At 71.3% G+C, this 57671-nt stretch carries 43 protein-coding genes and 3 pseudogenes (1 of these 46 running past the window's edge); 26 read left to right on the top strand and 20 right to left on the bottom strand.

Features of this window, described 5'->3' with window-relative positions:
• The 3 genes from ACR807_RS15720 to ACR807_RS15710 form a co-directional block, all read left to right on the top strand.
• A protein-coding gene (locus ACR807_RS15720; RefSeq protein ID WP_438922052.1) for an MEDS domain-containing protein crosses the window boundary here: on the top strand, window positions 1-962 show its 3' portion. It extends 106 nt beyond the left edge of the window; the window shows 962 of its 1068 coding nt (coding positions 107-1068); its start codon lies off the left edge, out of view; it ends in the stop codon at window positions 960-962.
• A complete protein-coding gene (locus ACR807_RS15715) occupies window positions 959-1903 on the top strand; it encodes an anti-sigma factor RsbA family regulatory protein (RefSeq protein WP_438922051.1) in 945 nt (314 codons plus the stop codon). The genes ACR807_RS15720 and ACR807_RS15715 overlap by 4 nt, the downstream gene beginning before the upstream one ends.
• A 203-nt stretch (window positions 1904-2106) precedes the next feature.
• The gene (locus tag ACR807_RS15710; protein WP_438922050.1) at window positions 2107-3399 is read left to right on the top strand and encodes a GAF domain-containing protein; all 1293 of its coding nucleotides are present in this window, start codon (window positions 2107-2109) and stop codon (window positions 3397-3399) included.
• Window positions 3400-4359: 960 nt separating this feature from the next.
• Here ACR807_RS15710 and ACR807_RS15705 read toward each other — a convergent pair.
• A complete protein-coding gene (locus tag ACR807_RS15705; protein ID WP_438922049.1) occupies window positions 4360-5439 on the bottom strand; it encodes a YVTN family beta-propeller repeat protein in 1080 nt (359 codons plus the stop codon).
• 147 nt (window positions 5440-5586) lie between these two features.
• Window positions 5587-6190 (bottom strand): annotated as a pseudogene (locus ACR807_RS15700) (IS5/IS1182 family transposase); the annotation flags it as partial.
• A 420-nt stretch (window positions 6191-6610) separates the two neighbouring features.
• On the opposite strand from ACR807_RS15700, the gene ACR807_RS15695 reads away from it, so the two are divergent.
• From ACR807_RS15695 to ACR807_RS15680, 4 genes are all read left to right on the top strand, one after another.
• Window positions 6611-7930: a serine/threonine-protein kinase gene (locus ACR807_RS15695; RefSeq protein ID WP_438922048.1), complete on the top strand. Its 1320-nt coding sequence runs from the start codon at window positions 6611-6613 to the stop codon at window positions 7928-7930.
• Between the two features lie 618 nt (window positions 7931-8548).
• Window positions 8549-9766, top strand: coding sequence for a PP2C family protein-serine/threonine phosphatase (locus ACR807_RS15690; RefSeq protein WP_438922047.1), 1218 nt, complete (start codon window positions 8549-8551; stop codon window positions 9764-9766).
• A gap of 531 nt (window positions 9767-10297) precedes the next feature.
• Window positions 10298-13018 carry a SpoIIE family protein phosphatase gene (locus tag ACR807_RS15685; protein WP_438922046.1) on the top strand — a complete coding sequence of 907 codons (2721 nt, stop codon included), beginning with the start codon at window positions 10298-10300 and terminating at the stop codon, window positions 13016-13018.
• A gap of 180 nt (window positions 13019-13198) precedes the next feature.
• Window positions 13199-13414, top strand: coding sequence for a DUF7489 domain-containing protein (locus ACR807_RS15680; RefSeq protein WP_438922045.1), 216 nt, complete (start codon window positions 13199-13201; stop codon window positions 13412-13414).
• Window positions 13415-13493: 79 nt separating this feature from the next.
• Here ACR807_RS15680 and ACR807_RS15675 read toward each other — a convergent pair.
• Window positions 13494-14030: pseudogene (locus ACR807_RS15675) on the bottom strand (transposase family protein); the annotation flags it as partial.
• A gap of 654 nt (window positions 14031-14684) precedes the next feature.
• On the opposite strand from ACR807_RS15675, the gene ACR807_RS15670 reads away from it, so the two are divergent.
• The 4 genes from ACR807_RS15670 (at window position 14685) to ACR807_RS15655 (ending at window position 21299) form a co-directional block, all read left to right on the top strand.
• The gene (locus ACR807_RS15670) at window positions 14685-15485 is read left to right on the top strand and encodes a hypothetical protein (RefSeq protein ID WP_438922044.1); all 801 of its coding nucleotides are present in this window, start codon (window positions 14685-14687) and stop codon (window positions 15483-15485) included.
• Window positions 15478-16452 (top strand): beta-ribofuranosylaminobenzene 5'-phosphate synthase family protein, encoded by a 975-nt coding sequence (locus ACR807_RS15665; RefSeq protein ID WP_438922043.1) that lies wholly within the window; start codon window positions 15478-15480, stop codon window positions 16450-16452. Before ACR807_RS15670 ends, ACR807_RS15665 begins: the two co-directional genes overlap by 8 nt.
• On the top strand, window positions 16449-20303 hold the full coding sequence (gene cas3 / locus ACR807_RS15660; protein ID WP_438922042.1) for a CRISPR-associated helicase Cas3': 3855 nt from the start codon (window positions 16449-16451) through the stop codon (window positions 20301-20303). Before ACR807_RS15665 ends, cas3 begins: the two co-directional genes overlap by 4 nt.
• 699 nt (window positions 20304-21002) lie before the next feature.
• Window positions 21003-21299 carry a type 1 glutamine amidotransferase family protein gene (locus tag ACR807_RS15655; protein WP_438922041.1) on the top strand — a complete coding sequence of 99 codons (297 nt, stop codon included), beginning with the start codon at window positions 21003-21005 and terminating at the stop codon, window positions 21297-21299.
• Between the two features lie 277 nt (window positions 21300-21576).
• On the opposite strand, the gene ACR807_RS15650 is transcribed toward ACR807_RS15655, so the two are convergent.
• Entirely contained in the window at window positions 21577-23820 is a 2244-nt protein-coding gene (locus ACR807_RS15650; protein WP_438922040.1) for a heavy metal translocating P-type ATPase, read from the bottom strand.
• Between the two features lie 13 nt (window positions 23821-23833).
• Window positions 23834-25723, bottom strand: coding sequence for a bifunctional copper resistance protein CopD/cytochrome c oxidase assembly protein (locus tag ACR807_RS15645; RefSeq protein ID WP_438922039.1), 1890 nt, complete (start codon window positions 25721-25723; stop codon window positions 23834-23836).
• A gap of 141 nt (window positions 25724-25864) precedes the next feature.
• Between ACR807_RS15645 and ACR807_RS15640 the strand changes: the two genes are divergently transcribed.
• Together ACR807_RS15640 and ACR807_RS15635 are read left to right on the top strand one after the other, a co-directional pair.
• Window positions 25865-26563 carry a DsbA family protein gene (locus ACR807_RS15640; protein ID WP_438922038.1) on the top strand — a complete coding sequence of 233 codons (699 nt, stop codon included), beginning with the start codon at window positions 25865-25867 and terminating at the stop codon, window positions 26561-26563.
• Window positions 26560-27105 carry a vitamin K epoxide reductase family protein gene (locus tag ACR807_RS15635; RefSeq protein WP_438922037.1) on the top strand — a complete coding sequence of 182 codons (546 nt, stop codon included), beginning with the start codon at window positions 26560-26562 and terminating at the stop codon, window positions 27103-27105. The genes ACR807_RS15640 and ACR807_RS15635 overlap by 4 nt, the downstream gene beginning before the upstream one ends.
• An 81-nt stretch (window positions 27106-27186) precedes the next feature.
• Here the strand turns inward: ACR807_RS15635 and ACR807_RS15630 are convergent, their stop codons facing one another.
• Window positions 27187-27750, bottom strand: a complete 564-nt coding sequence (locus ACR807_RS15630; protein ID WP_438922055.1) for a sigma-70 family RNA polymerase sigma factor — start codon at window positions 27748-27750, stop codon at window positions 27187-27189.
• A 53-nt stretch (window positions 27751-27803) separates the two neighbouring features.
• On the opposite strand from ACR807_RS15630, the pseudogene ACR807_RS15625 reads away from it, so the two are divergent.
• Window positions 27804-27899, top strand: a pseudogene (locus ACR807_RS15625) (zf-HC2 domain-containing protein); the annotation flags it as partial.
• Window positions 27900-27986: 87 nt separating this feature from the next.
• Window positions 27987-28547 (top strand): zf-HC2 domain-containing protein, encoded by a 561-nt coding sequence (locus tag ACR807_RS15620; RefSeq protein WP_438922056.1) that lies wholly within the window; start codon window positions 27987-27989, stop codon window positions 28545-28547.
• Between the two features lie 175 nt (window positions 28548-28722).
• Here ACR807_RS15620 and ACR807_RS15615 read toward each other — a convergent pair whose 3' ends face one another.
• The 3 genes from ACR807_RS15615 to ACR807_RS15605 all read right to left on the bottom strand — a co-directional run bounded on the left by ACR807_RS15615 (window position 28723) and on the right by ACR807_RS15605 (window position 31769).
• Complete coding sequence (locus ACR807_RS15615) at window positions 28723-29412, bottom strand: DJ-1/PfpI family protein (RefSeq protein WP_438922036.1); 690 nt, start codon at window positions 29410-29412, stop codon at window positions 28723-28725.
• Between the two features lie 93 nt (window positions 29413-29505).
• Window positions 29506-30693, bottom strand: a complete 1188-nt coding sequence (locus tag ACR807_RS15610; protein ID WP_438922035.1) for an ATP-grasp domain-containing protein — start codon at window positions 30691-30693, stop codon at window positions 29506-29508.
• On the bottom strand, window positions 30690-31769 hold the full coding sequence (locus ACR807_RS15605) for a pyridoxal-phosphate dependent enzyme (protein ID WP_438922034.1): 1080 nt from the start codon (window positions 31767-31769) through the stop codon (window positions 30690-30692). Before ACR807_RS15605 ends, ACR807_RS15610 begins: the two co-directional genes overlap by 4 nt.
• Before the next feature lie 434 nt (window positions 31770-32203).
• Between ACR807_RS15605 and ACR807_RS15600 the strand changes: the two genes are divergently transcribed.
• On the top strand, window positions 32204-33361 hold the full coding sequence (locus ACR807_RS15600; protein ID WP_438922033.1) for an MFS transporter: 1158 nt from the start codon (window positions 32204-32206) through the stop codon (window positions 33359-33361).
• Window positions 33362-33383: 22 nt separating this feature from the next.
• Here the strand turns inward: ACR807_RS15600 and ACR807_RS15595 are convergent, their stop codons facing one another.
• Complete coding sequence (locus ACR807_RS15595) at window positions 33384-34142, bottom strand: class I SAM-dependent DNA methyltransferase (protein WP_438922032.1); 759 nt, start codon at window positions 34140-34142, stop codon at window positions 33384-33386.
• Window positions 34143-34383: 241 nt separating this feature from the next.
• On the opposite strand from ACR807_RS15595, the gene ACR807_RS15590 reads away from it, so the two are divergent.
• Genes ACR807_RS15590 through ACR807_RS15580 form a run of 3 tightly spaced genes read left to right on the top strand, consistent with a single transcriptional unit; the run spans window position 34384 to window position 37814 of the window.
• A complete protein-coding gene (locus tag ACR807_RS15590) occupies window positions 34384-35496 on the top strand; it encodes a FecCD family ABC transporter permease (RefSeq protein ID WP_438922031.1) in 1113 nt (370 codons plus the stop codon).
• Window positions 35493-36545 carry an ABC transporter ATP-binding protein gene (locus ACR807_RS15585; protein ID WP_438922030.1) on the top strand — a complete coding sequence of 351 codons (1053 nt, stop codon included), beginning with the start codon at window positions 35493-35495 and terminating at the stop codon, window positions 36543-36545. The genes ACR807_RS15590 and ACR807_RS15585 overlap by 4 nt, the downstream gene beginning before the upstream one ends.
• A gap of 51 nt (window positions 36546-36596) precedes the next feature.
• A complete protein-coding gene (locus ACR807_RS15580) occupies window positions 36597-37814 on the top strand; it encodes an ABC transporter substrate-binding protein (RefSeq protein WP_438922029.1) in 1218 nt (405 codons plus the stop codon).
• A gap of 46 nt (window positions 37815-37860) precedes the next feature.
• On the opposite strand, the gene ACR807_RS15575 is transcribed toward ACR807_RS15580, so the two are convergent.
• The gene (locus tag ACR807_RS15575) at window positions 37861-38598 is read right to left on the bottom strand and encodes a class I SAM-dependent methyltransferase (protein ID WP_438922028.1); all 738 of its coding nucleotides are present in this window, start codon (window positions 38596-38598) and stop codon (window positions 37861-37863) included.
• A 174-nt stretch (window positions 38599-38772) separates the two neighbouring features.
• Between ACR807_RS15575 and ACR807_RS15570 the strand changes: the two genes are divergently transcribed.
• Window positions 38773-39984 (top strand): cytochrome P450, encoded by a 1212-nt coding sequence (locus ACR807_RS15570; protein WP_438922027.1) that lies wholly within the window; start codon window positions 38773-38775, stop codon window positions 39982-39984.
• A gap of 324 nt (window positions 39985-40308) precedes the next feature.
• Here the strand turns inward: ACR807_RS15570 and ACR807_RS15565 are convergent, their stop codons facing one another.
• Window positions 40309-41172 (bottom strand): (2Fe-2S)-binding protein, encoded by an 864-nt coding sequence (locus ACR807_RS15565; RefSeq protein ID WP_438922026.1) that lies wholly within the window; start codon window positions 41170-41172, stop codon window positions 40309-40311.
• 1017 nt (window positions 41173-42189) lie between these two features.
• Between ACR807_RS15565 and ACR807_RS15560 the strand changes: the two genes are divergently transcribed.
• The gene (locus tag ACR807_RS15560; RefSeq protein WP_438922025.1) at window positions 42190-42453 is read left to right on the top strand and encodes a hypothetical protein; all 264 of its coding nucleotides are present in this window, start codon (window positions 42190-42192) and stop codon (window positions 42451-42453) included.
• Window positions 42454-42922: 469 nt separating this feature from the next.
• On the opposite strand, the gene ACR807_RS15555 is transcribed toward ACR807_RS15560, so the two are convergent.
• Complete coding sequence (locus tag ACR807_RS15555; RefSeq protein WP_438922024.1) at window positions 42923-43444, bottom strand: hypothetical protein; 522 nt, start codon at window positions 43442-43444, stop codon at window positions 42923-42925.
• Window positions 43445-43542: 98 nt separating this feature from the next.
• On the bottom strand, window positions 43543-44067 hold the full coding sequence (locus ACR807_RS15550; protein WP_438922023.1) for a hypothetical protein: 525 nt from the start codon (window positions 44065-44067) through the stop codon (window positions 43543-43545).
• Between the two features lie 26 nt (window positions 44068-44093).
• On the opposite strand from ACR807_RS15550, the gene ACR807_RS15545 reads away from it, so the two are divergent.
• Complete coding sequence (locus ACR807_RS15545) at window positions 44094-45467, top strand: serine/threonine-protein kinase (protein WP_438922022.1); 1374 nt, start codon at window positions 44094-44096, stop codon at window positions 45465-45467.
• 81 nt (window positions 45468-45548) lie between these two features.
• Here the strand turns inward: ACR807_RS15545 and ACR807_RS15540 are convergent, their stop codons facing one another.
• Window positions 45549-45797 carry a hypothetical protein gene (locus tag ACR807_RS15540; protein ID WP_438922021.1) on the bottom strand — a complete coding sequence of 83 codons (249 nt, stop codon included), beginning with the start codon at window positions 45795-45797 and terminating at the stop codon, window positions 45549-45551.
• Between the two features lie 257 nt (window positions 45798-46054).
• On the opposite strand from ACR807_RS15540, the gene ACR807_RS15535 reads away from it, so the two are divergent.
• Complete coding sequence (locus tag ACR807_RS15535; RefSeq protein ID WP_438922020.1) at window positions 46055-47059, top strand: TIGR02679 domain-containing protein; 1005 nt, start codon at window positions 46055-46057, stop codon at window positions 47057-47059.
• 239 nt (window positions 47060-47298) lie between these two features.
• On the opposite strand, the gene ACR807_RS15530 is transcribed toward ACR807_RS15535, so the two are convergent.
• From ACR807_RS15530 to ACR807_RS15510, 5 genes are read right to left on the bottom strand one after another with little or no spacing between them, the layout of a single operon-like run.
• Complete coding sequence (locus tag ACR807_RS15530) at window positions 47299-48681, bottom strand: cellulose binding domain-containing protein (protein WP_438922019.1); 1383 nt, start codon at window positions 48679-48681, stop codon at window positions 47299-47301.
• Window positions 48682-48697: 16 nt separating this feature from the next.
• Window positions 48698-50224, bottom strand: a complete 1527-nt coding sequence (locus ACR807_RS15525) for a beta-N-acetylhexosaminidase (RefSeq protein ID WP_438922018.1) — start codon at window positions 50222-50224, stop codon at window positions 48698-48700.
• Window positions 50225-50244: 20 nt separating this feature from the next.
• On the bottom strand, window positions 50245-51066 hold the full coding sequence (locus ACR807_RS15520; RefSeq protein ID WP_438922017.1) for a carbohydrate ABC transporter permease: 822 nt from the start codon (window positions 51064-51066) through the stop codon (window positions 50245-50247).
• Complete coding sequence (locus ACR807_RS15515; RefSeq protein WP_438922016.1) at window positions 51063-52010, bottom strand: carbohydrate ABC transporter permease; 948 nt, start codon at window positions 52008-52010, stop codon at window positions 51063-51065. Before ACR807_RS15515 ends, ACR807_RS15520 begins: the two co-directional genes overlap by 4 nt.
• Window positions 52007-53248 (bottom strand): extracellular solute-binding protein, encoded by a 1242-nt coding sequence (locus ACR807_RS15510; protein ID WP_438922015.1) that lies wholly within the window; start codon window positions 53246-53248, stop codon window positions 52007-52009. Before ACR807_RS15510 ends, ACR807_RS15515 begins: the two co-directional genes overlap by 4 nt.
• Before the next feature lie 179 nt (window positions 53249-53427).
• On the opposite strand from ACR807_RS15510, the gene ACR807_RS15505 reads away from it, so the two are divergent.
• The 3 genes from ACR807_RS15505 to ACR807_RS15495 all read left to right on the top strand — a co-directional run.
• Window positions 53428-54228, top strand: coding sequence for a GntR family transcriptional regulator (locus ACR807_RS15505; protein WP_438922014.1), 801 nt, complete (start codon window positions 53428-53430; stop codon window positions 54226-54228).
• 124 nt (window positions 54229-54352) lie between these two features.
• A complete protein-coding gene (locus ACR807_RS15500) occupies window positions 54353-55555 on the top strand; it encodes a cytochrome P450 family protein (protein WP_438922013.1) in 1203 nt (400 codons plus the stop codon).
• 119 nt (window positions 55556-55674) lie between these two features.
• Window positions 55675-57671 (top strand): neutral/alkaline ceramidase (locus tag ACR807_RS15495; protein ID WP_438922012.1); only part of this gene is annotated, 1997 nt, incomplete at its 3' end.

The following is a 57671-nucleotide window of genomic DNA, read 5'->3' as shown; positions in this document are numbered from 1 at the left end:
GGCCGGCTGCCCAGTCGCCTGCGGGCACGCCGTGCCTGGGAGACGTGTTGTCGCCTCGCGTCGAGCCGTCGGGCGGGGTGGCGGCCAATCGCCGGGGGAAGGTGGCTGAGGCGGTGCACAAGCGCAGATCGGGGTTGGTCGAGCACGGGCGCGGGTTCGGCGCCCACGATCACGTGTGCTGGCGGTACGGCGACGCACGTGACTTCCACGACCGGGTTCGCGAGTTCCTGTCCGAAGGGCTGAGCCTCGGCTACCGGGTGTGCTACATCGGCACCGGTGATGCCGACGGCCTGGTCGAAGACCTCGACGGGATCGACGGGATCGGTGAAGCGCTGAGGACCGGGGCCGCGCAGGTCGCCTCGCTGGATGCCACCTATCCGGTGGGCGCGGTGATCGAGCCCGCGGCGCAGGTGCGGACCTACGCCAAGGCGACGGACGCGGCCTTGGCCGCCGGGTTCGCCGGATTGCGCGTCGCGGCCGACTGCACCTCGCTGGTGCGCACCCCGGAGCAACTGGACGCCTTCTCCCGCTACGAGCACCGGATCGACCGGTACATGGTCGACAGACCGTTCTCGGCGATGTGCGCCTACGCCGCAGACGAGGTGGACGACCAGGCATTCGCGCAGGTAGCGTGCATGCACCCCAACACCAACACCTCCTTCCCCGGCTTCCGCTTGCACGGCGCTGGCGATCGGGTCGCCGCCTTGGCCGGCGAGGTGGACCAGTTCGACGACGACCTGTTCACCCTCGCCCTGCAACGCGCCGACCTGCGCCCCCACGGCGGGCGGTTGGTGTTCGACGCCGCCGGCCTCACCTTCCTCGACCACGGCAACCTGCTGCGACTGTCCCGGCACGCCGCCGCCCTCGGCGCGTCCCTCGTGCTGCGCACCTCCTGGTCCGGAGTGTCCACCCTGGTGGATCTGCTCGACCTGACCAACGTCCGAGTGGAGCGCGCCGCATGACGATCACCGACCCCGGACTCCAGGGTGGGTTCGTCCACCCCGCGGTGTTCTACGCCTCCGACGAGGAGTACTTGGCTTTGCTCGTGCCTTTCGTCGTGGAAGGGCTGGAGCAGGGCCACCCCGTCGCCGCCTCCGTCCCATATCGGCGACTGCGGCTGCTGCACGAGGCTCTCGGGGCTGCCGTCGAGGACGTGCTGCTGCTCGACATGGAGGTCGAGGGCCGCAACCCCGGCCGGATCATCCCCGCCGTGCTGCGCCGGTTCGCCGACAGCCACCCCGGGACCCACGTCCGCATCATCGGCGAGCCGATCTGGGCCGGGCGCACCGACGTCGAGTACCCCGCGTGCGCCCAGCACGAGGCACTGATCAACCTCGCCTTCACCGGCCGCGACGTCACCATCGCCTGCCCCTACGACACCGCCTCGCTCGACGAGCACGTTGTGATCGACGCGCTGGCCACCCACCCGGCGGTGTGGGAGACCGGTCGCCGCTACGACAGCGACCGCTACGCCCCCGACGCCATCGTCGACCGCTACAACCAGCCCTTCGACGTCGCCCCGGACGCCGTCACGCTGAAGGTCACCACTTCGGCCGGCGTCCGTGACGCGCGCCGCGTCGCCACCGAGCACGCAGGCCGTCTCGGCCTGCCGGGCACCCGGGCCGCCGACCTCGCGCTGATCACCACGGAACTCGTCGTCAACAGCCTCCGACACGCCGGCGGCACCTGCCTGCTGAGCGTCTGGCAGGACGGGACCCATCTCGTCTGCAGCGTCCAGGACGACGGCCACCTCACCGATCCCCTCGCCGGTCGCCACCCCGTCGCTCTCGACCAGGACGGCGGCCGCGGCCTGCTGATGATCAACCAACTCGCCGACCTGGTGCGCGTCCACACCACCCCGCGCAGTACGACCACGCACGTGTTCCTGCGCATCGCCTCCTGATGGATTGTCGCGTGAGGTGAGCTTGCGGGGTGGCCATACCGAAGGCGGTGCCACGTCGGAGTGGACCGCCCCGGCGAAGTCGGAGGCCGGATCAGTTGGCTTGGACCGCTGCGCCGGTGTCGGCGGCCGTCCGGGTACCGCACAGCCGAACTGCCGCACATCTGGGTACCGTATGCACCACAGGCAGAGGAATGGACGACATCATGACGGCGGCATCAGACCAGCATCCCCTCGCCGCGGAGCCCGCGGTCGCCGAGCAGGCCGCCGAGGAGGACCTGCGCGCTTTGTTCGGGCAGTCCATCGCCGTGTTCGCCTCGCTGGTGGGGCCTGCCCATGTGGTGGAGGCGGCGAACCCGGCGTTCTTCGCCGCCATCGGCGAGCACCGGGCGCGCACCGGTGTCCCGCTGGCGGAGTTGATGCCCGAACTGGCCGGCCAGGGCTTTATCGCCCTGCTCGACCAGGTCTACCGCACCGGTGAGTCCTACACCGGCCATGATGTGCGGGTCGTGCTCGACACCGGCCCGCACGCGCGGGAGGCGTTCTTCGACTTCACCTACGAGCCGCGCCGCGACGCCGGGAGCGACGTGGTCGGGATCCGGGTGATCGGCGTGGAGACCACCCAGGTCAAGCACGCCCAGCGGCTGATGGCCGAGCACCGCGCCCTGCTCGAGCAGATCGCCCGGCAGGCGCCCCTGACCGAGGTCCTCGAGGGGATGGCCCGCTGCATCGAGGACCTCGCCCCGCAGGAGGTGCTCGTCTCCGTCCTGCTCGCCGATCCCGACGGCCTGCACCTGCGTCACGGGGCCGCGCCCAGCCTGCCCGACTTCTACAACGAGGCCATCGACGGGATCGCCACCGGCGAGGGTGTCGGCTCGTGCGGCACCGCCGCCCACCGGCGGGAGCCTGTCGTCGTCACCGACATCGCCAGCGACCCGTTCTGGGACGACTTCCGCGACCTGGCCGGCCGGGCCGGACTGGCCGCCTGCTGGTCCACGCCGATCCTGGCCCGCGACGGGAGCCTGCTGGGCACCTTCGCCATGTACCACCGCTCCCCGCGCGCACCACAGGACTCCGACCTCGCCCTGGCCCGCGTCTTCGCCGGTACCGCGGCCCTGGCCATCGAACGCCACCACGACGAGCGGGCGCGGCGCGAGGCCGAAGCCCGCGCCGAAGCGGCCCACGCCGAGCTGGCCAAGGCGATGCGCGCGGAGCAGAAACTGCGCGCCGAAGCCGAGCAACGTGCCGTCGCCGCCGCGGAACTGGCCGAGCGGATGCGCGCCGCCGCGGCCGCACAGGCCGCCGCGCCCCATCCCGAGCAGTGCAGGCTCGGCAGCGCCGACGGGTGCACCGCACCCGCCGAGCTCAAGGTCGCCGACGCCTGGGGCGACGCGGCATGGGGCTGCCACGACCACGCCGAGGAAGCCCTCCTCACCGTGCGCTCGGCATTCATCGCCAACGAAGAACTCAGCGGCCTGGCCGCCTACATCAACCGCTGACCCGCCCCAGTACACCGGGCGCCACAGCGTCAGGTGAACACTCTTCGCGACCGTGTCGAATCCGCCTCACAACCCGGTATCCCGCCCGACCTGTCGATCGGGTCGGCTGGAAACCACGATCCGGCGCGGGCGAACTGCCCCTTCTTGGCGATGAGCGCATTCCCAGCCTGCTGCGGCGCCTGCGCGACACCGCCGGGAACGGGTCACGTTGGTAAGGGCCGTCGCCCGGTGGACGAGGTGGTGGCCCTGTCACACACGTGACAGGGCCACCGGCTTCGCGACGCATGCCGCCTGAACGCCCGACCACACGCCCTTGCTCCAACAAGCCGGTGTCGTGACGAGCGATCGAATCCGAGCAGCGACAGGATCGCTCGTTTGCGGCCCTTGAGGTTGTCCCCGCGAACCGGACACTTTCATCCCGGACGACGGTCCGGGCAAGGATGTCCCGTGTCGGACAAGTCGAAGTATCCCGGGCAGTTCCGCAGGAACGCCGTGGAGCTGCCCCGGTCGGTCGGACCGGCCGTCGCGGCAGGTGGCCCGCGAGCTGGGCGTCAACCACAAGACCCCGTGCAACCAGGTCCGCACCGCCAAACAGCTCCAGGCCGCTGCACCGACGGGCGGTGTGTCGCCGATGAGCGCCAAGAGCTGCGGGAACTGCGTAAGCGGGTGGCGGAACCGGAGTCGGAGGACATCCTGCGCAAGGCGGTCGCCTGTTCGCACAGGGGATGGCTCGTTGACCCGCAGCTACCGGTTCATCCCGAACACCGCGCCGTCTTCGGCGCCACCCGGCTGTGCAGGGTCCTGAGCGTCCGGCGTACGGGCTTCCCTGCCTTCGGGGACAACTTCAACGATGGGAAGGGAGCGGCAGATCGTGGAACGGGTGGACGGCTCGGTGCGGCTGGAGTCGCCGGAGGGGAGGGTTGCCGGGTGACCGTCGAATCCCCTGCGGTTGGACCAAGGTCAGGAGGTGACCGCCACGCCTTCGGGCGCGTCGCCGACGGTGAACGGGGCGGCGGGCTTGCCGTCCTTGGCGTTGATCACCGACACGGTGTCCGACCCCGTGTTGGTGATGTAGACGAAGCTGTCGTCGGGCGCGGCTCCGGAGCCCTCGGGCATGCGTTGGACCTTGACGACCTCGAGGGGTTTGCCGGTGGGGCCCAGGACGCTGACGGTGTCCGACCCGGTGTTGGCGACGTACACCCGGCCGCCCGGGGTGACCGAGACGCCGAGGGGCGCGTCGCCGACCTTGGTGGTGCCGCTCGGGCGGTGGTCGCCCGTCTCGATGACGGTGACCGTGTCGCTGCCGGTGTTGGCCACGTACAGGCGCTTGCCGTCCCGGCTGATGGCGATGCCCGCTGGGAACACGCCGACCGGGATGGTGTCGACGGCGGTCTGCGTACCGGTGTCGATGATCGTGACGCTGTCGCCGCCGTGGTTGGTCACGTACACCCGGGAGCCGTCGGGGCTGGCCACCGCGCTGTGCGGGAACCGGCCCACCGGGATGGTCTTCACCGGCGTGTTCGTGGCGGTGTCGAAGACCGTGACGTCGTCACGGCCGAAGTTGGTGACGTAGGCGTGGGTGGGTGTGGCGGCGACGCCGAAGGGGTTGGGTCCCACGGGCACGGTGGCGATGACCGAAAGAGTCCGGGTGTCGATCACCGAGACGGTGTTCGAGGACTCGTTGGTGACGTAGACGCGGTGACCGGACGGATGCGCGCCGACCCCAGCCGGGTAGTCGCCGACACGTACGGTGGCCGTCACCTCGGCCAGTCGGGTGTCGTACACGGTGACGTCGTCGGAGCCGCTGTTGGCCACGAACACCTGGATTCGGGTCGGCCACCGGGGCGAGGTGTCGAAACCGGTGCCGGCCACTATCGCGAGTACCGCGACGGTCACTCCCAACCGGGGAAATCGACTCGTTCGGGTAATCTTTTGAGAAGACGCTGCGTGAAAGCGTGCGCGTGTCGAATAAACGGACATGAGTCCCCCGTGTCGGTTCTTGAACGCTCGGGACGTCGCTGCTCCCGGATCTGCCGTCACACTAACGGCCTAGTGTCGGCCGGTGCTGCCCCAACGCCGTCTTGACCCCGACTTGGGCGAGCGGTCAGGCGTGGCGTTTACACCATAGGAATGACGCGGTGAGCACCGACCACGTCCCACGTGGCGGTCTTCACCAGCCGTTTGAGAGGTCAGCTTCGCGGCGAGGGTGAGAAAGGCGCAGTAGTTGTCGGGGTAACGTTCGCAGTGGATGGTCAGTCGGCGTCGTGGGCCTTGTTCGCGTGTCGCACCGTCCGGTGGAAGCGCCGCGGTCCACGTCGGTGATCGGATGCGCAGGACAGCCATGAGCATGGGCTTGAGTGCTTGGCTGTCCTGCAGGTTCGCGGCCGAGACACCGGCCGTGAACCTGCAGGTCGACACGGTTCGACACCATGTGGATCTTCGAGTCGGGGTTGTCGCGGTCGACCGGGTTCGGACCTGTCATGTCGCCCCTTTTCCCGTCCGCGCCGAGGCGGCGTCCAGGATCGCCCGCGACCGGTCGGCATCCCCGTGCGAGCCGAACTCGTCCGACACGGCCCGGTGCAACCGCCGCCACAACGCCGCCTCGGTCCACTGCGTGAACCGGCGGTGCGCTGCCGGCACGGCCACCCTGAACAACAGTGGCAACTGAACAACAGTCAACTCTGCCCCCCTCGGTCGCCGGTCAGCACGTGGACGACCTGGCGAACACCGCCCGGTCGTCCACCACAGCCGTTCCGCTGCTCTGCGGCCGGGCGGCGAGCTTCGGGAGCAACGATTCGACCCACGCTCACAACTCGTCGGGCGTCAACCGCAGCGACAACCCGTCAAGTCGATCGAAAATCGTGACGCAACGATCAACGTCGTGGCTTGGGTTCCGGGACGTTCGGTGGCGGTGGTGCCGAAGATCCGGCGCGCGCTGCCTGGGCATCGGCCAACAACTGAAATTATTTCACTTCGTGCGTCGGTTCGGCGCAGGCGCGCGATCCGTCTCCGGCGGTTCTTGCGGGATTCCGAAGTGCCCGACCGTCGCGTGACGGCAGCACCTCGTCATAGCGCCGCTGGGAGCGGCGCTGAACGAGGCGGGACCGATTGTTCCTCGCGTTGTGGCGAATCCGCGACAGGGGTCAATCGTCGATCTTGGCGGTATTTTCGCGGCGATGCGCCTTGTGTCGTCGCAACGGAGGTCGGTCGCATGTCGAACGGGCAGTTGACCGGTGAGGTCGTCGACGGGAGGTACGCTCTGGGCGCGCTCTACGGCACCGGCGGGACGGCCGAGGTCTACCAAGCGTTCGACACCGAATTGGAGCGCAGGGTCGCGATCAAGCTGTTCCGGGGCACGGCCACCCGTGAAGACGGGATCAGGCTCGGCCGGGAAGTGGACGTGTCGGCGAGGCTGTGGTGTCCCGGCATGGTCGCGGTCCACGACACCGGGTCGTTTCGGGGCCGTGCGTTCTTCGTCATGCAGGCCGTCGAGGGCGGCACGCTGCGCCGGCGGATGCGCGAGCCGCCTCCGCCGGCGTCGGAGTCGGTCGCGCGGATCGGGGTGCAGGTCGCCGAGGTGCTGGCCCACCTGCACCGGCACGACGTGGTGCACCGCGACGTCAAGCCGTCCAACATCCTGCTCGACCGCGACGACCAGCGCGCCTACCTGGCCGACTTCGGCTTGGTGCTGCAGTCGCAGGCCACCCGGGTCACCCGATCGGGATTCGTGGTCGGCACCCCCGCTTACCTTGCGCCCGAGCAGGTCCGCGGGGGCGAGGTAACCTCTTCCGTCGACGTCTTCGCACTGGGCTTGGTGCTGCTGGAGTGTTTGACCGGCCAACCGGGGTACCTCGGTGGTGACACCGAGTCGGCACTTGCCCGCCTCCACCGCGGACCCCTGATTCCCGATGACCTGCCGGGGCCGTGGCGCGACACGCTGACCGCGATGACCAGCTTGAGTGCCCGGCGTCGTCCCACCGCCGCCGACTGCGCCGAGCGGCTCGCAGCCATGGCCCACCCCTCATCGAGCAGTGCGCGACCGCCGGATGTCGAGCGCATCGTCGTGGCCGAACCTCCGGTCGCTCCTCGAGGCGCGAGGAGGCATCTGCTGCGTGCCGGGGCTGCGGCGGTGTTGACAGCCGCAACAGCGCTGCTGGTCGTCCTTGATTCGACCGACGTCCTGTTTGTCGAGGACAACGGTCAACCGGACATCGGCACCAGCGTCGGACCGACGACATCGACCTCGATGGCCGACCCGCCACAGCCCCCGGTTGCGTCGTCCACCACGGTGACGCGAAAGGCACGGGGAAGCGCGGCCGTGACGGCTACACCCACGGATGCCGAGACACGGACGACACGACTGCCGTCACAGACCGCGCAACAGCACCTGCACGTTGCGCGACAACCACCGCAGACCCTGGTGATCCATCCGGAGTCGTCGACCCGCCCAGCTGTCCCGAGAACTGCGGTCGGCGCCCTTCCGCGGGCCGGTGCCGCACCACGGAACCGCGTGGCGAGGACCGTGGGGTGAGCACCGGGAAGTTGTCGACGACGGACAGCAGGCTCCCGGTGACGGTCGGGACCGCGGACGTCGGTGTGGGCGGTGGACGTGGCGGCGTCCACCACGGCCTCGCACCGGGTCGACGACCAATCCGCGGTGTGTGAGTTGGCCGCGCGGGGGAGGAGCGCCGCGACGGGCGAACATCACCCGTGACGAGTAGTGATCGGCATGGCGAGCGGCCCTGCGCTGTCGTCGACGACGGTACGGGTGACGCCGACATCGCCGGTCCCTTCGGGTTCGGCGCGCCCGATAGGACAGCGCCGTCGACCCGGTCCCCGCACTCACGTCGATCGGGCCGGCGACCCGGACGCAGAGCGCGGCGCTCCGCCTCGACCGGGTGTCGCCGCCGGTGGTCAGAGCGGCGGTGACGCGGAACCTGCGGCGACAGGACGGAGAACGGACTTCGACGTGCTCCACTGCCGCGCACCGTCCAGCGACAGCACGCGATCTTGTGCCCTGGACCTGGTCGGGGCTCGGCTCATGGCCGCTCCGGGTATCCTGACTCGACCACAACCCACTCACTGGCATCCGTCACGCGCTCGCGCGCCCGCTCGATGTACGTGATCACAATGCGGACGGGATTGACGGATGGACGAGCTGGAGGGCCTCAGGACGCGGTTGCGGGTATTGGAAGCGATCACCGACGGCACCCTCCGGGAACTCGACCTGGACAAGGTCCTCGAGGTGCTGCTGTCGCAGGTGCGCGACCTGTTCGCGGTTGACACCGCCACCGTCCTGCTGGCCGACGCGGACGGCGGGCAGCTGGTGGCCAAGGCGGCTTTCGGCCTGGAGGAAGAGGTCTTCCAGGGCGTCCGCATACCGGTGGGCGCCGGCTTCGCAGGGCAGGTGGCACAGCGCCGGGAACCGGTGCAGCTCACCCACGTCGACGAGTCCACCGTGATCAACCCCCTGTTGTGGCAACGAGGTCTGCACAGCATGCTGGGCGTGCCGATGGTGGCCCAAGGCGATTTGACCGGGGTGTTGCACATCGGCAGCACGACCTCGCGCCGGTTCACCGACGAAGAGGTCGAACTGCTGCAACTCGTGGCCGACCGGTTGGCCATGGCGGCACACGTGCACCGGTCGCGGTCCGAGCGGGCCGCCGCCACGATGCTGCAGGACAGCCTCCTGCCCGGGCACCTGCCCACGATCGAGGGCTGGGAGATGGCCGCCCGCTACGTCCCGGGCACCGACAGCGGCGTCGGCGGCGACTGGTACGACGTGTTCCTCCTCCCCGGCGGGCGCATCGGCCTTGTGATCGGTGACGTGGTGGGCAACGGCCTGCCCGCCGCGATCGTCATGGGACGGCTGCGCAGCGCGTTGCGCGCCTACGCGCTGGAGTTCGACGACCCGGCGGAGGTGCTCGGCAAGCTCGACCGCAAGGCCAGCCACTTCGAGGCCCACACCATGGCCACGGTCGCCTACGCGGTCATCGACACGACGGCCCATCGCATGGACCTCGCCCTCGCCGGCCACCTGCCGCCCGCGCTCGCCGTGCCGAGGCGTGAAACCGCCTTCGTCGACGCCCCCCTCGGCCCGCCCATCGGCTACCACCTGGGCGTCACCGGCCGCCGGGGCGCCGGGGTCGACCTGCCGCCCGGCGCGCTGGTCGCCCTGTTCACCGACGGCCTGGTGGAGCGCCGCGAACACGACTTGGACGATCGGCTGGACAAGCTCCGGCAGGTGGTGGCCCCGGTCGCACCGCAAACGGTCTGCACCCGGATCATGGCTACCCTCGTCGGCGACCAGCCCGCCCCCGACGACATCGCCCTGCTGACCATCCGGCACAGCCCCACGCCGGGTTGACCCGGACGGACATCCACCGCCGGACCGACCCGACATATCGAGTCGGAAGTGATCGTCCTCCGGTAGGTCGATCGCTCGTGGTCGAGATCGAGCAGATCAGGTGGATGACGGCTTGATCTGCATCAGTGCGTTGCTCGGCGCGAACTCGAAGTCGCAGACCTGTTGACGTAGCAAGCCCTTCTCGCCCGCACACAACAACAGGGCCGAGGATCGCGGAGTGGACCACCGGGTAGAAATGATCGACTGGTCATGTGCAGGGGGAGTCGCTGCCGCCCTGGTGCGCTCCGGCGATGTCGTTGTGCGGATCCACGCGCTCCGGTCGAGCGGTCCTGGACGTTATCAGGGTGGGGCGGCAGGGCGTCCGGTGGTGTCCGGAACGGCAGCCTGCCCGAATGTGACAAAGTGTGCAGGTCACATCCGCTCGTCCAGGGGCAGGTCGAGACTAGATGCGGTTCCGCGTGTGTCCGTTGCCCGGTCTGCGGTGACCCTGAAGAGGGCCAGGCCCGTGGCGTGCGCGAGCGGGGAGCGGCCGTGACCGCACCGCAGGGCACCGACCTGACCGGCCTCGTCGACGACATGGGGCTCGTGGCGTGGGAAGTCGACGTGGCGTCCCGGCGCTTGACGTTCGTCTCCCGGCACGCCGAGGTGCTGCTCGGGTACCCGCCCGACCACTGGCGCGACGACCTGGACGTCCTCGTCGAACTGGTCCACCCGGCCGACCGCGCCGAGGTGCTGCGCGCGTGGCGCGCGGGCGTGGACCTGGACTACTTCGAGGTGGAGTTCCGCGCCACCGCCGCGGACGGGCGGCTGCTGTGGCTGCGTACCCGGGTGCAGGTGGTGCGCGACGCCCTCGGCGCGCCGGTGCGAGTGCGCGGGATGTCGGCCGACGTGACCCGGCGGCGGACGGCCGAGCAGCGCAACCGCTTCCTGGAGGCGCTGGAGCGACGGTTGCAGGGTGTGGACGACCCCGAGCGGGTCATGGTGACCGCCACCGCGCTGCTGCGCGAGCACCTGGTCGCCGACCGGTGCGCGTTCGCCCTGGTGGAAGCCGATGAGGACCACTTCGTCATCAACGATGACCACGCAGGCCTGCTGCCGCCCCTGCGGGGCAGGTTCGCGATGTCGGCGTTCGGGGAGCAGGCGCTGCGGGTGCTGCGGGACGGACGGCCGTGGGTGGTGGTCGACGTCGCCGGCGACCCGCGACTGGGCGCGGTGGACCGCGATGCCTACGGGCGCGCCGGCATCCGCGCGGTGGTGTTCGTGCCGCTGCTGCGCGGCGGGCGGTTCGTCGCCGGCCTGGCGGTGCACCAGGCGTCGGTGCGCGACTGGACGCCGGCTGAGGTCGACGTGATCTCGGTGGTGGTCGGCCGGTGCTGGGAGTCGTTGCAGCGGGTGCAGGCCGACCAGGAGCGGCGGGAGAGCGAGCAGCGCCACCTGCTGCTGTTCGAGCGGGCCACCGACGCCATCTGGGTCCTGGATCGCGACTCGCGGTTTGTCGAGGTGAACCCGGCGGCGTGCGTACTGCTGGGCCGCACCCGCGACGAACTGGTGGGCATGAACGTGGCCGACCTCGTGGTGTCCGGTCGGGGCGTTGATCCGGGCAGGTCGAATGCCGATTCGGCCGGCGCGCGCGTGGTCACCGAGGTGTGGCAGGTGCGGCGCGGCGATGGAGGCGTCGTCGCGCTGGAGCTGGGCATGCGCACCACGCCGACCGGGGTGCAGGCCATCGGGCGCGACGTGACCGAGCGGCAGCGCGTCGAGGCCGAGCGCGAGCTGCGGCTGCGGCGTGAGCACGAGATCGTCGAGGCGTTGCAGCGCAGTCTGCTGCCGCGCGAGCTGCCGGTGCTGGACCGGCTGGCGATCGCGGCCCGGTACCTGCCCGCGTCGACTCACGCCCAGATCGGGGGCGACTGGTACGACGTGCTGGAACTGGACGACAACACCGTGGCGCTGTGCGTGGGCGACGTGGTGGGCAAGGGGCCGTCGGCGGCCGCGGTCATGGGGCAGCTGCGCAGCGCGTTGGCGGGCTACCTGCTGGAGGGGCGGTCTCCGGCTGCGGCGCTGGAGCACCTGGACGTCTTCGCCCGGCGGGTCGACGGCGCCGTTGGCAGTACCTGCGCGTGCCTGACCTTCGACCGCGACACCGGGGCGCTGTGCTGGGCGACCGCGGGTCACCCGCCGCCGCTGGTGGCGGACGCGTACACCATGCGGTTCCTCACCGGCGGCCAGGGACCGGTGCTGGGCACGCCGAGACGGGCGCACTACGTCGAGCACACCGCCGACCTGCCCGTGGGCGCGTCGGTCGTGCTCTACACCGACGGCCTGGTGGAGCGCCGCGACCTGCCGCTCGACGAGGGCCTGGACCGACTGCTCGCCGTCGTCCGCGACACCCGCGCCGCCGCGCCCGACACCCTGGCCGACGCCGTCACCGACGTGCTGCTCGCCGACGGCCAGGACGACGACGTGGCCCTCGTCGTCGCGCGTCACCTGCCCTCGTCGCTGCGCGGCGCCCTGCCGGCCCTGCCTCCCTCGCTGGCCGTCATGCGGCGCGAGGTCGGGGCGTGGGCGGCGGTGGCGGCGCTGTCGGTCGACCTGCTCGACGACCTGCAACTGGCGCTGGGCGAAGCCGCGGCCAACGTCGTCGACCACGCCTACGAGGGTGGAACGGGAGACTACGAATACGAGCTAACCACCACTGCCACGGGCGTGCGCGTCATCGTGCGCGACCACGGCCGGTGGCGCACGGTGCCCGCCGACCCGGGTTACCGAGGACGCGGGACGGGCATCATCCACACGCTGGCCGAACGGGTCACCTTCGACCGCGGCGAGAGCGGCACCACCGTCGAGTTCCACCTCACCGCACGGCCTGGCACCCCCGCACCGCCCACACCGGTCGAGATCGACGTGGCCGGCCTGCTCGACGACCCGGCCGACGGCGCGACCCGGCGCGTGCGGCTGACCGGTGACCTGGACCTGCACACCGCGCGCGAGCTGCGCGCCCCCCTGCTGTCCCGCGTCGAGGGCTCCGACCACCGGCCGGTGGAGGTCGACCTCACCGGACTGCACTACCTCAGCAGCTCGGGCATCGCGCTGCTGCTCGACACCTCCGAAGCGGCCACCCGTGCCGGTCGACCGCTGACCGTGCTGGTCGCCGAGGGTTCCGCGCCGGCTCGTGTCCTGTCGATAGCGGGTCTGGAGGACCTCGGCCTGCCAGGACCCTTGGTCGTCCGCACTGCTCCACCGCTGCCTTGACGGTGTGGTCGGAGGCGGTTGCGCGCACCGACGGGCTTCCTGTTTCGGGAAGAAGCCTCTGCGGGGTGGTGCCGTCGGTCCCGATCCCGCCTGGTGCGCAAGCCCGTCGACGACTGCTCTGAACGGGTGCAGATCTCGGTGGCGCGGCGTCGTCGCGAGCGGCGGGGGTAGATCCCGGACATGGGCGTGCCGGTCGAAGCCGTAGTGGCCTTGCTGGTTCTCGTCTGCCTCGGCTTCGCCGTGTTGACCGCGGTGCGTGATCGGGTCGACTTGGTTGTGCGTACCGATGACGACGAGACGATCAGCCGCCCGGTGAGCCCCGAGCTCTTGCGCGGTTTCGCTGTCGGTGACCGTGTGGTCAAACATCCGGGGCAACGTTGGCCGACCCACGTGTGACACCTGACAACAGCGGATGAGGTGGTCAGGCTCGCAGGGGACGTTGCGCCCCCTGGTACATGATCAGCATGAATGCCTATCGGTACGCCTTGTCTGCGAACGTGGTGGTCTCGTGCTCAATCAGCGCGTCGATCAAACCGTGGGTGTGGGCCGCGGTCAGGTCGTGGACGGCGCCCGGCAGTGCCGGCGAGGCCCGTACCAGCCGACCGGCAGTGCCGGCGAGGACCTGGACGTTGACGCCGTGACGATGGTCCTTACCGGAGTAGTACGGCTTCTGGTTCGTGACGCGGTCGATCGGGACCCGGATGCCGTCGAGGATCGCGTAGGCCAGGCGGGCGGCCCGCTCACCGGCGGCGCGGAGGTCGTCGGCCAAGCCTGCGAGGAGGTCCACCGCTTCGCGGACGTAACGCCAGGCGGTGCTGCGGGAAACCTCGAAGCCTGCGGCGACTCGGGCGTGGGTGTCGTCGTTGCGCAGGTGCGCGAGCACGAGCAGCGCCTGTCGCCCGGGCTCCGGACGCCGCCACCGCGACCGGCGTCGTACCCGCTCGGCACGGCTGGGATCGGCCAGGCGGACGGGGGTGCGGTTGGACAGCGGAATCGCGGCAGGGTAGGACAGCGCAGAGAGGCTCCCGGTTGGGCATCGGATCGTGGTCGACTGCTGTCTTGCCGGGAGCCTCGCCCACCGCACTTCCACCGCTCAGCCTGCGCCGTGGCCTGCGATGCCACGATGAAAATGGCTCAGTCAACCGCTCGCATGTCCGCATTCGCGCCCTCGGCGAACGAGCCGTCTCGATCCTGAAGCCTGGCGGCTACTGCGCAGACTCCGCTGCTCCACCACCCGAATCATCGACCTTGACCCGGGACGTCCTCATACTTCACCTTGATGTTGGATGAGGCCGTACAGGGCTCGCTGTCAAGAAGCTGGGGAGGATCCCGGGAAATCTGCGGATAGGTTGGCAGGTGCCACTTCGGAGGTTCACGGCAGGGCTGTCGCGCCGAACGGGGTGTCGGTGATTGCGATTCTCCGGCTGCGCCGATGGAATCTGAGAAGGAAGGTTTCTTTCGTGTTGCTTGCTCGAAGTCGTGGGTTACCCCGATCGGGTTAAGTTCGACGGCTCGTGGTGTCGATTCGGCAGGAACACGCGGTGCTCGTGCGGTCAGGCGCTAACGTACGACCGGGGCATCAGGCGGCTGTGCGTTCGTCGGTGTCCGGCGGGCCGCTATCCGGAGGTCACGGTGCTGCTGATCGGGCTTGCGCCTGAGGAGGGGAATGGGAACCCGACTGGTTACCCGGCTCCGGGCCTCGCTCAAGCGTGTTCGTACCGTGGTCTACCTCGGTGTGCAGTTCGCACTCGTCCTGGTCGGTGCGCTGGTGGCCCAGTACGGGCCGGTCGGCGTCGCGGTCGGTACTTCGATCATCGCCACCGGGGTCAGCGGCATGGTCGTCTACGCCTGGGTGTTGGTCGGTGACGAAGAAGCCGACCGTCGTAGAAATATTGATACCTTCGGGTTCGTCACCGCCTTCCCGCACCGTTCGGTGCAGATCAAGCACGAGTACCAGGCGCGGGTCGGCCGGGCATCACACCGGATCGACATCATGGGGTTCGGCTTGAACTCTTTGCGGGAAGACTTCTCCGGTGTTTTTCGCGAGTGGGCGGCCCGTGTCGAGGTGCGCATCCTGTTGGTCGCTCCTGACGCTCCGACCCGGTCTCACGCGTTCACCGCGCTGCGTGATCGTGAAGAGGGGAACAACCCCGGACGCACCGATGAGGAAATCCGGAGGTTCATCCTCCAGACCGAGCCCTTGTGGCGCGATCCCGACATCCGGTTCGACGTGCGGTTGGCGACCACGTTGCCCAGTGTCAACCTGTTCCGGATCGATGACGAGTGTTTTTGGGGTCCCTACCTGCTTGCACGGGGTAAGCATGGTCGTGCCAGTCGGAACCTGCCCACGATGATCGTCCGACGGCCCGGTTACATGTTCGATTGGCTGGCTGACCACTTCGACGAAATCTGGGCGAGTGAGGACCTGTCGCGTCCTCCGTCACCCGAGGACCTCTCTCGTGGATGAGGTCGTGGTGCGTGCCTACCCGCGGGTGCATTTCGGGCTGGTCGACCTGGGCGGCGCGACCGCGCGCGCATACGGGGGCGCGGGGGCGGCGTTCGCCGCCCGGCCGTCGTGCACACGTGCTCGCCTCGCCGACCGCTTCGAGGCGGGTACCGGATTCTCCGGCGACTCACGCGACAAGATCATCGCTACGATGAGGCGCGCCGAGCAGCGAGGACTCGATGTGCGTGCCGCCGTCACGCTCAGCGATCCGCTGCCCGCGCACACCGGGTACGGTGCCGGAACTGCGATGGTGTTGTCGGTCCTGACGGCTGTCGCACGGTTGCGGGAATGGCCGATCGGCGACGCCGAGCTGATCCACCTCAGCGGCCGTGGAAGGACCTCCGGAGTGGGGTGCTCGACGTTCTTCCGCGGCGGGTTCGTCGTCGACGCAGGGCAGGCGGTACACCCCGCAGACGGGGTGTACCGTCCCTCCAGCGACCCACGGGGCAGACCGCCTTCCACTGTCATCGGGTCGTGGCCCCTACCTGAGACCTGGCGCATCACCATGCTGATCCCGGTGCATGACCGACCGCAGCAAATCGGTTCGGAAGACGATTTCTTCCGTGATTCGACGCCTGTGGCGTCGCATGACGTCCTCACTCAATTGGCGCACCTGTACCACGGCATGCTGCCCGCGGTGATCGACGCCGACCTGGAGGCCTTCGCGACCAGCCTGCGCGAGTTCCAACGCCGGGGGTTCAAGGCCGCCGAGATCGGTGCTCGGCCGCCTGCGGTCCGTCACCTGCTCGACGCGGCCTGGGACGCCGGCGTGGCCGCCGGATTGAGCAGTATGGGACCGGCGGTGTTCCTGGTGCACGACCGTCGCGGTCCCACCGGTCTCGTGTCGTTGGACACGACCGCATGGCGGGTCGCGGGTCCCTACCCCTTCCGCAACGACGGCGCTGCTTGCGAGGTGCGCCCCGGATGACCGATCTGCTCGAAACCGCGCTGACCCCGGTGTTCTTCTCCACCTCCAACCTGGCCAAATTCGCCCAAGCGCGGCTGGTGCTGGCCAGGTTCGGGTTCGATGTCACCCGCTACCTCCTGCACGACGTGGAATACCCGGAGCCCTACGGCGAGCAACGCGAGGCGTTCCTGGGCGCCGGACTCGACGAGGTGATCAAACGCGCCGGCGCGACCAGCATCGTGTTCATCGAGGACACCACGGTCGCCATCCACGCCCTCGGCAGCGCGGAGACGGGGGAGTTCCCCGGTCAAGAGACCAAGGAGTGGTTCGCCCGGACCACGCACGACCAACTCCTCGCCGCGATCGACGCAGCCGGCGGTGACCGCGCTGCCGTCGTGCGTTCGGACATCGCCCTGCACGTACCCGGTCTCGAGCGCTACGTGTTCTTCTCCGGCGCGCAGACCGGCGTCGTCGCCGAGGCGCCGGGACAGGTCCGTCCCAACCTCGCCTACCCGTGGCTGGGGCGCAACGACTTCAGTTCGTGGTTCATCCCCCACGGCGCGGACAAAGTGCTCGCCGCGATGAGCTACGAGGAGTCGGCTCGATTCGACTACCGTGAGAAGTGCCTCCTCGCGGTCGGTCGGCGCCTGGAGGAGTACCAGGCCATCGGCAGGTCGGCGGCCGTGCTGGTCAGGAACCGGCGACCACCGCGACCTGCCGGCCAGGTCAGCCTCATCCCGGACCTGGATGTCGACACCCTGGTGATAGTCATCGGCGCGATTGGAGCGGGGAAGACCACCATCGGTCGACACCTGCTGCTCGAACGTGGCTTCCGGCACCTGGAAGGCAGTGCCCTGGTCGCGCGACTCGCACGCGACCAGGGGATCACCGGCGAGAGCGGCTTCGACCTCGCGGACCGGCTGTTCGCGAAGTGCGGCAGCGACGCCGTCGAACGCCACGCGGTCTGGCCGGACGTCCAACGGCGCGGCGGTCCCGTGGTCTACACCGGTGCACGCACGCTGGAAGGGATCCTGTACCTGCGGACCAAGGCACGTGACGAGGGCATGCGCTGCCTGGTCTGGTACGTCGACGCACCGGAATTCACCCGCCACGTCCGGGTTATCGAACGAGTGCGCGAAGGCGCCCTCGCCGGTGCCGAGGACTTCCACGCCAAGTCCCAGCGCGACATCGCCTACGGTGCGGCTCAGTACGGCGATGTCATCGCCGATTGTCGGATCGGCAACATCCGAGGCGTGGAAACACTGCTCGAGGCCGTGGGACGCGCGCTGGACGAGGACGAGGGAGACTTCGGGAAGTCGGCCCAGACCCGGAGGAAACGGGACATCATCCGCACCCTGGCGACACATTCCTACGACGCTCTTACCCGCCACCATCCCGATCTGGTCACCACCCTCGACGACGGCACTAGCAGACTGACCGCTCGCGGACAGGTGTTGCAGCAGCTCGTGGGCACCAAATCGCCACCGGTATGGGCACCCTGGGGAAAGTGGCCCGCGTCGCGACCGCCGCACCCGTTGGTGTGCCACCTCCTCGACGTCGCACTGGCGGTACGTGCCCTGTTGCCGCGGTTGGTCGGACCACGACACCTCGCTGAACTGCGGGCCGGATTCAGGCCGCTGGGTGATGCCGACGGATGGATCGCGCTGCTGTGCGGGCTGCACGACATCGGCAAGTACAGCCCCGCCTTCCAAGCGCTACGAGCAGATCCGGCGATCGCACGACTGGGCGCGGTGGCCGCTCGTGACATACGGGCCGCCCAACCCGCGACCGTTCCCCGGTCGAGCACGCCTCACGCGCTGCTGACCTCGCTGCACGTGATGCAGATGCTGCAACCCTGGGGGGCCGATCCGGCTGTGGCCGCGGAAATCGCGGTTGCGTTGGGCGGCCACCACGGGCACCTGCCTACGCCGACCGACCTCGCGGAGGCACGCGACCGGACTCAGGATCATGGTGGCGACACCTGGCGGCTGTGGCGTGATGACATGGTCTTGGCCGTAGCGGCAGCACTGGGTCTACCCGATCCGAGGACACTGTCGTGGTCGCAGGTCCGCATCGGTCTGGGAGCCGCCGTGGCCCTGACGGGTCTGACCACCGTGGCGGACTGGCTCGTCTCCGACGAGGCGAATCACTCCTCACCGCAAGAACCGGTCGACCTCGACGATTACGTCCGACGTGCGGCCACACGCGTCGAGCGTGCGATGACGAACGCGGGACTGCGATCATGGTCGCCACCTATCGGCGTGGGTGGTATCGGACCAGGGTTCGCCAAGTTCGGCGCCGACACCGCGTCGGCCGACACGGCGGCCGCCGGCGGGGCATCCGCTGTGGCCATGACCATGGCAGAGCACTGGCGATCACCGAGCATCACCATCATCGAGGCGCCGGTCGGTACCGGAAAGACTCGGGCAGCACTCCTCGCCGCAGCGACAATGGCGCGCGCCCAAGGACTCGGCGGCGTGTACATCGCCTGCCCCACACGAGCGACCCGGGACCGGATGACCGCGGTGCTCCAGGCATGGATGAGGACTGTCGACGACCCGACATCCGTGTCATCGGTACCGGATGACGATCCGGTACCGCCGGAGAAGCACAGCACCGCCTTCAGCAGCGAAGACACGGACAACCCGGCTCGCGATCAGTACCTCCGCAAGCGCGGACTGCTCAGTGGCGTGGTTGTCGGCACAGTGGACAGCGCTGTGCGTTCTGTGGTGCGATCCGCGCGCTGGCCTGTCGGTCTGACCGCGTTGTCGAACAAGGTGCTTGTCCTCGTCGAGGCCGACACCTACGACCCCTACAGGTCGATGCTGCTCGACAGGCTGTTGACGTGGCTCGGACAGCTGGGCACGTCGGTGGTGTTGTCGGCTGATGCGTTGCCCTCGACGCGACGACGACAAGTGGTTGATGCCTGGCAGGCGGGAGGTCGCCCGGTTACGACGAACCAGGCTTCCGCCGGACCCGACGGCGACGGTGCCATCCGCATCACCGTCGCCGGGGAGCAGGACGCAGTCGTCACAAGGGCCCCGGTGTCGGCTGAGGCGGAAACAATGACGATCAAGCTCGACCAGCCCGTAGTCGACGACCACGTCGTGCAGTGGCTGCTGGAGGCTACGGATTCGGCGCGGTGCGTCGCAGTCGTGCACAACACCGCATCTCGCGCCAAAGCGACTCACGAGGCACTCCAGGACGCGGTCTCGGCCCTGCCCGCATCACGTCGACCGGAGATTTTGCTGCTCCATGGCCAACAGGAACGCTCGACGCATCGAAAGGTCGAAGAGTGGCTGACGCGGCACGTCGAGCTGACACGTCAGCGGGCCCGCGTCATCGTCGTGGGAACCCAGCTACTGCAGTACAGCAGTGCCAGGACCTTCGATGCCCTGCTCACCGACTTGGCGCCGATCGATCAGGTGCTCCAACGCGCGGCCAGGCTCATCCACCACGACGACCGGGACACGCGGCCCGTCCTGGGCATCACCGGCATCGCGGAAACAGACGGTGTGCCGAACCTGCCGCGGTACACCTCGGCCCTCTACTCCCGCTACATCGTGCTGCGCACCTGGGCGATGCTCAAGGACCGGACGAGCATCGTACTTCCGGACGACACCCGGAGCTACCTCGATGCCGTGTACGGCCCTTCGGAGGCCATACCACGCCCTCCGGCATGGAAGGCGGTGTGGGCCAAGGCTGAAACCGTCCACCGCGCACAGGAAGCGAAGGGGCACAAGCAGATGCGCGACGAGTGCCTTCCTGCGCCCACCGACGACCTCAGCCTCACCACACTGTCGACGTACCGCCACCACACGGCCGACATGTCCACGGACTGGCTCAGTCCTCGCATACGTACTCGTAGGTGAAGGAATGAGCGCTCGCAGCCGGCGTCGACAGGGACTGTGAAACGAGTGGTTCTACCACTGTTTGAGTGATCGACTCGTTGGGCCGGTCAGCGCTGGGTGCCGTGCGCCTGTGATCACGGTCGAGGTGTGATCGCGACTGGTTGGGCGTCAAAACGGGCCAAATTCACTCAATGAGGTTGTCCCCGATGACCGGACACCGGATTTCATGCCACGAGGGCGAGACCTTGACGATAGCCGACGCGGACTTCGTGCGGGGTGCCGAACAGCAGAACCGGCGCAGAAACCATGTGCTCGTCCGTAACGGCCCTCATGTCCGCATGGCCGATTCCGTCACTCGATCGAGCGTCACGCCTGTGACTCCGATTACCGAGACGTCACCACCGTGTTCGGGGCGCGCGGCGGGATCGGAGCGCATCCGTTGACCGGACGCCCGCACTTCCTCACCGCGTCAGCGAGCAAGGGACTATCGGTGACGGTGGCACTCATGCCGATCGGATGTCCGGTGTGGATCGTCGACACCGACTCCGACCCGGACGACGGTGAGGTGCGGAGGACGGGGAGTCCCGTTCCCGTCCTCCACCCGGTACCCGCCGGCCCCAGGAGCACAGCCGACATCCAGGTAGTCGGGCGTGACCACCTCGTGGTTCCCGGTGGTCGTCGACTGCCGCCACGCCCTTCCTCACGGGAGGACGCCGAGCCATGGTGAATCCCACCTCCCACAGCGAGCCGGACTACTTCACCGGCCGGCACGAACCCGGACCCGGCACGGTGATCGGCATCCTGCTCTGCCGCGGCTTCAGCCTGCTTGATCCGACCGGACCGGCCGGGTGCTGTCACGACCGCCCGGCGCCACCACGAGGGGTGATCGCCGAACGGCAGAGCCCGGTGCGCACCGATACCGGTCACACCGTCGTCGTGGCGGACCGCTTGATCGACGAGGTCGACGCACCGGACGTCCTGCTTGTCCCCGGCGCAACGAACGAGGAATGGTCGTGACCGTGGAGATCCGGACCATGACCGCTGCGGGAGTGTCCGCGGGCATCGACACGGCGCTGTACCCGGTACCCCTACTCACCGACCACGCCGCGGCGAAGGCCACCCAACGGGCATCGAGTACGACCCGCGGCCGCCGTTCGCCGCGGGCGACGTCGTCGACGCCGACCCGGCGCTCAAGGCGCCGGCGCTGCGGTTGATCGCCGAGTCCCGGGTCTGACGAGCGGCTGATCCTCGCGGTGAAGGACTTCGGAGCCGGATGCGTGCGGTGGAGTGGTGATCACCGCCCGTCCTCAGCCCGCCGGACGGGGGCGTGCTCCGGTCGGTAGCCGCGCAGGCGAAGGCTGTTGGCCACCACCAGCACCGAGGACAGGGACATGGCAGCCCCGGCGATGAGCGGGTTGAGCAGGCCGAGGGCGGCCAGGGGGAGGGCGGCGGTGTTGTAGCCGAACGCCCAGGCGAGGTTGCCGCGGATGGTGCGCAGGGTGCGGTTGGCGAGTTCGACGGCGTCGGGCACGGCGTGCAGGTCGTCGCGGACGAGGATGACGTCGGCGGCGTGGGCGGCGACGTCGCTGCCGCGTGCCATCGCCATGCCCAGGTCGGCGGCGGCGAGGGCGGGGCCGTCGTTGATGCCGTCGCCGACCATCGCGACCCGGTGCCCGCGTGCGCGCAGCGACTCGACTGCGGCGACCTTGTCCGCCGGGCGCACGCCGGCCAGGACGTCGGTGATGCCGACCTCGTCGGCGACCGCGCGGGCCGCGGCCTCGTTGTCGCCGGTCAGCAGCACGGTTTTGAGCCCCAGGGCGTGCAGGCGGGCGACGGCGTCGGCGGCGGTCGGTTTGACGGTGTCGCACACGGCGATGCCGCCCACCACGGCACCTGCGCGGGCGACGAGCACACCGGTCGACGCCGCGAGGCCGTCGAGCCACCGGGAGGCCGGCGGCGGGACGGTGACGCCGAGTTCGGTCATCAGCACGGCCGTGCCCACCACGACCGGAGCGCCGTCCACCTCGCCGCGCGCCCCCGCGCCCACCAGCGCCTCGAAGCCGGTCACGGCGGGCAGCGCGTCACCCGCCGCCGCGACCACGGCCGCCGCCACGGGGTGCTCCGAGGCCGCCTCCACCGCGCCCGCCCAGCGCAGCACCTGGTGCTCGTCCGCCTCGGCGAACGCCGTGGTCGCCACGACGGCCATCCGACCGGTGGTGACGGTGCCGGTCTTGTCCAGCAGCACTGTGTCCACCGCGCGGGTGGCCTCCAGCGCCTCCGGTCCCTTGACCAGCACGCCCAACTGCGCCGCGCGGGCCACACCGACCATGAGCGCGGTGGGCGTGGCCAGGCCAAGGGCGCACGGGCAGGCGATGATCAGCACCGCGACCGCCGCCGTGAACGCCTCCCGGGCGGTGTGGCCGGTGATCAGCCACCCGCCCAGCGTCAGTGCGGCGAGCACCAGCACGACCGGCACGAACACCGCGCACACCCGGTCCACCAGGCGCTGGACGGCGGCCTTGCGCTGCGCGGCCTGCTCGGCCAGGACGCTCATCTGCGCGAGCTGGGTGTTGGCGCCGACCTCGGTGGCGCGCACCACGAGCCGTCCGGTGCGGTTGACCGTGCCGCCCACCACGCGGTCACCGGGACCGACGTCGACCGGCACGGACTCGCCGTTGATCGCTGCGGCGTCCAGCGCGGACCTGCCGTCGGTGACCACCCCGTCGGCGGGCAGCGCCTCACCCGGTCGCACGACGAACTCTTCGCCGACCCGCAGCAGCGTGGCCGGAACGGGCTCTTCCACGCCGTCGCGCAGCACGCGGGCGTCCTTGGCCGCCAGTCCGGCCAGTGCGGTGAGCAGTCCCACGGCGTTGCGCCGGGAGCGGGTCTCGAAGTAGCGGCCTGCCAGCAGGAACGTCGTCACCCCGGCGGCGACGTCGAGGTAGACCGCGTCCGCGCCCTGCGCCGTGACGCCGAAGCCCAACCAGTAGCCGGGCCCGGCGGAGCCCGCCACGAGCGACCACACCGCCCAGCCGAACGAGGCCAGCACGCCCAGCGACACGAGGGTGTCCATGCTGGAGGAGCCGTGGCGCAGGGTGCGCAGCGCGGCCCGGTGGAACGGCCAGGCCGAGTAGGCCACCACCGGCACGGCGAGCAGCACGCACAGCAGCTCCCAGCCGGTGAACCGCAGCGAGGGCACCAGCGCGAGGGTGATCGACAGGTTGCCCAGCGGGATCGCGAGCACCGCCGCGACCACGAGCCGCCGCCGCAGATCGGCCACGGCGGCCGTGTGCGCGGCACGGTCGTCCTCGGCTCGGTGGTGCACGCGGGCGTCGTAGCCCGCTTTGCGCACCGCCTCGACCGCGTCGTGCGTCCCCATCCCGGTGGGCAGGTGGACGATCGCGCGTTCGGTGGCGTAGTTGACCGAGGCGCGCACCCCGTCGAGTTTGTTGAGCTTGCGCTCGACCCGCGACGCGCAGGCCGCGCAGGTCATGCCGGACACGGCCAGTTCGACCGGCGCGTCCACCGTGGTGGTCATCTCGTCCTTCTCCTCAGTCCCGGCGACCGGCGAGGTCGGCGAGCATGGCGTTGTAGGCGGCCAGGCGGTCGTCCCCATCGCTGTCCAGGCGGCGGTCGAGCCGGGTGGCCTCGCGGCGGTCGGCGGTGGCCCACTGACGCAGCAGCGCGATCACCACGACCAGCATGGGCAGCTCCCCGGCGGCCCAGGCGATGCCGCCGCCGAGCCGCTGGTCGGTGAGCAGGTCCGGCACCCAGGTCAGGGACAGGTGCCGGTAGTGGGTCTCGGCGATCACCGACCGCGTGTTCATGAGGATCACGCCGAAGAAGGCGTGGAAGGGCATCACCGCGAACAGCAGACCCAATCGCGCCAGGTGCGGCAGCGGTCGGGGTGGCCGGTCCACCCCGATGACCAGCCAGTAGAAGACGTAGCCGGACACCAGGAAGTGCAGGTTCATCACCTGGTGCGCCCAGTGGTAGCGCATGGCCTCGCCGAACAGGTCCGAGAAGTACAGCAGGTAGAACGACGCGACGAACACCACCGCCGCCACCGCCGGGTGCGCCACCAGTCGCGCGGCGCGGCAGTGCACCAGCGCCACCAGCCACGCCCTGGGCCCGGCCGGTAGCGCGCGCAGCGCCAGGGTGATCGGGCCGCCGAGCACCAGCAGCACCGGGCCGAGCATGTTCAGCGCCATGTGGGAAACCATGTGCAGGCTGAACACGCCCGGCGCGAACCGGCCCAGCCCGGACGAGGTCACCACCAACACCACCGCGCACCCGGCCGACCACGCCATCGTGCGCCCGACCGGCCACCCGTCGCCCCGGGTTCGCAGCCGACGCACCCCGACCAAGTAGGCGAGCGCCACCAGCAGGGCGCCCACGCCCAGCACCAGGTCCGGCCGCCAGCCCAGCACCAGCCCTGCGGTGGACGGCGGCTCGGGCAGTTCGTAGCCGAGCACGGTCTCCTGCGCCGACGGGAGCGCGACCAGCCAGGACGGCGGCACCAGGTGCGTCAGCCCGACCGACGCGCCGAGCGCCACACCCAGCGCCACCAGCTCCGCACCCAGCGGCCGGGACCCGCCCCACCGTCGCCGCAGCAGCGGTATCACCGCGCACACCGCGACCTTGACCGCCAGCAGCAGCCCGTAGCCCGACCACAACCCGCCCGGACCGGCCGTGACGAGGCCCGCAACGGTGCCGCTGACCACCAGCACCACCAGGCACACCGCGCTCAGACGGCGGTAGCGGCGCAGCACCTGATCCCGGTGCGCCGCGCCCGGCCGCCGCAGGAACCCGCGCAACGCCACCAACGCGCCGACCCACACCGCGGCCGCCGGCACGTGCCACACCACCGCGTCGGTCGCCAAGTCGTGCCACGCGCCCACCGACACGTGCCCGACCACCACCGGCGGCAGCAACCCCGCCACACCCACGGCGAACCACAGCACCGCGACCGGCCACGTCAGCGTCGAGCGCGCGCCGACCGCCACCACCGACGCGGCCACCGCCGTGCACAACCACGCCTTGGGCTCCTCGGTCGCCGCCACCAGCTCGCCCAGGTGCGCCCACACCACCCCCGGCGGTTGCCCCGAGGCGTCACCGGCCGACAACGGCACCGCCGCCGCCGAGGCCAACACCCAGGCGGTCGCGGCCCCGGCCGCGAGCCGGACCGCGGCGTAGGCATCGGCGGTCAACCCCCGACCGCGCCCGGCCGGCACGACGAACACGGCGAAGGCCAGCGCGCCGACCGCCACCACCGCCCCCGCCTCGGCGGTCAACCGCACCAACCCGAACAGCCACGACGGCACCCGGCCCGGATCGGTGTCACCGAGCACGCCGTGCACGTCACCCGCCACCAGAACCACATAGGTGACGCACGACACCGCCACGCCGACCGCGAGCGCGGCGGCCTTGTCAACCCTCACGACTACACCAGTCGGGCGAACAAGCTCCGCGGTTCCCGGAACTACTCCGATCGTCATCCGACCAACTGGACGAGAAGCCGTCCCCGAGAAGAAGCGACGTACTCGATGTCACGCACAAGCCGCCGGAAGAACCGCAGCATCATGACCGCACGGCGCGGTCCCTCCCTCAACGTCGTCCTCACCGGCGTCGTGGTCCTCGTCGCCGTCCTGGTGATCGCCGGGGTACTGGTGTTCAACCGGTCGGACGACAAAGGCACCGCGTCGAACGAGGCCCTGTTCCCGCCGGGCGCGCACACCCTGTCCAAGGTGGAGGGCGACAAGGTCACCCTGGTGGAGTTCCTGGACTTCCAGTGCCCCGCCTGCGCCTCCTACTACGCGGGCATCACCAAGAAGCTGGAGCAGGACTACCAGGGGCGCATCACGTTCGTGGTCCGCAACTTCCCGCTGGAGATGCACCCGCTCGCGGTGCCCGCCGCCCGTGCCGCCGAGGCAGCCGCGAAACAGGGCGGGTACAACGAGGTGTACCACGCCCTCTACGACAACTTCGACGACTGGGCCGTCGACGGCCAGGCCAGCAGCTCCGACGAGACCCGCGCCACCGCGAAGTTCGAGCAGTACGCCACCGCCGCCGGCCTGGACCTGGCGCGCTTCCGCGCGGACATGGCCTCGGACGAGGTGAAATCCACCATCGACCGCGACGTCGCAGACGGGACGGAACTCGGTGTGAACAGCACGCCGACGCTCTTCCTCGACGGGGAGAGGTTCGAGCCCGCGGGGCGCACCGTCGCCGACGTCGACCGCGAGCTGCGCGCGAAGATCGACGCGGCGCTGGCCGGATGACCCGCGCACTCGCCTGGCTCCACGTCATCGGCGGCGGCCTCGGCCTGGCCGCCGCCGCGGCGCTGACGCTGGAGAAGATCGCCACGCTGCGTGACCCGGCCTACATTCCCACCTGCTCGCTCAACCCGATCATCTCGTGCGGTTCGGTGATGGACAGCCCGCAGGCCGCGGCGTTCGGCTTCCCCAACCCGCTGATCGGCATCGCGGCGTTCGCCGTCGTGCTCACCACCGGCGTCGCGCTGCTCGCCGGGTTCGAACCGCCGCGCTGGTACCGGATCGCGCTCAACGCCGGGACCGCTTTCGGCGTGGTGTTCGTGCACTGGCTGATCGCGGCCAGTCTGTACGACATCCACGCCCTGTGCCCCTACTGCATGGGCGTGTGGATCGTCACCATTCCCTTGTTCTGGTACACCACTTTGGACACCTGGCCCGCCCTCGCGCCGCTGCGCCGGGTGCACAGCGCCGTCCTGGCCCTCTGGTACGCGCTGATCGCCGGCCTGGTCCTGCACGCCTTCTGGGACTACTGGACCAGCCTCTTGTGACGAGTCCCGTGACGACGGCTGCTCGTGAACGGGGGCGCTCCCGTCGGCGCCGTGGAGATGGTCACGCTGACTCCGCGAAGGTCATCCCGCTTCGGTGGCCTCGTCGTCGCCCGCGGCGTGGATCAAGTCTTCGCGGGCCCGGGCGACGCGGGAGCGGATGGTGCCGACCGGGCAGCCGACGACCTCGGCGGCTTCGGCGTAGGGCAGCCCCAGCACCTGGGTGAGCACCAACGCCTCCCGGCGGTCGGGGTCCAGCGCGTCGAGCAGCATGCCGAGTTCGACGGTGGCCTCGAAGCCGGTGTCCACGGTCCTGCGGTCGGCTTCGTACGTCCAGTCCGCGCCCGAGGACAGCCGGGGACGCACCTGCGCCATCCGGATGTGGTCGATGACGACGCGTCGGGCGATGACCAGCAGCCAGGTGCGTGCCGAGGAACGACCGGCGAAGCGGCGCAGGCTGGGCAGGGCGCGGGCGTAGGTCTCCTGCGCGAGGTCGTCGGCCAGACCGACGTCGGCGAGGTGGGCGACGAAGCGCCACACGTCGCGCTGGGTGGCGCGCACGAACCGTTCCAGGGCGGCACGGTCGCCGGAACGCGCGTCGAGCGCCCAGCGCGTCACCTCGTCGTCGAAGGCTTTCACGATTCGGATCGTAACCACACGATGTCGGGAACCGGTGAGCCGAATGGAGCGACTACTGGTGTGTGGACTGCCAATCCTGCCGCGAAGCGCTCTCGGCCCGCTTGGACGGCGAGGCCGAGCCCGTACCCTCCGCCGAGACGGACGCGCATCTGGCACAGTGCACCGCCTGCACCCGGTGGCAGGCGAGCGCACAAGCGCTGACCAGGACCATCCGGGTCCGACCTGTCGGCCCCGACCCGGACCTGGTGAACGCCGTGCTGGCCGCCGCCCCACCCCGTTCCACCGCCGCACTCCGCCACACCGCCCTGACACCGCGCCTGGCGCTCGCCGCGGTCGCCATCGTCCAGCTATGGCTCGCCCTGGCCCAACTGCTCGCCGGGGCCACCGGCGGGCATGCCGGGCACGGGATCTCCACCCACCTGTTCAACGAGGGCGCGGCGTGGAACCTCGCCCTGGGCATCGGCCTGCTGGGTGCCGCCGTGAGCGCGCACCGCGCGGGCGGGCTGTTGCCCACCCTGGGCGGGTTCGTCGCCGTGTTGGTGGCCTTCTCCGTCAGCGACCTGCTCGACGGCACCGCGACCGCCACCCGTGTCGTCTCCCACCTGCCCGTGGTGGCCGGCCTGGTCCTGCTCTACCTCGTCGCCCGAGCTCATCGGGAGCCGACTCCGGGCACGCCCGCCAGTCACGACCGCGATGACCTCGACCGGCACGACCACGACGGTGACGACACCGCTCCGAGCCCTGACGGGCGTCGCGGGCAGCGGCGTCACCTGCGCCCCACCGCCCACCACCGACGAGCCGCCTGACCAACGGACACGCCGGGCCGGTCTCCTTCCACCGCCCCGGCGTCGCACACCGCCGCGATCCCCCTGGCCGGCCGGGCACCCCTTCGCCCGGTCGGCCAGGGCCTTTCCGAGAGTCCCGCCGTTCACCGGAACCTCCGTGGTGGGACCGCGGCCGGCCTGGCGTGGGCGTCGCCGGTCAAGCACGCCAGACGGTGCCCCTCCGCTCGTACTCCAGGAAGGTCTCCGCCTGCTGGGCCGACCGCGGCCCGAGGAAGCGCTCCACGAGCCACAGCGCCACGTCCAGGCCCGAGGTGACGCCGCCGCCGGTGATCAGGTCGCCGTCGTCGACCACGCGGGCGTCGACGACGGTCGCGCCCTGGGCCGCGAGGTCTGCTTTCGCGCGGTGGTGGGTGGTGGCGTGGCGGCCCCTGGTGATCCCCGCGGCCGACAGGACCATGACACCGGTGCAGATGCCCACGGGCAGCGCGTCGACCGCGGCCAGGCGGCGCAGGAACCCCCGGTCGGCCATCAGCCGGCGCACACCGGGACCGGTCGGGTCGGTGTAGCGTCCGCCGCCGGGCACCACCAGCACGTCCGCCTCGTGCGGTGACCACCCCGTGGCCACTTCGACCCGCGCGCCGAAGCTGCACGTCACGGTGCCCGGTCGTCCGGTGGTGACCAGGGTGGTGGTGAGCGCGCCTCCGCTGAGCCCACCGGCCAGGCCGAGCACCTCCGCCGGGGCGGCCCAGTCCTGCTCCTCCACCCCGTCGAACATCAGCACCTGAACCCGCAGCGGGTTCGCCGCCGACGCGGTCGCAGCCGCGGCCACGCCGCCCAGTCCACCCGCCGACAACGCCGAGGCACGCAGGAAAGCACGTCGCTCCACGATGACCTCCCGAATCGATCCCTGGCTGGCAAGACGTGCCCGGCCGCCGTCGGTTCCCGGCACCGACCTGAACGGCACGTGGGCCGCACTGCGCTATCCCCGCGTCCGGACCTGGGGGGTGATGCCGCCGGCGGCGGCCTGGGCGCGGTGCAGGGCGAGTTCGGCGGTGGGGCCCTCGGCGAGCACGATGCCGGTGCAGCAGCGCTGGTCGGCCAAGTGCTCCAGCAGGTCGCCAGGACTCGCGGTCGGGTACCACTCGGGGGCGCCGGGCAGGCCGGGCAGGCGTTCCAGCCCGGTCCAGCCCTCCAGCACCCCGGCCTCGCGGGGGTAGAGCGCCACGAACCCGGTCGCGGTGCCGCCGCCGGTCGCGCCGTCGAGCAGGTCGGGCCGCTCGCCGAGGGCGATCCGGACCATCGCGTCGTAGGCGTTGACGCCCAGCGCCCGGCAGAGGGCTTCGCCGACGAGGGCGCCACCGATGCGGGCGTTGATCTCGACCACCTCGGGACCGGCGGTGGTGAGCACGAACTCGGTGTGCGCGAAACCGCTCTCGTGCCCGGCGGCTTTCAGCACACGGCCGATCCAGTCGCCCAGCCCGGCGAGGTCGGCGTCGGGGAAGGCGACCGGGAACGCGGACGCCTCCTCGCGGCGCGCGGGTTCGGGCGACAGCACGCGGCTGAGCACACCGAGCAATCGGGTCTCGCCCTGCCAGGTGATGGTCTCGGCGCTGTAGAGGGGGCCTTCGAAGTACGGTTCGGCGGTCAGGCGGCCCTTGAGCGGGGTGTCGGCGGCTTCGCGCAAGGCGGCGTCGCGCTCGGCGGCGGTGCGGCACAGCCACACCGCCCGCGACGAGGTGCCCGCCGAGTCCTTGACCACCAGCGGGAACTCCTCCGTCGTGGTGGGGTCGAGCGGGCCGGTGCGGCTGAGTCCGTGCGCGTGCAGCCGGGCCCGGACGGCGGCCTTGTCCCGCAGCACGCGCACCGCCTCCGGTGCCGGCCCGGGCAGGCCCAGGCGCTCGGCCAGGTCCGCGCCGGGCAGCGCCCACGTGTCGGTGGAGCTGATCAGCCCGGCCAGGTCGGGGATGTCCCGCAACGCGCGCTCGCAGGCGGTGACGTCGGTGGTGTCGATGTCCACGACCCGCACGTGGTCGCCGCAGCGGGACAGTTCGTGGCGGTAGATCGTGCGGTCGCCGGTGAGCAGCACGAGGTCGTGCCCGGCGGTGCGGGCGGCGTCGGCGAGGCGGCCGAGTCCGAAGGTGAGGGCTTCCAGCAGCACGACGGTCACGGCACGGGGTCCTTCCTGAGCTCTCGGGGGCGTTCCTGCACGGGCACGACCGGTCCGTAGGACCGGCGTGCCCACTCGATCGCGGCCCACGGCGGGGTCAGCTCGTCCAGCGAGGCGATCTCCGCGGGCTCGAGCAGCGCGGGGTCGAGGGCCTCGCGCCAGCGGGTGAAGACGCGGTCGGTGTAGCGGTGGCCGGTGTCGGCGCCGATGACCACGTGGGTGCGGTCGGGGTGCCGGGCGGCCTCCCACGTCGCGACCAGGTTGGCCGCGCCGGTGGACAGGCCCGCGAACACGGCGTGAGTGCGCATCAGGCCGACGGTGGCGGCCATGGCGTGTCGGAAGTCCAGCCAGTGGATGCGGTCGTAGAGGTGGTGGTGGACGTTGTCGAAGTGGATGGCGCTGCCGATGCCGGCGATGATGGCGTCGGGGTCGGTGAAGCGCTCGCTGCCGAAGGTGACGCTGCCGAAGGGCTGCACGCCCACCAGGCGGGTGTGCGGGTCGTGCTCGCGCAGCGACCGGGCCAGGCCGCCGGTGGAGGCCCCGGTACCGACGCTGCCCACCACGGTCAGCGGCTCGCCGGGTAACGCGCGGCGCAGCAGGTCGGCCAGTTCGGCGTAGCCGAGGTGGTGCACCGGGTCGTGGTACTGGCGCATCCAGTGCACGTCCGGGTCGCGTGCGAGCAGTTCCCGCACCCGTGCCACCCGGCGGCTCTGGTCCAGGCGCAGGTCGTCCGACGGCGGCATCTGGTCGACGGTGACGCCGAGGATCTCCAGTTGTGCGCGCATGGTGTCGTTGACGGTGGTGGAGGCGACGATGTGGCAGCGCAGCCCGTGGCGGTGGCAGGCCATGGCCAGCGCGAGGGCGTAGATGCCGCTGGAGCTGTCGACCAGGGTCTGCCCGCGGCGCACCACCCCGGTGTCCAGCAGTCGGCGCACCGCCCCGAGCGCGGCGTACACCTTCAGGGTTTCGAAGCGGACCAGCACGGTGTTCGGCGAGAGCCGGATCAGGGAGGGTGCTTTGACGGCGTCGGTGATGTGGTCGTGGACCGGCGGCGCCACGGCGTTGTGGTCGAGCACGGTCGTCACCTCCCGGCCGGACGTGGGCGGCGGGTCGTTGTCGTCCCCGGTGGGACCGTCGTGCGGGCCAGGGTCATGATCGAGCCCTTCCGGGTGTGGGGCGGGTCGTCGAGCGGTGGCCGTGCGGGCGGGGGCGCGCGAGTCGCTACCGTGCGCACGGTGGTGCGGGTCGAGCCGGCCGGCCCACCGGGCCTCACCGCTCCCAGTCCTACTGGTCGTCCGCGGCGCCTCGCTGGTTCCCCGGGCGCTGGAATTCGCCCGCGACGACCCGGGAACTCTTCCCCGTGGCGCGACGACCAGTTCTGCGCCGGGCCCGCCGCCCGGCCGGTGCGGGAGGCGACCGGGGCACGGAGGCCGTGCACGGGCTGGGAGGGTTGATGGGGACCGGGTTGTCATCTCGTGCTGGAACCCGAAGGCGTTCCCGGGGAACGGGGGTGACGGAGGGCTTCACGGGTGCGCAGGTCGCGTTGCTGGTGGCCGGGTGCCTGGTCAACGTCGGGACCTTCGCGGTGTACCCGTGCCTGGCCGTCCTGCTGCGCGACCGGCTGGGTGTCGGGATGGCGCAGGTCGGCGTGGTGCTCGGGGCGGCCACGCTGGTGCAGTTCGCCAGTGCGCCGTTCACGGCCGCGTTCGCCGAGCGGATCGGGCTCAAGCGCTGCCTGCTGCTGGCCACGTTCGTGTACGGCCTGGGGGCGCTGACCTACCTGGTCGGGGCGGACGAACCCGGGGTGACGGTGCTCGCGTTGTTCCTGAGCTGCGGTGCCGGGGCGCTCTACTCACCGGCCTATCGCGGCTACCTGGTGCACTCGGCGACCGAGGAGCAGCGGCCGCGGGTGCTGTCGTCGGGCAACGCGGCCGGCAACCTCGGCATCGCGGTCGGGCCGGTTCTCGGGGCGCTGTTCCTGCACCAGCCCGGGCGGTTGTTCGCGATGACCACCGCGCTCTACGCCGTGTTGGCGGTGGCGCACTTCCTCCTGCGCCCGGAGCGGACCACCGGCCCCGGACCTGACGTCGAGCCGTTCCGGCGGGTGCTGCGGGGGCTGGCCGGACTGCCGTTCGCGGTGACCGTGCTGACCCACTACCTCTACATGCAGTTCTACCAATACCTGTCGACCTACGCGGAGGGCCGTGTGCCCACGGCGGTCTACGGGGTGGTGATGGCGGGCTACTCGCTCGGGCTGGTGGCGATGCAGCCGCTGCTGGCGCGGCGGGTCGGCCGCCTCGGCTACCCGGTGGCGATGGCGGTCGGTTTCTGCGGCATGGCCCTGGGCATGGTGGCCTTCGCCGGTGGCCGGGTGGTCGGTCTTGCGGTGGGTGTCGTGGCGATGGCCGTGGGTACCGCGGTGCTGTTCCTCAAGAACGACCTGGAGGCGCTGGCGGGGTCGACGCGGTCGGCCACGGTGACCTTCGGGCAGCAGCGGCTGGCGGTCGGCGTGGGTTCCCTGCTCAGCGGGGTGGTCGGCGGCGCGGCGTACGGACTGTTCGAGGAGGCGGGGCTACTGCCGGGGTTCTGGTTGGCGGTGGCCGCGCAGTGCCTGCTGCTGCCGCCGCTGGTGCTGGTGGTGGCCCGTCGTGCGTCCAGGACGGGGTGACGCGCCGGCGAGCCCCGCGGGATCACCAAGTCGAGGTCGTTGGCTTTTCGTACACGGTGACGTGGTCGCCTTCGCCGCGGAACGGCTCGCGGTGCCAACCGCCCCAGCGGTGTACGCGGCGCAGCCCGGCCAGGCGGGCCATCAGGTCGAGTTCGGCCGGCCAGGCGTAGCGCATGAACGCCGGCGCCAGTTTGATCCCGTGCTCGGTGATCAGCACGTGGTGGCCGTCGAGGCGCTGTTCGACCGGGTCGTGGCGGACTGCGGCAAGTCGCACCCGGTCGAGGCCGACCTGGTGGGTTTCCAAAGTCTGGTTGCGCTCGTAGCGGGCGACGTCGGGCATCGGGCACTCCAGGACGAACCGGCCGCCGGGCATCAGGCGCTTCGCGGCGTTGGCGAAGCAGCGCACCTGTTCTTCCTGGTCCTGGAGGAAGAAGAAGGTGGAGAACACGACGAACACCATGGCGAACAGGTCGTCGGTGCCGTCGTCGACGTCGGCCATGTCGCCGATGACGACGGGGATGCGGTCGCCGCCGGGCTTGGCGCGCATGCGAGCCACCATCGCCTCCGACGCGTCCACGCCCCTCACGTCGAAACCCGCCTCGGCCAGCGGGATCGTCACCCGCCCGGTACCCACCGCGAGTTCGAACACCGACCCGAACGGTCCTTCCCCGATCAGTTCGGCCAGACCCCGCACGGCGTCGGTGGGGTCGTGCGCGGCGTGCCACTCGTCGTAGACGTCGGCGTTGAGCTCACCGTAGGTCTGCGGTCCGAAGCTCTGCATGCGATCTTCTCCTGGGGTGTTTCTTGCGGCCGGACACGTGGTGCGGGCGAGGGGGCAGCGGCCGTCGACCGTCGCGCGACCACGGCACGTCCACCAGGTCGGCCGGCCGACCGGTGAAGTTCCCGGCCCGTGCGGAATCGGGTGTTCCCGCAATCCCCGGGAACCGGATGGCGGTTCGGTACGACTTCTACGGTGGTGGCCGGTTCGACAGCGGCGGGCAGCGGAAGGAACAGGGTGCGCGGTGTCGGGTAGTGGCACGGGTGTCGAGGATGCGGCCGAGGCCGAGGTCGTCGCACCGCCACGCGGGACCGGGGCGCGTCGGCGCGCCGGGTACGTGGCGGGGTTGTTCGGGCTGCTGGTCCTGCTGCTGCTGGGCGCGGTGGTGGTGCTGATCGCGCAGGGCTCGATCGCCATCCCGATCGGGGAGGTGCTGCGCGTCCTGACCGGTCAGGACGCCGAGTCCGAGGTCAACCGCACGATCGTGCTGGACGCGCGGTTGCCCAAGGTCGTGGCCGGGCTGCTGGCCGGGGCCGCGCTGGCGGTGGGCGGGGCGCAGATGCAGACGCTGTTCCGCAACCCGTTGGCCGACCCGTTCGTGCTGGGTGTCAGCTCCGGGGCGATCCTCGGCGCCTCGATCGTCATCCTGGGCACCGGCGGCGTGGGCTGGCTGTCGGGTCTCGGGCTGGTCAGCCAACTGGGGGTGACCGGGGCGGCCGTGGCCGGGGCCGCCGGGGTGCTGCTGATCGCCCTGGGCATCGCCCGCCGCGTCGGCGACCCGGTGGTCGTGCTGGTCGTCGGCGTGATGCTGGGCTACCTGGCCGGGGCCGTGGTGGACATGCTGGTCTACTACACCGATCCGGACCGGTTGCAGGCACTGGCCACGTTCACCCGCGGCTCGGTGCGCAACGTGACGTGGAACGAGTTGCAGGTCATCGCCGTGTCCTGCGCGGTGGTGCTGGTGCTGTCGGTGTTCCTGGCCCAGCCGCTCAACGCGCTGCTGCTGGGCGACCGGTACGCGGGCAGCCTGGGGATCAACGTCCGGCGGGTCCACTTCCTGGCGTTGGCGAGCGTCGCCGTGCTCTCGGGCATCACCACGGCCTACTGCGGGGCCATCGGGTTCGTCGGCTTGGCCGCGCCGCACCTGGCCCGGGGGCTGCTGCGCACCGCCGACCACCGGTTGGTGCTGCCCGCGAGCGCGCTGATCGGCGCGGTGATCGTGCTGGTGGCCGAGTACATCGCCGGCGGCAACGGCCTGACCAGGACCTCGCTGCCGCTCAACTCGGTGACCGCGTTCGTCGGCGCGCCGGTGATCCTGTGGGTGCTGCTGTCCGGCCGGACGAGGAGGCAGGCGTGACGACCGAAAACACCCGGCCGGCCCTGCAGGCCGTGGCGGTGAGCGCGGGCTACCGGCGCCGCCGTCGGCACCCGGCGGTCACCGTGCTGCACGACGTGCACCTGGCCGCCCGTCCCGGTGAGCTGATCGCGTTGATCGGCCCCAACGGCGCGGGCAAGTCGACCTTGCTGCGCACCCTGGTCGGCGCGCAGCCGCCACTGTCCGGGCACGTCCTGCTCGACGGCCGGGACCTCGCGTCGCTGTCGCCGAGGCAGCGGGCGCGGCGGCTGGCGGTCACGCTGACCGAGCCGGTCGACGTGGGGCAGATGAGCGTCGAGGCGGTGGTGGCGCTGGGCCGGATGCCCTACCGGTCCTGGGTCGGCAGGGAGAAGGACCGGGACCGGGCCGCGGTGGACCGGGCACTGGTCGACGCGGGGGTGGCGGAGTTGCGTGACCGCCCGTTGACCGACCTGTCCGACGGCGAGCGGCAGCGGGTGATGGTCGCCCGTGCCCTGGCGCAGGAACCGGCGGTGCTGGTGCTGGACGAGCCCACCGCGTTCCTCGACGTGGCCCGCCGCATCGAGTTCGCGGCGATGCTGACCCGGCTCGCCGCGACCACCGGTGCCGCGATCGTGCTGTCCACCCACGACCTGGGGTTCGCGCTGCGCCGCGCCGACCAGGTGTGGCTGGTCGCCGGCGGCGCGGTGACCGCCGGCGCGCCCGAGGACCTCGCCTACGGCGACGCCGTCACCCGCACCTTCACCGGCGAGAACATGTCCTTCGACGACGCCGCGGCCACCATCGTCGTCGCCGACGACACCCAACCCGGAGCGACCGTGCGGGTGGTCGCCGCGGGGCGGCTGCGGCAGTGGGCCGAACACGCCGTGCGCCGCGCCGGGTGGGAGCCGACCGCGCAACCGTGCGGCCACGTCCTGAGCGTCGAGCACGGCACACCGTGTCGCTGGAACGTCGACGGGGCGCACCGCGCGCAGGGCGTCGGCTTCGACTCCCTGGTCACCCACCTGCGCGGCCGCACCGCACCACTGCCCGAAGACGCACGGACCGGGTGACTTCCGTTCCCGCCACCGCACCCCCTCACGCACACGCAGGAGAGCACCACCGTGAACACACTCATCCGCTCGGCCGTCGCGCTGCTCGCGCTGCCCTTCGCCCTGGCCGGCTGCGGGGGATCGAGCCCTGGCCCGGCGGGCGGCCAGGCCGGCGCGGAGGGCTGCGTCACCGACTACGCCGAGGGTCGTGACTACTTCCCCGACAAGAGCACCGTCACCGAGTCCGAGCTGTGGAAGATCACCTACCACGGCTCGTACAAGACCATCACGCTCACCGACACCGAGAACACCGACGGCCCCGAGCTGAAGTACGTGCTCCACCAGTGCGGCACACCCCGCCCCGAGGCCACCGGCGACCTGGAGGGCGCGCTGGTCGTCCAGGTGCCGGTCACCAACGTGTCCGTCACCTCGTTCAACGCGCTCGCCATGGTCGACCGGCTCGGCAAGAACAAGACCATCACGGGCTTGAGCGGCCAGCTGCTGGGCAACGCGGAGAAGGACGAGTGGTACGCCGGGGTGGCCGGGGCCGCGGGCAAGCCGATGTCGATCGGCGAGTACACCGACTTGAACAAGGAAGCCGTCCTCGGCCTGAAGAACCAGGTCATCCTCATGTCCGGGTTCGGCAAGGGCTTCGACGACATCAGCAACGCCCGCGCCGCGGGCATGCCCGGCGTGAGCGTGTCCAACCGGCTGGAGCGCCACGCCCTGGCCTCCGCGGAGTGGATCAAGATGGTGGGGGCGTTCTACAACGCCGAGGCCGCCGCCAACACCGAGTTCGACAAGATCAAGGCTCGCTACGACGAGGTCGTCTCCACCGTCTCCGGCAAGATCGACAACCGCAGGGCCGGCTACCTGTGCGTCAGTCCCGAGCGCGGCTGCGAGTTCGTCCACGGCCACGGCGCCGAAACCCTCGTCGGTCGCCTGCTCACCCAGCTCGGGGTGGACAACGTCTTCGCCCCCGACAACCCCGCGGCCAACGGCCGGCCGTACGACTTCGAGAAGGCCGTGGGCACCGCGGCCGACGCCGACTTCTTCATCGTCTACGACCCCGTGAAGATGACCCGCGACGCCCTCAAGGCCGACCCGCGCACCAACCAGTTCAAGCCCTTCCGGGACAACAACTTCATCGCCGGGGTCGACGAGAACTTCGAGGAGTGCCGCGCCAAGACCTACCTCGACGTCGACGTCCTCGTCCGCGACTTCGCCATCGGCCTCGCCCCCGAGCTGTTCCCCGGCGCCGAGGGCACCTGCTTCGTCCGCGCCTCCTGATCCTCGGGTCCGCCGGGCCCCCGTGCCCGGCGGACCCGCCCCGCTCTCAGGCCCGGGTGCCCCGCACGATCAGCCGGCGGGCGTGGTTGTCGTAGGGGGAGGCGTCGAAGTCGCCGAAGCACTCGACGCCGGTGAACCCGGCGGCCTCGAACAGGGCCCGCAGCTCGGCGGCGCTGTAGAGGGTGGAGTACAGCGACGTGCGCCGCACCTCGTCCCCGCGCACCCACGTCCAGTCGCTGCGCACGCGCGTCCAGTCGTCCAGCACGGTGTCGCGCATGAACACCGTGCCGCCGCCCACGTCCACCGCCTGCGGGCGGCCGACCCACCCGGCGAACACCTCCTTGCCCAGCACGTCCACCAGCAGCCGCCCACCCGGGGCGAGGCTGGTGTGCGCGTTGCGCAGCACCGCCAGGTTCTCGCCCGGCTCGGTGAAGTAGCCGAACGACGTGTACATGTTGATCACCAGGTCGTAAGCGCCCGCCTCGACGTGCTCGCGCATGTCCGCCCGCACCAGCCGAGCCCGCACCCCTTCCCGCTCGCACACCTCGCGCGCCCGCGCCAGCATCGCCTCGCTCAGGTCCACCCCGGTGACCACCGCCCCCTGGCGCGCCAGCGGCACCACGTGCGTCGCCGGCCCGCACGCCAGGTCGAGCACCCGGTCACCGGAAGCGACCTTGAGCAGCGGCGAGATGACCACCAGGCGTTCGGCCTCCGCCGCACGACGCGGCGGGAACATCACCTCGGCGAACCCGACCCAGAGATCGTCGTCCTCGTACCAGTCCATGCCGCTCCAACCGCGTCGTCCCGTGTGGAATCGCACCGCTCCGGTCCTATGGTCGTCGCCGGGCGCCCACTGGTTCCCGCAACGGGTGAACCCCGGCCGACCTCGCGGGAACTCCCCGGCACACCGGGCCGACCACTGGTGGTGACAAGTCGGCCCTCGCGATCGGGGACATCGATGCGACCCACGCAGGCAGCTCGCGCCTACCCCTTCCGCGAACCGACCGCACTGGTGCTGGAACCGGAGTACGCCCACCTTCGGCAGCACGAACCGCTCAGCCGCGTCCGCCTGCCCTACGGCGGCGAGGCTTGGCTGGCCGTGCGGCACGAGGATGTCCGCACAGTGCTCGGCGACCCCCGCTTCAGCCGTGCCGCGCTGCTGGACCGCGACGTGCCCCGGGCCTCACCGCGCAGGCACACCGACGCGACGCTGCACACGGTGGACCCGCCCGAGCACACCCGGCTGCGCCGCCTGGTCGCCGCCGCCTTCAGCCCCCGGCGGATAGAGCACCTGGCCGGACACGCTCAACGCGTCACCGACGACCTGCTCGACCGCATCGAGGAACAAGGGCCGCCCGCCGACCTGATCACCGGCTTCGCGGTGCCCGTGCCCGTCGCCGTCATCTGCCAGATGCTGGGCGTGCCGGTGACCGACCGCGAGGAGTTCGCCGGGTGGATCGACGTCGCCCTGGCCACCACCGCGTTCTCCAGCGAGGAGATCCACGCCGCGTTCGCGCGGTTGAAGGACTACGTGGCCGGTCTCGTCGCCGCCCGCCGCCGAGAACCGGGCGACGACCTGCTCGGCGCCCTGGTCGAAGCGCGCGACACCGGGGACCGGCTCAGCGAGGACGAGTTGGTGGTGCTGGGGGTGACCCTGCTGTACGCGGGCCTGGAGACCACGACCAGCGAACTGGGCAACGGCATCTTCACCCTGCTCACCCATCCCGACCAGCTCGCCGCGCTGCGCGCCGACCCGGCGTTGATCGACCGGGCGGTGGACGAGCTGCTGCGCTTCAACCCCCTGGTGACCTCGGCGGGGTTCACCCGCATCGCGCGGGAGGACGTCGAACTGGGCGGCGCGCTCGTCCGCGCCGGTGACGCGGTGATGGTGCACCCCGACGCCGCCAACCGCGACGGGCAGGTCTTCGACCATCCCGACGAACTCGACGTCACCCGCAAGCCGAACCCGCACCTCGCGTTCGGGTACGGCCTGCACTACTGTGTCGCCGCGCAGCTGGCCAAGGCCGAACTGCGGGTGGCCATCGGGTCCCTGCTGCGTCGCTTCCCGCACCTGCGCCTCGCGGTGGGGCCGGAGGAGCTGTCCTGGCGGCACGGCCGGATGGCACGCGGCCTGGCCCGACTCCCCGTCACCTGGTCTTCCGCACTCTGACGACGAGGAACACCGGCGGATCTTCGGGATCATGGCGACGCAGCCTCACCGCCGGATCGTCCTCGACAGCTCCCGGGCACGCGACTCGGCGATGCACTACCCGACGCCGCACCCCACGTCGGGGAGACAGCAACACGGCGAGGACGGCCGAGGCAGGCAGCACGACCGGTCGGGTGGCGGTTCAGGACGTGGGGCAGGACGAGGGCGACGGCCAGGTGCGCGGCGGGCAGACGGCGCAGCCGGGGCCTGCCCAGGTAGAGGTGGGTACCGCGGGTGATGGCGGCGAACGAACGCTCGGACGACGTGGTACTGCGTGAGTGCCGGTCAGACGTGGTGTCCCCCCTGCCTGGTGACGGTGGCGCCGGCGACCGGGCAGGCGCGGCACGTGTGGCCGGTGGGCGTGCGGTAGAACAGGCAGCAGCTGCGGCGGGTGCCGTCGGGGGACAACGCGTCGCGCAGCTCCGATGTGGTCAGCAGGCGGTCGCCGAGGTCGTGGAGATCGGCGGGCAGGGGGCGCAGGGCGCTGCGCAGGGCCGCGGCGGCGTTGCCCCGCAACAACCCCTCGGCGACCTTGGCGACGGCGCGCAACCCGGTGTGGAACGGCTTCAAGTGCTCCTCGACCACCGCCCGCAGCAGCAGCGGCGCGGGATCGCCGGTGACGATCCAGCCGCCGGGCTCCGGCAGGGCGAGCCGCACGGAGGCGTCCTCACCGACGCGGTAGCGCAGCCGGTCCAGGTCGGGGACGACCCCGTTGAAGGCCAGCGCGCCCAGGGCCGCCGACCACAGCCCGGCCGCGACGAGGAACTGCAGGGTCGAGGCCGCCACGCGCGCCTCCGTCGTCCCGAACCTCGCGCCGACCCGCCGCACGGCCTCGGCCAAGGCGACGGGATCGTCGTGGAACGAGCGCAGCAGCTCGCCGCTGTGATCGTCGTCGACGGTGAAGTACCGGCCGACGCCCGCCTCCGACGCCAACGCGGCGGCGACGTCGGCAGGGTCGGCGCGCCGGATCGCGCGCGGCCCGGTGGACAACGTCCGCGCCCACCGGAGCACGGCCGCGACGTCGGGCAGGTCGGTTCGTCGACCGTCCGCGAGCCCGACACGGCCGTCGGGCCCAACCCGGATCTCGACGTCGGCCGGACCCGGGCCGGCGATGCCGATACCGGCGCGGGCCAGGACCGGACCGAGCACGGGGGAGTCGGGGCCGGGAATCCGGCAAGTCGTGGTGTGCGGTGATCGCTGTACGAGGGCACCCGCGGCCCTGTCGACGGCAGGTTCGTCGTCCAAGGCCGCGGAGAGCACACCATCGATCGCGAGGCGTTCGGAAGTGCGGGCTCGCGACGCGCCGCCTCGGGCGACCACCCGCGCCACGTCCTGCTCGCCTGCGGTCCGCGCCCCGGAGGCCCCGCCGGGCCGCGTCGTGCCGGGCGAGGCGGTCGGCCCGCGCAGGACGGTGCGGTCGCACCGGTCGACCGCGGTTTCGTGCGGCAACGACGTCACTGGCCTCACAGGTGCCTCCGGGAGTGAGTGGTGGCGTGAACCGGCGGCGTGTCGTGCTGCGCGGCGGGGACCGGGTTCCTCGTCCCCGACCCCCGCTGCTCCCTGCGATCGGGCTCAACGTGGAAGGCCCGTGTACAAGTGGTCGTTCGACACCTGGGATCGGTTCCCCTACCGAGACGGCTGACATGCGCCCAGTGCTTCCAGCCGGCGCATCCACCGGACGGAGCGGGTACAGCGCGGAAAAGGCGCCTATCGGCATGACCACGAGCGGGTGGGGCGGCAGGTGAGGAGACGATCACAGCCGGTGCGACGGCGGTCGCGGTGGTGGCGGTCGTGCTGACGCCGGTCCTGTTCCGGTGCGGACGGGAACGGCAGGTTGACTGCTCGAACCACCGACCTGCCCATCCCCGCCGTCGCCGAACGCAGCGGCCACGGCTCCGCCAGTGCACTGCGTGCCCACTTCGACCCGAACTGCGCACCAGCCCTCAGCGATGCCGGCAGACCTCCCGCGCATCGACCGGCCATCGACACCATGCAGGGTGAACGACCGAACCACGACCGTCGCGCCCCGTGCGGCGCCCGTCGAGGTGGCTCAGGACGTGGTGAGGTGGACCAGCGCCGCGATCACCGGTCCTGCGGACTGCGCACCTGTACGAGGGCCCGCTACTCTTCCCGCATGGTGCGGACCACCGACGCGGCGGGCCACCGGTGATGCTGGTCGTCGTCGGTGTGCTCGCGCTGATCTTCGTCGCGGGCTGTGGCTGGGCGATCGGTACGGGTCGTGCCGGCGACGTGGTTGCCCGGTTGACACCGATGGCGAAGTTGGCCGCGTTCGGGGTCGTGCTGGTGTTGGTGGCAGCCACCGCGTGGACCCTAGGTTCAGCAGTGGGACCGATCGGCGACTCGCCCGCGTCGGTGAGCCCCGAGCCCGGTCACGGCGACGAGAGCGGTCACACCGGTCACGACAAGTGACGAGGTTTCTCTCGTCGCCTTTCCCCCGACTGCCGACAGCGAATGCGCGGACTCCACACGGGACAGGCCCTTTGCGAAATCCGGTCGCCCACGGGTGATCCGGCCCTGCGTGAAGGACATGGCCGGGCGTGGCGCGGAATCCCGTCTCCGGAACCGGCCCGACGCCGTCACCGAACGCGAACGCGGCGAGGCCGCCGTAGTCGTCGCGGCGGCCAACCAGTGCGCAGGTGACGCTGGTCTGCCATCGAATTCTGGCCCAGTGGGGGTTGTAGGGTCAGTAATCGGGAATTCTGTTCTTCACTTCTCGTCCGGCTTCCGCGACTTCCTCGGTGGGGAAGGCAAGGCCGAGGGATCCCTGCACGACACCGGTCCGTCGACGGGCCCGTGTGATCCCGACTGCCGTGAGCCACGGCAAAGCCTCGTGACGCCGGTACGGGCGGAGGCGTGCCGGGCATGTTCGCCGGGGCCGTCAGGCGAAGACGTAGGTGCCGAGGCCCGAGGTGGTGGTGAGTCCGGGTTCGGTGAGGCAGGAGAGGAGGTCGAGGGTGAGCAGTTCGACGACGTGGGTGCTGGAGTCGCCGGTGAACTTGCCCCCGGTGACCGTCCCGGTCTCCGTCATGACCAGCGTGCCCAGGACGTAGGTGGCGGACCGGCTGTAGCTGATCGTGCTGGTCTCCCCGGTGTTCCAGGTGATGGTGTACGAGCCGCTGCCGGACGCCGCGAGGTCCGTGCACGATCGGTTGAGGCCGCGCACGGTCGCCCGCACGTACCCTCCCGTCACGGCAGGATCGGTGAGGGATGTGCACGACAGGACGTTGTGCACGTCGACGTCCACCGGTCGTGGTGCGGTCAGCAGACCGGGGGAGTAGGACACCGACTCGTCCTCCGTGCAGAGGAGGTCGACCGGTGCCGCGTGTGCGGGGGATGCCGGGAACAGCAGGGACGACACGATCAGCGCGGTCGTGACGAACAGACCTCGGATGCTCCGCACCGCTCGTACCCCCACGGTCGTGGCGGAGAAGGCGGCCTTCATCCAGGTGGTGTTCCGCGGACCGCCGGGGTGGTTTTCCGTTCCCGCCGTTGGCCGGTTCACAGGACGGCGGTGAAGGTGACGGTGCCGCTGACGCTGGTCAGGCCCTGTGGGGTGAGGCAGGCGGTGAGGTCGGTGGCGGGCAGGACCTTGGTCTGCACGACGGTCGCCCCCTGGAACAGTCCGTCGACGACGGTGCCGGTCAGCACGAGGACGGTGGTGCCGCCGGGCTTGAGGTTGACCTCGAAGCCGCCCTGGACGGTGCTGTGGTGACCGGTGTTCCAGTGGTAGGTCGAGGTGTTGGTGGTGGAGCCGGCCAGGCAGCTGAACGTACCGCTGACCAGCGAGGTGAAGGTCGCACCGGTGATCCCGGGGTGGCTGGGGGACACGCAGCCACCCAGTGTGCCGGTGGCGCTGAAGTCGATCTGCCTGGGCAGCAGGGTCATGCCGGGGGAGTAGGTGCCGACCTGGGTGCCCAGGGCGCAGTTGACGTCCACCACGGACGCCGAGGCGGGCACGTGGAAGAGTCCTGCGGTGCCGAGCAGCCCGCCGACAACGGCGACGATCAGTGAACGCAAGCGCATGATGATTCCCAATCCAGGAAAAGGTAGTGAACGGGTCGAGTTTCGCGACCAGCTCGTCCGTCCTCAATCGGCTGAACGGCTTGCGGTGCGACACTGTGTGTGGGTGCTGTCCGCCGCAGAACTGCGGAGTCGTTCAGCGTGCGGTTTCGCGGGAAAGGTTCGCCCGAGAGCTGGACGGGCGGCTGTACCTCGACATGCGGCTCGTCGACGGGCAGGACTTGGCCGCGCGGCTGCGCGGCGGCGGCCCGCTCGACCCGGGGGAGGCCGTGGGGATCGTCGAACAGGTCGCGCAGGCGCTCGGCGCCGCCCACGCGCAGAACTTGGTGCACCGGGATGTGAAGCCCTCCAATGTCCTCGTCGCCGATGCCGGGTTCGCGTATCTCGTGGACTTCGGGATCGCGCGGGCGCTGGACGCGACGACGGGGCTGACCGGGACCGGTGCCGCGATCGGCACGCTGGACTACATGGCGCCGGAGCGGTTCGGTGATGGCCCCACCGATTACCGGGTGGACGTCTACTCGCTGGCGTGTCTTCTCCACGAGTGCCTGACCGGCAGCAAGCCGTTCCCCGGCACCACCGCCGCGTCGCTGATCGGCGCGCACCTGAACCAGCCGCCGCCCTCGCTCGACGCGGTGCGACCCGGGCTGCCGCCCGGCCTGGACGCGGTCATCGCGAGGGGGATGGCGAAGAACCCGGCCGACCGCTTCGCGACCGCGGGCGAACTGGCCGCCGCCGCGCGGGCGGCGCTCGCCGGACATGCGCTGCCCGCCCGGCTGTCGCCGGTCGCGCCCCGGCCGACGTCGGTGCACGCGGTCGCACGGCCTCGGCGGACGCCGTGGCTGGTCGCGGCCGCGGCAGTCGTGCTGGCGACGGCCGCGGTGAGCGTGACGGTCAGCCTCGCCGGACGGTCAACGCCGGGGACCGCGACCAGCGCCGACGGGACGCGAACGGAGCGATCCACCCCGGCGAGCAGTGCCGAGACCACCACGTCGTCGGCGACAACAGCAGCGCCGCCGGCAACCTCACCACCGCCGGTCAGCGTGCCGCCGGTCGTTGCGGCGCCTCCCGGTGCGGACCTGGGGCTGGCCGAGCCGATGAGCGTGCCCGCCTGTGACGGTGCTTACGTCACGTTCGTCGGGGCAGCCGTCGAACCGGCGCGGTACCGCACCGACGTCCAGCGGCTCCTGTCCGACCACCCCGGCGCGCGGTACCTGCACTCGCCGACGACCGGGTGCGGCTCGCTGCGCCGGCAACTCGACGGGGCCGACATCTACGCGGTGTACTACGGCACCTTCGCCACCCAGGACGACGCGTGCGCGCAGCGCGCCGCCACCGGTGGGGACGCCTACGTGAAACGGCTCGACCACACGACCCCGCCGTCTCATCTGTTCACCTGCTGAGCACAGCGACTGTCGTAGGCTCGCGACGTAAGTGAGCGTGCGCGGATCCTGATGGTGGACGACGATGCGCGGAGCCGCGAACTATTGGAGAGCACACTGCGGTTCGCCGGGCTCGACGTCCCGGTGGCCGCGGCCGGGTGGGCGTGCCTCGACGCGGTCGCGGACGCCGACCCGGTCCTGCTCGACGTGATGCCGCCCCACCCGGATGGGGGCGAGTTGGTGCGGCTGCTGCGATCTCGGCTCGATCGGCCCACTCCAACCGCGGGCGGGACTGACCCGACGCGGCAGGGCGATTTTGTTCCGCAGCACCAGCAGCACCAGCAGCTCCACACGCCCCACGGTCATGCTCCTACGGCTGATTCTGTGCGATCACCGCAGCTCAGCGTCTCAGTGCAGAGCTCTGAAACCCCACAGGGCCCGGTCAGGCGAGCCTCCTCGACCCGCTGCCCGGTCGTCCGGACCGCGTTCCACCTCGGCAGGATCGCGACTGCACGGGTTCAACACAGGGGCTGTGCCCCCTCTCCGGCTGCGAAGGGTGTTCAGGGCCGGCGTGCGCGCGCTCCGGATCGCGAAACTAGGCTCGGACGGTGCACTGGGACCAACCTGAACTCGCCGAGCTGTGGCGGCTGGCCCGCGAGACCCTGGAGGGCGGCGGCCGGTCTGCGTTCAGCATTCGCGTCGAGGACGAGAAGACCGCCGCGGCGCTCACCGACCTGTTGCGCAAGCCGGTCGCGCACCCGGCCCGCCGGCAGGTCTCCCTGGCGCGTCTGGACGAGCACGTCCGTGCGCACGGCAGCACGCTGACCGAGGTGCTGGAAGCAGTGCACGGCAGGCCGATCGGCATGTCCACGGCCGAGGAGGCCTCGACGGCCGACGCCGTGCTGAAGTTCGCACTGCGTCAGCACAACCTGCTGCACGAACCGTGGGCCGCACCGTGGATCGCGCACGTGCGCCGGTACGGCAAGATCCCACAACCGGCGTTGCCGATGCTCGCCAACCAGGCGGCCTGGGTACTCGGCAAGCTCGGGCCGACGACGACCCGGTACGCCTTGGCCGGCAACGACCTCGACGACGGACGGCCGCTCACCCGGATCGTGGGCAAGGCGCTCGAACTCATGGGCACGACCTGGGAGCGGGCTGGAATCCTCAAGGACGCCTACAGCGACCCGGTGCTGACCTCCCAGGGCTACCTGACGCTGAACGACACCCTCGAAACCCCGGAGATCACCGTTGTCCGCAGCCCACGCCTGCTCGAATCCGGCGTGCCCGGCCCGTTGATGGTGCTCCCGAACGGCCTCACCGCACAGGCCAAGCACCACCTCGTCGGCAAGGCGGTCCGCTGCCACAACGACTTCACACCGGACGGCGTCCGCGCGACCAACGACATCCTCGCCTGGACCGGCGGCACGGCGTGGCGCATGTCGGCGAACGACTACCGCGAGGCCGTCACCACCCTGATCGCCCGCGGCGTCGAACTGCCGACGTTGAACAACGGTCCCGCGGAGGCCACCTGGGATCCCGACCTGGCCAAGACCATGACGACCACGGGCTTGATGGTCACCGAGGAGCACGTGCTGCCGTCACTCCTCTGACGGCGAACCGCTTCACCTCCCGCCACCTGCGCCCCCTGGATGATCTGCGCACGACCCTCCGCAGGTCAGCGACGTTCGGCGTCCTCGCGGCCTCGCTGCGCAGCAGCGCCGGCGGTGGTTGCAGTGGGCCGCGCAGCGGTCCAGCACGCGCGATCGTCGCAGCTCGGCATGCCAGTGCGGAGTCCTGACACCCACAGGTCCCCGGCCCGCTCGGCGGCAGCGGGCCGGGGAGGACGGGATCAGCTCGCCGGCACGGTGTCCACGTGCGCGACGCCCGACGAGCGGTAACCGGACACGCGCGACTGCACCTGCGCCGGGCTCAGCACCTGGTCCTTCGCGAAGTACACGTAGTCCACGTGCTGCTGGTACGCGCGGTCACCGGGGGCGCCGGCCAGGCCGCCCGCGATGAACCACAGGTTGAAGTTGATCGACATCGGCGTCTCCGGGTAGTACTTGTCGCCGTGGTCGGCGACCAGGGTCCCGTCGATGAAGTACTTCACCCGGCCGTTCGAGACCTGGAAGACCAGGTCGTGCCAGCCCGTGTAGCTCTGCCGCTGCTCGTTGTGGACGTTGTCCGCGAGCCACGGCTCGTTGCGGTAGGTCTCCCACGTCGTCTCGTACATGACGTTCGCGGGTTCGCCCCAGCCGCCGTTGGGCAGGTACTCGAAGTCGATCTCGCCGTAGTTCGGGTCGAGGTCGCTGTTCAGCGGCGTGATGGTGAAGAACGTCTGCACCACGTGGTCGCCGTCCGGCCCGTACACCGGGGTGTCGGAGAACTTCACCCGCGCCGCGTAGGTGCCCTCGAAGAACTTCCGCTGGTGGTACACCTCGGTCTGCCGCGCGGTGGAGCCGTTGTTGGACGACTCCAGGCGCATCGACTTCTGCCCGTCCACGGTCGGGAACGTCACCTGCGACGGCTCCCAGGTGGCGGGCACGCCGGGACCGCCGCCGCCGGAGCGCACGGTCCAGCCGCGCTGCGCGATCCGGGCGTCGGCGGACGAGGCGTAGTCGAAGTCGTCGAACAGCGCCGGACCGCTCGGGTTCGGCGGGTTCGTCGTCGTGGTCGTCGTGGTGGTGGTCGTCGACCCGGACGGGGGCGTGCCGTGGAGCAGGGTGCCGCCGCGGTGCACGGTGACGCGCGACCACGGCGAGTAGGAGCTCGACGCGCGGAACGAGTAGTCGTCGGTCTGCGTGATCTGCCCCCAGTTGGCGCGGTAGAACCGCAGCTGGAGGTCCCCGGAGTCGGCGCCCGGCGCGAGCGAGCCCGCCCCGGGCGTGAAGCCGACCTCCAGGTACCGGTCGGCCGCGCCGCCGGTGAGCGTGCCGAACGCGCCGGTCACGTTGCCGCAGCCGCGCACGGCCCACGAGCAGGCGAACCGGTAGCCCACGTCGGGCGTCTCGCTCTTGAAGTAGTAGCGGACCTTCAGGTCGGCCAGCGGCACGGTGGTCGACCCGGCGTTGACCAGCTTCAGCCAGGGCTCGACCTGGTCGGTGGTGTTCCCGGACGCGCTGGTCCGGTACTGGGCGGTGACCACGTCGGCGGCCATCGCGGTGGGCGCGGTCACCAGGGCGGCGACCGCCACGGCGGCCGAGCCCACGGCGGCGATAACGCGTGCGGACAAGGTGGTTCTCCTCTGGTCAGCAGGGTGGGACAGGGGAGCGGGCTTCGTCCTGGCTGGTGACCTCCTCCCGGGTGGTCGGCGGCCGACGGGTGTCCAGGGGGCGGTGCGGCACCGCGAGCGCCGTCAGGCGACCGCCGTGGGCGCGCATCCGGTCGGTGAAGTCGGTCCACGAGGGGCGCTGCGACCACAGCGCGTCGGCGAGCGCCGCGAGCCGGGGGAACGCCAGCCGCTCCAGGTCGTGCGGGGTCGGCGCGTACTCGGTCCACAGCGCGCACTGGGCGCCGAGCACCCCGGCGGGCAGCGGCAGGTGGTAGACGTCGTGCGCGGTGACCACCAGGCCCGGCTGCCCGGCCGGCTCGTCGGGGTCGGAGGTCTGCGGGTAGTCGAGGTAGGTCGAGCGGTGCGGCGCCATCACGACCTGGTGGCCCCGGTCGAGGGCGGAGCGGGCGTCCCCGGCGTCGCGCCACGGCATGACCAGCACGCGCGGGTCGCCGACCTGCTCCCACGACACCGGCACCCGGCCGCGCGCCACCAGGTGGTCGGCCATCGCGCGCAGGAACCAGCCGTGCAGGTCGCGCGGCCCGGCCAGGCCCTCGCGCGCGACCCGGTCCGCCGCGCCCGCGCCGGTCTCCCACTCGGTGGTGGGGCACTCGTCGCCGCCCAGGTGCACGTGCCGGCCGGGGAAGACCTCCAGCACCTCGTCGAGCACGTCCCGGCAGAACCCCAGCGTCGCGTCGCCCACCCCGAACACCGCGTCGCTCACGCCCCACCGGGTCCACACCGGCAGCCGGCGGTCCGGGTGGTTGCCCAGGTGCGGGTAGGCGGCGAGCGCGGCGCGGGCGTGGCCGGGCATCTCGATCTCCGGCACGACCCGCACCCCGCGCTCCCCGGCGTAGGCGACGAGGCCCTCCAGCTCGGCGCGCGCGTACGCGCCGCCGTGCGGCACGCCGTCGCCCGCCGTCTCGGCCCGCCGCCCGCCGACCTCGGTCAGCAGCGGGTAGCGCGGCACGGGCATCCGCCAGCCCTGGTCGTCGGTCAGGTGCAGGTGCAGGACGTTGAGCTTGTGCAGCGCCAGCAGGTCGACGAACCGGCGCAGCACCGGCACCGGCTGGAAGTGCCGCGCCACGTCCAGCAGCACGCCCCGCCACGGCAGCCGGGGCGTGTCCCGCACGTCGACGCCGGGCAGCGCCCACTCCACCCCGGACACCGGGCGCGACCCGAGCGCCGGGGCCGGCAGCAGCTGCCGGATGGTCTGCACGCCGTGCGCCAGGCCCTGCCGGGTGGCCGCGCGCAGCACCACGGCGTGCTCGTCCACGGTCAGCGCGTAGCCCTCGTCGCCGAGCCCGACGAGCCGCTCGTCCAGCGCGAACACCACCCGCCCGTCCTCGCGCAGCGGCAGCGGCAGGCCGGTCGCGGGGCGCAGCAGGTGCCGCAGCAGCCGGGCCGCGCCCTCCGCGCCGGGCGTGGCGCGGATCGCGGTGCTCCCGTCGAGCGCGAACCGGCCGCGCCGGCGGACCAGCCGCGTGGGTCGTGGGACGATCACGAGCGGAACCCCCTGGTTGATCAGCCCTTGACCGCGCCACCGGTGATGCCGGTGGTGACGCGGCCCTGGAGGACGAGGAAGACCAGCAGCACCGGGAGCATGAACAGCGTCGAGGCGGCCATGGTCGCGCCCCAGTCGGTGCCGAAGGTGTTGCTGAACGAGGACAGCCAGACCGGCAGCGTGCGGTCGTCCTGGTCCTTGATGATCAGCACGTTGGCGAAGGCGAACTCGTTCCACGCGGTGATGAACCCGAACAGCGAGGTCGCCAGCAGGCCCGGCGCGAGCAGCGGGAACACCACCCGCCGGAACGCCTGCGCCCGCGAGCACCCGTCCACCAGGGCGGCCTCCTCCAGGTCCACCGGGATGGCGGCGAGGAACCCGCGCAGCGTCACGATCGTGAACGGCAGCGTGATCATGAAGTAGACGAGCGTGAGGACCCAGAGCGTGTCGAGCACCCCGGTGTCGCGGGCGATGACGTAGACCGGGATGAGCAGCGCCTCCCACGGCGTCATCTGCGCGACGAACACCATGAGGACGAACCCGCGCCGCCCCCGCCAGCGCAGCCGCGCCACCGCGAACGCCGCGAGCAGCGCCACGACGAGCGCCAGCGCCACCGCGCCGCCCGCCACGACGAGGCTGTTGCGCCAGAACGACCAGAAGCCGCGCGCCGCCACCGCCGTGCCGAAGTGCTCGAACGTCAGCGACAGCGGCAGGAACGTCGGCGTCGCCGCCTGGATGTCCTTCGCGGGCTTGAACGCGGTCAGCACCATCCAGTACACCGGGAACACCGACACGGTGAACACGACCAGCGCGGCCACCGCCCGCAGCACCCGCCCCGTCACGATGACCCCTCCTGCCGGTAGAGCTGCCGGAAGTAGGCCAGCAGGACGAGCACCAGCAGCACGACCATGAGCATCGACACCGCCGCGCCGAGGTCGTAGCGCTGCAACGACTGCGCCACCTGGAACGCGTACACCGGCAGCGTCGTCGTGGCCCGACCCGGGCCGCCCTGGCTGATGACCCAGATCTGCACGAACGCCTTCGCCACCCAGATCACCTCCAGGCACATGATCAGGCCGAACATGGCCCGCAGCACCGGGAAGGTGATCCTGGTGAACACCCGCCACGCGCCCGCGCCGTCGATCCGGGCGGCCTCGTACAGCTCGACCGGCACGGTCACCATCGCCGCGTACAGCGACAGCGCGGCGAACGGCACCGACTGCCACACGACCAGCACCACCAGGATCGCGAACGTCGCGGGCCCGTCGGCGAACCACGCGTAGTCGCGGTAGGACTCGAAGCCCAGCTCCACCAGCGCCCAGTTCACGACGCCCAGCCGGGACTGGAACAGCCACTGGAACACCGTGGTCGCCGCGATCACCGGGGTCGCCCACACCAGCACCAGCCCGGACATCACCAGCAGCCGCAGCCACCGGCCGAGCCGCACCAGCAGCAGCGCCACCAGCGTGGACAGCAGCATGATCAGCACGACGTTGACCGCGGTGAACAGCAGCGTGCGCCGCACGACGCCCCAGAACTCGGGGTCGGTGAGCACCTTCGCGTAGTTCGCCAGGCCCACGAACCGGGCCTCGCCGCGCACCAGCTGCGGCAGGCCGAACTCCTGCACGGACATCACCACGTTGCGCGCCAACGGGTAGAGCAGCAGGTAGGCGGTGGCCGCCAGGGTCGGCGAGATCAGCAGGTAGGGCCACCAGGACCGGCGGCGGCGCGGGGGAGGGGCGGCGCGCGGCGGGTCGTCCACCGGCCGCGCCGACGTCGTCGTCACGTCCCCGAGTTGAGCGCCTGGGTGATCACCCGGTCGGCCTCGGCCGCGGCGCCGGCCGGGTCGGCGCCGGTCAGCACCTCCGTCAGGAACTCCTTGACCGGGTTGCGCGCCTCGACGGCGGCCCAGTTCGGCGAGTTCGGCGTGGCGTGCCCGTTGACCGCGCCCGCCGCCATCGCCGCCGCGCCCGGGTCGTCGCCGACGGCGCCGGCCAGGCTCGTCCGGTTCGGCACGTAGTTCATCGCCCTGGCCAGCTCGACCTGCCACTTCTCCCCGGCCAGCGCCTTGACCACCTCGTAGGCGCCCTCCTGGCGCGGCGAGGCCAGCGGGATGATCAGGTCGGAGCCGCCGGTGAACACCGCGCCGGGCTCGTCGGCGGTCTTGCCGGGGATCGGGAAGAACCCGAGCTTGCCCGCCAGCGCCGGGTTGGCCTTCTCGACGAGCTTCGCCGCGCCGGGCACCGCGATGAACTGCGCGACCTGCCCGGCGGCCACCACGTCGGTCTGCTGCGGCTTGGCCTCGTCGGAGTCCTTGGGACCGTCGCCCAGCGCCTGGAGCCGCTGGTAGAACTCCGCGCCCGCCAGCGCCTCCGGCGTGTTCAGCGAACCGGCCCACCGGTCGCCCGACTTCTCGGCCAGGTCGCCGCCCTCGTCCCAGACGAACCCGGACAGCACGTACCAGTTCTGGCCGGGCAGGTAGATGCCCTGCACGTCGCCCTCGTCGAGGCGGTCGGTCGCGGCCAGCCACTCGTCGCGGGTCTTCGGCGGCGTCACGCCCGCGGCCTCGAAGAGGTCCTTGCGGTAGACGACGACGCGGTTGGCCGCGTACCAGGGGATGCCGAACTGCCTGCCGTCCACCGCGCCCGGCTCGGCCAGGCCGGGCACCCAGTCGTCGCCGCCCAGCTCGGCCTTCTTCGCGGACAGGTCGGTCACGCCGTCGCTGGCCGCGTACTGGGCGACCTGGGTGTTGCCGACCTCGATCACGTCGGGTGGGTCGGTGCTGGCCAGCGCGCTGGTCACCTTCTGCGCGATGCCGTTCCACTCCTGGACCTGCACCCGCAGGTCCAGCCCGGGGTGGTCGCGCTCGAACTCGGTCTCGAAGCGGCTCGCGAAGTCCTCGGTGGTCGAGTCCTTCATCAGCCAGACGGTGATCGCCTCCTCGCCGCCGTCCCCGGCGTCGGTTCCGCAGGCGGTCAGGGCCAGTCCCAGTGCGAGGACCACGGCGACGGGGCGGTGCGACACGTCTCACCTCTCAGCTGACCAATTGGTAACCTTCGGTGGAGCGTGTCGAAGATGGCATAGACCAATCTCGCCGTCAACACCCACGTCAACACCGTGAGAGCGCTTCCATGTTTGACGAAGTGGTCACTGACCACTGGTCTGACATACTGGGCCCGACGCGGCGGACGAAGCGAGGCGGCATGGCCGAACCGATCCTCAAGCGCGAACGGGTGCGCGACTACCTGCTGGAGCTGATCGAGACGCACCCGCCCGGCGCGCCCATCCCCGCCGAGCGCGTGCTGTGCGCGCAGCTCTCCGTCTCCCGGCCCACCCTGCGCTCCGCGGTCGACGAACTGGTCAACACCGGCCTGCTCGTCCGCCAGCACGGCCGCGGCACGTTCGTCGCACCCGCCAAGATCACCCAGGAACTGGTGTCCGGGGACCGCGCCATGACGCTGCCGCAGGCGGGCGGCGCGTGGACCAGCCGCGTCCTGGAGCACGCCCGCGTCCCGGCCGGCGCGCGCGTGGGCCGCAAGCTGCGCGTGTCACCGGCCGCCGAGGTCAACTACACCGCCCGGCTGCGCCTGGTCGACGGGCAGCCCATGGCGATCGAGTACCTGCACGTGCCGGTCGCCGTCGCGCCCGGCCTCACCCAGGAGGACATGGAGTCCGGCAACTTCTACGACCGGCTGGCCGACCACGGCGTCCACGTCGGCGACGCCGTGCAGTCGATCGAGCCGACCGTCACCAACGACTCGGAGGCCGAGCTGCTCGGCGTGCCCGTCTTCGCGCCGGCCCTGCTGTTCGAGCGCCTCACCAACGACACCACCGGCCGCCCCGTGGAGTACGTGCACTCGCTGTACCGGGGCGACCGCTACCGCATCGTCTCCCGCCTGTCGCTGGGCCGCACCGCGCCCGGCGCGCGGGCCGACCACTACCCGGGCATCCCGCCCGGCTCCGCCAGGACCGTCCGCTCGGCCACCACGGGCGACGTCCAGTAGGTCGGCGCGGCGCGTGACCCCGGACCTCGCCGGCGACGCCTCGAAGGGGGTGATCCGGGTCCGTCCGGGTCGTGGTGCGGCCGACGCCTTGAACCCGCGGTGAGCCCGCTGCCACGGTGGGTGCATGACTTACGCACTCGACCTCACCGGCCGCGACGTCCAGGGGGAGGCGGCCCGGTTGCGCGAACTCGGCCCGGCGACCCGCGTGGAGTTACCCGGCGGCCTCATCGCGTGGTCCGTCACCGGCATCGACGTGCTGCGCCGCCTGCTCAACGACCCCCGGGTCTCCAAGGACGCCCGGCGGCATTGGGCGGCCTGGGCGGCGGGCGAGGTGCCCGAGGACTGGCCGCTGCACCTCTGGGTGTCGGTGCGCAACATGTTCAACGCCTCCGGCGACGACCACCGCAGGCTGCGCTCGCTGGTGTCCAAGGCGTTCACCCCGCGGCGGGTCGACGCGCTGCGGCCCGAGGTGGAGCGGATCGCGACCCGGCTGCTGGACGCGCTCGACGCCGGCGGGGACACCGCCGACCTGCGCGCCGCCTACGCCAACCCGCTGCCGATCGAGGTGATCTGCCTGCTGCTGGGCATCCCCGAGGAGACGCGGCCGGAGCTGCGCGCCCTCGTGGACGCCGTCTTCGACACCACGCTGACGCCGGAGCGGGCGGTGGCCAACCGGGAGCGGCTCTACCGCACGCTGGGCGAGCTGGTCGCGAGCAAGCGCGCCGACCCCGGCGACGACCTGACCAGCGGGTTGATCTCGGCGCACGACGAGGACGAGGGGAGCCTGAGCGCGACCGAGCTGGTCGACACCCTGATCCTGCTGATCTCCGCCGGCTACGAGACGACGGTGAACCTGCTCGACCACGCCGTGGCCGCGCTGCTCGCGCACCCCGACCAGCTCGCGCTGGTGCTGTCCGGCGACCGCGGCTGGGGCGACGTCGTGGACGAGACGCTGCGCTGGCAGGCCCCGGTGGCGAGCCTGCCGCTGCGCTACGCGGTGGAGGACGTGACCGTCGGCGACGTGACGATCCGGCGCGGGGAGGCGATCCTGGCCGCCTACGCCGGCGCGGGCCGCGACCCGGGGTACCACGGGCCGACCGCCGACGAGTACGACCTGACCCGCGCGGACAAGGCGCACCTGGCGTTCGGGCACGGGGCGCACTACTGCCTCGGCGCGCCGCTGGCCCGGTTGGAGGCGGAGGTGGCGCTGCCCGCGCTGTTCGCGCGGTTTCCGGACCTCGCGCTCACCACGCCGGCGGCGGAGCTGCGCCCGGTGCGCTCGTTCATCTCCAACGGCCACCTGGAGCTGCCCGTCCGCCTGCGCTGACCCGTCCGCCGCGCCGGCCCGGTTGCCTGCGCTGAGCCGTCCGCCGACTTGCCGGGAGTGGCCCGGGTCACTACCGTCCCGATAAAGTGAATCCGTTTCGCATACGTCGGGGAGTGGGAATGCGGAGCTCTCGCCGGTCGCTGGTGTCCTGCGCGCTGGTCGGCGCCCTGGTCGTGGTCGGGCTGCCCGCCGCCGGCGCGCAGCCCGCCCCGGCCGCGCCCTACCTGGTCGGGCGCGGCATCTCGGACGTCACCGGGCCCGCCGCCGAGAACGGCATGATGGGCTACTCGTCGTTCGAGCAGAAGACCACCGGCATCCACCAGCGGCAGCGGTCCCGCGCGTTCGTCGTGGTGGACCAGGCCACCGGCAAGCGCGTCGCCTACGTCAACGCCGACCTGGCGATGGTCTTCCGCTCGGTGCAGGAAGCCGTGCTCTCCCGGCTCCAGGCCCGCTACGGCGGCACGTACACGCGGGAGAACCTGCTGCTGTCCGCCACCCACACGCACGCGGGGCCCGGCGGCTACTCGCACAACCTCGCCTACAACCTGTCCGTCCTCGGCCTCCAGCCGCAGACGCTGAACGCCATCGCCGACGGCATCACCGAGTCCGTCGTCGAGGCGCACGAGGACCTCAGGCCCGGCGACATCACGCTGGGGCGGGGGCAGCTGACCGACGCCAGCGTGAACCGCTCGCGCACCGCGTTCGAGCGCAACCCGGCCGTCGACAAGGCGCACTTCCCGAACGCCATCGACCCGTCGATGACCGTGCTCAGGTTCCGCCAGGGCAGCACCGACGTCGGCGCGATCAGCTGGTTCGCCACCCACAACACGTCGATGACGAACGAGAACACCCTGATCAGCCCGGACAACAAGGGCTACGCCTCCTACCAGTGGGAGCACGACGACGCGGGCGTGCGCTACCTCGACGACCGGCCCGGGTTCGTCGCCGCGTTCCCCAACACCAACGCCGGCGACATGTCGCCCAACCTGAACCTGCGGCCCGGCTCCGGCCCCACCGAGGACGAGGTCGAGAACACCCGGATCATCGGCGAGCGGCAGAACCGCGAGGCCCAGCGCGTGTTCGCCGGGCCCGGCACCGCCGTCACCGGGTCGGTGGACTCGCGGATGCGGTTCGTGGACATGTCGTCGGTCGCCGTGGACGGCCGGTTCACCACCGACGGCCGCCCCGGCACGACCTGCTCCGGCGTGGTCGGCGCCTCCACCCTGGCGGGCAGCGTGGAGGACGGCCCGGCGATCCCGCTGTTCCACGAGGGCATGACCAGCCCGTGGAAGGCGCTGTTCGAGCCGTTGCAGGTCGAGGTGCCGCAGTGGCTGAAGGACTGCCAGTACCCCAAGGCGTCGCTGGTGCCGACCGGTCTGATCGGCGCGACCCCGGACGTGGTGCCGCTCCAGGTCGTCAAGATCGGTCCGCTGCACCTGGTCGCGGTGCCCGGCGAGGTCACGGTCGTGGCCGGCCTGCGCATCCGGCAGGCGGTGGCGGCGGAGGCGGGCGTGCCGCTGGGGGACGTGCTCGTGCAGGGCTACGCCAACGACTACGCCCAGTACGTGACCACCCCGGAGGAGTACGACCTCCAGCAGTACGAGGGCGGCTCGACCCTGTTCGGCCGCAACACCCTGCCCGCCTACGAGCAGGAGTTCGGCAAGCTCGCCGCGGCGCTGCGCACCGGCGCGCCCGTGCCTGCCGGCCCGACGCCCGGCACGCCGCCGTTCACCGGCGTCAACCTCCAGACCGGCGTGGTGTTCGACGACAAGCCGATCGGCACGTCGTTCGGCCAGGTGCGCACCGAACCCGCCGCCTCCTACACCCGGGGCCAGACGGCCACGGCGGTCTTCGTCACCGGCCACCCGAAGAACGACCTGCACCGCAACGGCACGTTCCTGGAGGTCCAGCGCCTCGTGGACGGCCGCTGGACCCGGCACGCCGACGACGGCGACTGGTCCACCCGCTACCGGTGGCAGCGCGAGGGCGTCGCGAACTCGACCGCGACGGTCACCTGGGCCATCCCGGCGGACACCCCGGCCGGCACGTACCGCATCCTCCACCACGGTGACTGGAAGAGCGGCTGGACCGGCGCGGTCACCGGGTTCACCGGCAC

The sequence above is a fragment of the Saccharothrix sabaoui genome (assembly GCF_051756985.1).
In the GTDB taxonomy this organism is placed as follows: domain Bacteria; phylum Actinomycetota; class Actinomycetes; order Mycobacteriales; family Pseudonocardiaceae; genus Actinosynnema.
Note: the sequence above shows the minus strand (reverse complement) of the source record. Positions and strands in the feature narration are given on the sequence as shown.

Excerpts from the sequence above, each read along its gene's own strand:
- ACR807_RS15500 (WP_438922013.1), top strand. The coding sequence starts at position 54,353 with ATGACTTACGCACTCGACCTCACCGGCCGCGACGTCCAGGGGGAGGCG.
- cas3 (WP_438922042.1), top strand. The coding sequence starts at position 16,449 with ATGACCGATCTGCTCGAAACCGCGCTGACCCCGGTGTTCTTCTCCACC.
- ACR807_RS15670 (WP_438922044.1), top strand. The coding sequence starts at position 14,685 with ATGGGAACCCGACTGGTTACCCGGCTCCGGGCCTCGCTCAAGCGTGTT.
- ACR807_RS15570 (WP_438922027.1), top strand. The coding sequence starts at position 38,773 with ATGCGACCCACGCAGGCAGCTCGCGCCTACCCCTTCCGCGAACCGACC.
- ACR807_RS15575 (WP_438922028.1), bottom strand. The coding sequence starts at position 38,598 with ATGGACTGGTACGAGGACGACGATCTCTGGGTCGGGTTCGCCGAGGTG.
- ACR807_RS15550 (WP_438922023.1), bottom strand. The coding sequence starts at position 44,067 with ATGCGCTTGCGTTCACTGATCGTCGCCGTTGTCGGCGGGCTGCTCGGC.
- ACR807_RS15650 (WP_438922040.1), bottom strand. The coding sequence starts at position 23,820 with ATGACCACCACGGTGGACGCGCCGGTCGAACTGGCCGTGTCCGGCATG.
- ACR807_RS15690 (WP_438922047.1), top strand. The coding sequence starts at position 8,549 with ATGGACGAGCTGGAGGGCCTCAGGACGCGGTTGCGGGTATTGGAAGCG.
- ACR807_RS15710 (WP_438922050.1), top strand. The coding sequence starts at position 2,107 with ATGACGGCGGCATCAGACCAGCATCCCCTCGCCGCGGAGCCCGCGGTC.
- ACR807_RS15635 (WP_438922037.1), top strand. The coding sequence starts at position 26,560 with ATGACCCGCGCACTCGCCTGGCTCCACGTCATCGGCGGCGGCCTCGGC.
- ACR807_RS15655 (WP_438922041.1), top strand. The coding sequence starts at position 21,003 with ATGGTGAATCCCACCTCCCACAGCGAGCCGGACTACTTCACCGGCCGG.
- ACR807_RS15640 (WP_438922038.1), top strand. The coding sequence starts at position 25,865 with ATGACCGCACGGCGCGGTCCCTCCCTCAACGTCGTCCTCACCGGCGTC.
- ACR807_RS15695 (WP_438922048.1), top strand. The coding sequence starts at position 6,611 with ATGTCGAACGGGCAGTTGACCGGTGAGGTCGTCGACGGGAGGTACGCT.
- ACR807_RS15595 (WP_438922032.1), bottom strand. The coding sequence starts at position 34,142 with ATGCAGAGCTTCGGACCGCAGACCTACGGTGAGCTCAACGCCGACGTC.
- ACR807_RS15680 (WP_438922045.1), top strand. The coding sequence starts at position 13,199 with ATGGGCGTGCCGGTCGAAGCCGTAGTGGCCTTGCTGGTTCTCGTCTGC.
- ACR807_RS15505 (WP_438922014.1), top strand. The coding sequence starts at position 53,428 with ATGGCCGAACCGATCCTCAAGCGCGAACGGGTGCGCGACTACCTGCTG.
- ACR807_RS15715 (WP_438922051.1), top strand. The coding sequence starts at position 959 with ATGACGATCACCGACCCCGGACTCCAGGGTGGGTTCGTCCACCCCGCG.